This window comes from uncultured Sulfitobacter sp., assembly GCF_947500075.1.
In the GTDB taxonomy this organism is placed as follows: domain Bacteria; phylum Pseudomonadota; class Alphaproteobacteria; order Rhodobacterales; family Rhodobacteraceae; genus Sulfitobacter.
The window spans coordinates 616,438-673,485 of record NZ_CANMQS010000002.1 but is presented as its reverse complement, the minus strand read 5'-3'; the positions used below and the strand labels follow the sequence as shown (position 1 = coordinate 673,485).

53 protein-coding genes and 1 tRNA gene (2 of these 54 cut by a window edge) are annotated in these 57,048 nt (G+C 61.0%); 17 read left to right on the top strand and 37 right to left on the bottom strand.

Features of this window, described 5'->3' with window-relative positions; translation table 11 throughout:
* The 5 genes from Q1A91_RS08250 to Q1A91_RS08230 form a co-directional block, all read right to left on the bottom strand.
* Positions 1-80, bottom strand: partial view of a Tm-1-like ATP-binding domain-containing protein gene (locus Q1A91_RS08250; RefSeq protein WP_299875546.1) — the start only. 1,033 nt of this gene lie to the left of the window's left edge; 80 of the gene's 1,113 nt are visible here — the first part of the coding sequence; its start codon is at positions 78-80; the stop codon falls past the left edge of the window.
* A gap of 3 nt (positions 81-83) precedes the next feature.
* On the bottom strand, positions 84-962 hold the full coding sequence (locus Q1A91_RS08245; RefSeq protein WP_299875543.1) for a carbohydrate ABC transporter permease: 879 nt from the start codon (positions 960-962) through the stop codon (positions 84-86).
* The gene (locus Q1A91_RS08240; protein WP_299875539.1) at positions 959-1,876 is read right to left on the bottom strand and encodes a carbohydrate ABC transporter permease; all 918 of its coding nucleotides are present in this window, start codon (positions 1,874-1,876) and stop codon (positions 959-961) included. The genes Q1A91_RS08245 and Q1A91_RS08240 overlap by 4 nt, the downstream gene beginning before the upstream one ends.
* Before the next feature lie 61 nt (positions 1,877-1,937).
* Complete coding sequence (locus Q1A91_RS08235) at positions 1,938-3,287, bottom strand: extracellular solute-binding protein (protein WP_299875536.1); 1,350 nt, start codon at positions 3,285-3,287, stop codon at positions 1,938-1,940.
* 49 nt (positions 3,288-3,336) lie between these two features.
* Positions 3,337-4,410: an ABC transporter ATP-binding protein gene (locus Q1A91_RS08230; protein WP_299875533.1), complete on the bottom strand. Its 1,074-nt coding sequence runs from the start codon at positions 4,408-4,410 to the stop codon at positions 3,337-3,339.
* 145 nt (positions 4,411-4,555) lie between these two features.
* Between Q1A91_RS08230 and Q1A91_RS08225 the strand changes: the two genes are divergently transcribed.
* The 9 genes from Q1A91_RS08225 to Q1A91_RS08185 all read left to right on the top strand — a co-directional run bounded on the left by Q1A91_RS08225 (position 4,556) and on the right by Q1A91_RS08185 (position 14,357).
* Entirely contained in the window at positions 4,556-5,212 is a 657-nt protein-coding gene (locus Q1A91_RS08225; RefSeq protein WP_299875530.1) for a GntR family transcriptional regulator, read from the top strand.
* Between the two features lie 80 nt (positions 5,213-5,292).
* Positions 5,293-6,219, top strand: a complete 927-nt coding sequence (locus Q1A91_RS08220) for an N-acyl homoserine lactonase family protein (protein WP_299875528.1) — start codon at positions 5,293-5,295, stop codon at positions 6,217-6,219.
* 4 nt (positions 6,220-6,223) lie between these two features.
* Positions 6,224-7,039: a TIGR01459 family HAD-type hydrolase gene (locus Q1A91_RS08215; protein WP_299875526.1), complete on the top strand. Its 816-nt coding sequence runs from the start codon at positions 6,224-6,226 to the stop codon at positions 7,037-7,039.
* Positions 7,040-7,043: 4 nt separating this feature from the next.
* A complete protein-coding gene (locus tag Q1A91_RS08210) occupies positions 7,044-8,000 on the top strand; it encodes a class II aldolase/adducin family protein (protein ID WP_299875523.1) in 957 nt (318 codons plus the stop codon).
* Positions 7,997-9,250, top strand: coding sequence for an FGGY-family carbohydrate kinase (locus Q1A91_RS08205; protein WP_299875520.1), 1,254 nt, complete (start codon positions 7,997-7,999; stop codon positions 9,248-9,250). Before Q1A91_RS08210 ends, Q1A91_RS08205 begins: the two co-directional genes overlap by 4 nt.
* A gap of 86 nt (positions 9,251-9,336) precedes the next feature.
* On the top strand, positions 9,337-10,587 hold the full coding sequence (locus Q1A91_RS08200) for a sarcosine oxidase subunit beta family protein (protein ID WP_299875517.1): 1,251 nt from the start codon (positions 9,337-9,339) through the stop codon (positions 10,585-10,587).
* Complete coding sequence (locus Q1A91_RS08195; RefSeq protein ID WP_299875514.1) at positions 10,587-10,871, top strand: sarcosine oxidase subunit delta; 285 nt, start codon at positions 10,587-10,589, stop codon at positions 10,869-10,871. Before Q1A91_RS08200 ends, Q1A91_RS08195 begins: the two co-directional genes overlap by 1 nt.
* On the top strand, positions 10,868-13,798 hold the full coding sequence (locus tag Q1A91_RS08190; protein ID WP_299875512.1) for a sarcosine oxidase subunit alpha family protein: 2,931 nt from the start codon (positions 10,868-10,870) through the stop codon (positions 13,796-13,798). Before Q1A91_RS08195 ends, Q1A91_RS08190 begins: the two co-directional genes overlap by 4 nt.
* Entirely contained in the window at positions 13,791-14,357 is a 567-nt protein-coding gene (locus Q1A91_RS08185) for a sarcosine oxidase subunit gamma (protein ID WP_299875509.1), read from the top strand. Before Q1A91_RS08190 ends, Q1A91_RS08185 begins: the two co-directional genes overlap by 8 nt.
* 174 nt (positions 14,358-14,531) lie before the next feature.
* Here the strand turns inward: Q1A91_RS08185 and Q1A91_RS08180 are convergent, their stop codons facing one another.
* A complete protein-coding gene (locus Q1A91_RS08180) occupies positions 14,532-15,530 on the bottom strand; it encodes a GlxA family transcriptional regulator (RefSeq protein ID WP_299875506.1) in 999 nt (332 codons plus the stop codon).
* A gap of 126 nt (positions 15,531-15,656) precedes the next feature.
* On the opposite strand from Q1A91_RS08180, the gene Q1A91_RS08175 reads away from it, so the two are divergent.
* Positions 15,657-16,286, top strand: coding sequence for a helix-turn-helix domain-containing protein (locus Q1A91_RS08175; protein ID WP_299875503.1), 630 nt, complete (start codon positions 15,657-15,659; stop codon positions 16,284-16,286).
* 85 nt (positions 16,287-16,371) lie between these two features.
* On the opposite strand, the gene Q1A91_RS08170 is transcribed toward Q1A91_RS08175, so the two are convergent.
* The 7 genes from Q1A91_RS08170 to Q1A91_RS08140 all read right to left on the bottom strand — a co-directional run bounded on the left by Q1A91_RS08170 (position 16,372) and on the right by Q1A91_RS08140 (position 22,715).
* Positions 16,372-17,004 carry a PAS domain-containing protein gene (locus Q1A91_RS08170; protein ID WP_299875500.1) on the bottom strand — a complete coding sequence of 211 codons (633 nt, stop codon included), beginning with the start codon at positions 17,002-17,004 and terminating at the stop codon, positions 16,372-16,374.
* Between the two features lie 55 nt (positions 17,005-17,059).
* Positions 17,060-18,127 (bottom strand): DUF3445 domain-containing protein, encoded by a 1,068-nt coding sequence (locus tag Q1A91_RS08165; protein WP_299875497.1) that lies wholly within the window; start codon positions 18,125-18,127, stop codon positions 17,060-17,062.
* Between the two features lie 63 nt (positions 18,128-18,190).
* A complete protein-coding gene (locus Q1A91_RS08160) occupies positions 18,191-19,153 on the bottom strand; it encodes a PDR/VanB family oxidoreductase (RefSeq protein WP_299875494.1) in 963 nt (320 codons plus the stop codon).
* The gene (locus Q1A91_RS08155; protein ID WP_299875490.1) at positions 19,150-19,746 is read right to left on the bottom strand and encodes a dimethylamine monooxygenase subunit DmmA family protein; all 597 of its coding nucleotides are present in this window, start codon (positions 19,744-19,746) and stop codon (positions 19,150-19,152) included. Before Q1A91_RS08155 ends, Q1A91_RS08160 begins: the two co-directional genes overlap by 4 nt.
* A gap of 56 nt (positions 19,747-19,802) precedes the next feature.
* On the bottom strand, positions 19,803-20,954 hold the full coding sequence (locus Q1A91_RS08150; RefSeq protein WP_299875487.1) for an aminomethyltransferase family protein: 1,152 nt from the start codon (positions 20,952-20,954) through the stop codon (positions 19,803-19,805).
* Between the two features lie 153 nt (positions 20,955-21,107).
* The gene (locus Q1A91_RS08145) at positions 21,108-21,278 is read right to left on the bottom strand and encodes a hypothetical protein (protein WP_299875484.1); all 171 of its coding nucleotides are present in this window, start codon (positions 21,276-21,278) and stop codon (positions 21,108-21,110) included.
* 30 nt (positions 21,279-21,308) lie between these two features.
* Positions 21,309-22,715, bottom strand: a complete 1,407-nt coding sequence (locus tag Q1A91_RS08140; RefSeq protein WP_299875481.1) for an ammonium transporter — start codon at positions 22,713-22,715, stop codon at positions 21,309-21,311.
* A 203-nt stretch (positions 22,716-22,918) separates the two neighbouring features.
* Here Q1A91_RS08140 and Q1A91_RS08135 point away from each other — a divergent pair, with 203 nt between their 5' ends.
* The 5 genes from Q1A91_RS08135 (at position 22,919) to Q1A91_RS08115 (ending at position 28,698) form a co-directional block, all read left to right on the top strand.
* Positions 22,919-23,848, top strand: a complete 930-nt coding sequence (locus tag Q1A91_RS08135; RefSeq protein WP_299875478.1) for a glutamine amidotransferase family protein — start codon at positions 22,919-22,921, stop codon at positions 23,846-23,848.
* On the top strand, positions 23,849-24,532 hold the full coding sequence (locus tag Q1A91_RS08130; protein ID WP_299875475.1) for a GXGXG domain-containing protein: 684 nt from the start codon (positions 23,849-23,851) through the stop codon (positions 24,530-24,532). It begins immediately after the preceding gene.
* A 10-nt stretch (positions 24,533-24,542) separates the two neighbouring features.
* Positions 24,543-25,889 carry an FMN-binding glutamate synthase family protein gene (locus Q1A91_RS08125; protein WP_299875472.1) on the top strand — a complete coding sequence of 449 codons (1,347 nt, stop codon included), beginning with the start codon at positions 24,543-24,545 and terminating at the stop codon, positions 25,887-25,889.
* Between the two features lie 66 nt (positions 25,890-25,955).
* On the top strand, positions 25,956-27,284 hold the full coding sequence (glnT, locus tag Q1A91_RS08120; RefSeq protein ID WP_299875469.1) for a type III glutamate--ammonia ligase: 1,329 nt from the start codon (positions 25,956-25,958) through the stop codon (positions 27,282-27,284).
* 76 nt (positions 27,285-27,360) lie between these two features.
* Positions 27,361-28,698 (top strand): NAD(P)-binding domain-containing protein, encoded by a 1,338-nt coding sequence (locus tag Q1A91_RS08115; RefSeq protein WP_299875466.1) that lies wholly within the window; start codon positions 27,361-27,363, stop codon positions 28,696-28,698.
* Here Q1A91_RS08115 and Q1A91_RS08110 read toward each other — a convergent pair.
* The 10 genes from Q1A91_RS08110 to Q1A91_RS08065 form a co-directional block, all read right to left on the bottom strand.
* Positions 28,695-29,108, bottom strand: a complete 414-nt coding sequence (locus Q1A91_RS08110) for a hypothetical protein (RefSeq protein ID WP_299875463.1) — start codon at positions 29,106-29,108, stop codon at positions 28,695-28,697. The two genes, Q1A91_RS08115 and Q1A91_RS08110, sit on opposite strands and share 4 nt — an antisense overlap.
* Entirely contained in the window at positions 29,105-29,485 is a 381-nt protein-coding gene (locus Q1A91_RS08105) for a hypothetical protein (protein ID WP_299875462.1), read from the bottom strand. The genes Q1A91_RS08110 and Q1A91_RS08105 overlap by 4 nt, the downstream gene beginning before the upstream one ends.
* Entirely contained in the window at positions 29,482-29,877 is a 396-nt protein-coding gene (locus Q1A91_RS08100) for a group II truncated hemoglobin (protein ID WP_299875459.1), read from the bottom strand. Before Q1A91_RS08100 ends, Q1A91_RS08105 begins: the two co-directional genes overlap by 4 nt.
* Complete coding sequence (locus Q1A91_RS08095; protein WP_299875456.1) at positions 29,874-32,246, bottom strand: DUF1989 domain-containing protein; 2,373 nt, start codon at positions 32,244-32,246, stop codon at positions 29,874-29,876. The genes Q1A91_RS08100 and Q1A91_RS08095 overlap by 4 nt, the downstream gene beginning before the upstream one ends.
* A gap of 33 nt (positions 32,247-32,279) precedes the next feature.
* Positions 32,280-33,305 (bottom strand): GlxA family transcriptional regulator, encoded by a 1,026-nt coding sequence (locus Q1A91_RS08090; protein WP_299875454.1) that lies wholly within the window; start codon positions 33,303-33,305, stop codon positions 32,280-32,282.
* 243 nt (positions 33,306-33,548) lie between these two features.
* Entirely contained in the window at positions 33,549-35,054 is a 1,506-nt protein-coding gene (locus tag Q1A91_RS08085; protein ID WP_299875451.1) for an AMP-binding protein, read from the bottom strand.
* Positions 35,051-36,454: an aldehyde dehydrogenase family protein gene (locus tag Q1A91_RS08080; protein WP_299875448.1), complete on the bottom strand. Its 1,404-nt coding sequence runs from the start codon at positions 36,452-36,454 to the stop codon at positions 35,051-35,053. Before Q1A91_RS08080 ends, Q1A91_RS08085 begins: the two co-directional genes overlap by 4 nt.
* Before the next feature lie 68 nt (positions 36,455-36,522).
* A complete protein-coding gene (locus tag Q1A91_RS08075; RefSeq protein ID WP_299875445.1) occupies positions 36,523-37,491 on the bottom strand; it encodes a tripartite tricarboxylate transporter substrate binding protein in 969 nt (322 codons plus the stop codon).
* Positions 37,492-37,535: 44 nt separating this feature from the next.
* Positions 37,536-38,006, bottom strand: a complete 471-nt coding sequence (locus tag Q1A91_RS08070; RefSeq protein ID WP_299875442.1) for a tripartite tricarboxylate transporter TctB family protein — start codon at positions 38,004-38,006, stop codon at positions 37,536-37,538.
* On the bottom strand, positions 38,003-39,514 hold the full coding sequence (locus Q1A91_RS08065; RefSeq protein WP_299875439.1) for a tripartite tricarboxylate transporter permease: 1,512 nt from the start codon (positions 39,512-39,514) through the stop codon (positions 38,003-38,005). The genes Q1A91_RS08070 and Q1A91_RS08065 overlap by 4 nt, the downstream gene beginning before the upstream one ends.
* Before the next feature lie 94 nt (positions 39,515-39,608).
* Between Q1A91_RS08065 and Q1A91_RS08060 the strand changes: the two genes are divergently transcribed.
* Positions 39,609-40,631, top strand: coding sequence for a substrate-binding domain-containing protein (locus Q1A91_RS08060; protein ID WP_299875437.1), 1,023 nt, complete (start codon positions 39,609-39,611; stop codon positions 40,629-40,631).
* Here the strand turns inward: Q1A91_RS08060 and Q1A91_RS08055 are convergent.
* The 9 genes from Q1A91_RS08055 to Q1A91_RS08015 form a co-directional block, all read right to left on the bottom strand.
* Positions 40,628-42,967, bottom strand: coding sequence for a TRAP transporter fused permease subunit (locus Q1A91_RS08055; protein ID WP_299875432.1), 2,340 nt, complete (start codon positions 42,965-42,967; stop codon positions 40,628-40,630). The genes Q1A91_RS08060 and Q1A91_RS08055 overlap by 4 nt on opposite strands.
* Before the next feature lie 63 nt (positions 42,968-43,030).
* Positions 43,031-44,074, bottom strand: a complete 1,044-nt coding sequence (locus Q1A91_RS08050; RefSeq protein WP_299875429.1) for a TAXI family TRAP transporter solute-binding subunit — start codon at positions 44,072-44,074, stop codon at positions 43,031-43,033.
* 202 nt (positions 44,075-44,276) lie between these two features.
* Positions 44,277-44,948 carry a hypothetical protein gene (locus tag Q1A91_RS08045; RefSeq protein ID WP_299875426.1) on the bottom strand — a complete coding sequence of 224 codons (672 nt, stop codon included), beginning with the start codon at positions 44,946-44,948 and terminating at the stop codon, positions 44,277-44,279.
* Complete coding sequence (locus tag Q1A91_RS08040; RefSeq protein ID WP_299875423.1) at positions 44,949-46,349, bottom strand: selenium-binding protein SBP56-related protein; 1,401 nt, start codon at positions 46,347-46,349, stop codon at positions 44,949-44,951. It lies immediately after the preceding gene.
* Between the two features lie 78 nt (positions 46,350-46,427).
* Entirely contained in the window at positions 46,428-47,186 is a 759-nt protein-coding gene (locus Q1A91_RS08035) for an IclR family transcriptional regulator (RefSeq protein WP_299875422.1), read from the bottom strand.
* A 177-nt stretch (positions 47,187-47,363) separates the two neighbouring features.
* Positions 47,364-48,908, bottom strand: a complete 1,545-nt coding sequence (locus tag Q1A91_RS08030; protein ID WP_299875419.1) for a winged helix-turn-helix domain-containing protein — start codon at positions 48,906-48,908, stop codon at positions 47,364-47,366.
* Positions 48,909-49,050: 142 nt separating this feature from the next.
* A complete protein-coding gene (locus Q1A91_RS08025; RefSeq protein ID WP_299875416.1) occupies positions 49,051-49,692 on the bottom strand; it encodes a hemolysin III family protein in 642 nt (213 codons plus the stop codon).
* Between the two features lie 133 nt (positions 49,693-49,825).
* Positions 49,826-50,020, bottom strand: coding sequence for a hypothetical protein (locus Q1A91_RS08020; protein ID WP_299875413.1), 195 nt, complete (start codon positions 50,018-50,020; stop codon positions 49,826-49,828).
* An 88-nt stretch (positions 50,021-50,108) separates the two neighbouring features.
* Positions 50,109-51,524, bottom strand: a complete 1,416-nt coding sequence (locus tag Q1A91_RS08015; RefSeq protein WP_299875411.1) for an amidase — start codon at positions 51,522-51,524, stop codon at positions 50,109-50,111.
* 155 nt (positions 51,525-51,679) lie between these two features.
* On the opposite strand from Q1A91_RS08015, the gene Q1A91_RS08010 reads away from it, so the two are divergent.
* The gene (locus Q1A91_RS08010; protein WP_299875408.1) at positions 51,680-52,351 is read left to right on the top strand and encodes a hypothetical protein; all 672 of its coding nucleotides are present in this window, start codon (positions 51,680-51,682) and stop codon (positions 52,349-52,351) included.
* Here Q1A91_RS08010 and Q1A91_RS08005 read toward each other — a convergent pair.
* The 5 genes from Q1A91_RS08005 to Q1A91_RS07985 all read right to left on the bottom strand — a co-directional run.
* Positions 52,348-53,592, bottom strand: a complete 1,245-nt coding sequence (locus Q1A91_RS08005; RefSeq protein WP_299875405.1) for a VWA-like domain-containing protein — start codon at positions 53,590-53,592, stop codon at positions 52,348-52,350. The two genes, Q1A91_RS08010 and Q1A91_RS08005, sit on opposite strands and share 4 nt — an antisense overlap.
* Positions 53,589-54,707, bottom strand: a complete 1,119-nt coding sequence (locus tag Q1A91_RS08000) for a MoxR family ATPase (RefSeq protein ID WP_299875402.1) — start codon at positions 54,705-54,707, stop codon at positions 53,589-53,591. Before Q1A91_RS08000 ends, Q1A91_RS08005 begins: the two co-directional genes overlap by 4 nt.
* 75 nt (positions 54,708-54,782) lie before the next feature.
* Positions 54,783-54,872 (bottom strand) — tRNA-Ser (locus Q1A91_RS07995).
* Between the two features lie 61 nt (positions 54,873-54,933).
* Complete coding sequence (locus tag Q1A91_RS07990) at positions 54,934-55,653, bottom strand: alanyl-tRNA editing protein (RefSeq protein ID WP_299875399.1); 720 nt, start codon at positions 55,651-55,653, stop codon at positions 54,934-54,936.
* Positions 55,650-57,048, bottom strand: the 3' portion of a protein-coding gene (locus Q1A91_RS07985; RefSeq protein ID WP_299875395.1) for a DUF3772 domain-containing protein. Its footprint extends 974 nt past the window's final position; only the last 1,399 of its 2,373 coding nucleotides appear in the window; its start codon lies beyond the right edge, outside the window — the gene reads right to left on this strand; its stop codon occupies positions 55,650-55,652. Before Q1A91_RS07985 ends, Q1A91_RS07990 begins: the two co-directional genes overlap by 4 nt.

Genomic DNA, 57,048 nt, shown 5'->3' with positions numbered 1-57,048 from the left:
TCCACCCCAAGGGCCGCCAGCGCGCGGATCAGGTATTCGGCCTCCTCCGCCTTGGTGTCATAGGTGGCCAGCAGCAGCATGGGTCAGCCCTTGACCGCACCCGCCGTCATACCCGTGATGATCTGGCGGCTGGCGACGAAAGTGAAGATGATCGGCGGGATCGCCAGCAGCATGCCCGTGGCCATGATCACGCCCCAGTCGATATCAAATTCCGTCAGGCTGTTGACGATGGTCACCGGGACAGTGCGCGAATTGCGGTCCGACAGCGCGTTGGCCAGCAGGAATTCATTCCAGGCGACGCGGAAGGTGAAGATCGACGCCGCCGCGATGCCCGGCTTGATCAGCGGCAGAACTACGAGGAAGAAGACGCCAAACGGCCCTGCCCCGTCCATCCGTGCGGCCTCTTCCAGCTGGATCGGCACCTGCACGATGAAGGATTGCAGGATCCAGATCACAAACGGCAGATTGAGCGCCACATAGACAAGGATGATCCCGCCCCGCGTGCCATCCAGACCAAACTGGAAGGTCCAGATGCCAAAGACCGGCACCAACAGAACGGCAGGTGGCACCATGCGCATCATCAGCGTCCAGATCGACACAACATCACGCCCAAAGAACCGGAAACGGACCAGCGCATAGGCGGCCATGGTGCCGATGATCAGCGTGATCGCCGTGGAAATCAGGCCGATGATCAGAGAGTTGGTCAGCGCGCGACCGAAGGTTGGATCACAGCGGCGCAGGTGCTCCGGCTTGTACCACAGGAAATCACACAGCGCGGTTTCGTAGTTCCGCAGCGTCGGCATGAACAACAACCCGCCGCTGTCTGACATGATGTCCACATTCAGCTTCAGCGAGGTGGCCAGCATCAGGTAAATCGGCCCGATGGCCATCAGCACCAATGCGACCAGCAGCGCGTAATAGGCCGGGTTCTGGCGGTCGTAGACTTTGGACGGCTGGCTCATTCCGTGTCCTCCGCTGCGGCGCGCAGGCGCTGGGCGCGCAATTCCTGCGCCTTGTTATAGATGAACATCGCGAAGGTGAGGATCAGCAGAACGATCAGCAGCAGGTTCGACATGGCCGCCGCCTCTCCCAATTCCCGGAATTCCGATGCCGTGCGGTTGATGCGGATCGACAGGATCTCAGTCGACAATCCGGGCCCGCCGTTGGTCATCACCAGGATCACCTCCAGCACCTTGAAGCTGTCGATCAGGCGCAGCAGCAGCGTGACGATCAGCACCGGCAGCATCAGCGGCAGCTTGATATAGATGATCTGTTGCCAGCCTGTCGCGCCATCAATCTTGCTGGCTTCAATGGCCGAAGACGGCAGCGATTGCAGCGCGGCAAGGGACAGGATGAAGATGAAGGGCGTCCATTGCCAGACATCCGCAATGATGATGGAGGCAAAGGCCCAGGAGCCGTCGGAAAGCCACGGGATCGGCTCAAACCCCCAGGACGTCAGGGTCTGATTAAAGATACCAACTGTGGGATGATACATATAGCGCCACATGAGGCCCACAACGATGGGGGCAATCATCATGGGCAGGATGAACAGCGTCCGCAGGACGGACATGCCGCGAATGTTCCGGTCCAGCAGCAGCGCAAGGCCCACGCCGATGATCATTTCCAAGGTCACCACCACAGCAGCGAACTTGATCGTCACCCACATGCTTTCGCGAAAAGCGTCATCGCTGAACAATTTGACGTAGTTGCGGATGCCGACCCAATCCGCCTCCCCGATGCGCTGGGAGGGGTTCCAGTCCAGAAAGCTCGCGTAGATCATGTAGCAGATCGGATAGAACAACGCGATCAGCAGCACCAATCCGGCGGGAGCCAGAAACAGATAGGGCGTCATTCGGTTGGCGCGGGCGATGGACATGAGGGCGGCCTTTGAGAGAGGTCAGGTCGGCGCAGAAACACGCCGACCTGAAGAGAGGAGCTTACTGCCAGGTATAATACCCGGCTTCGTCCATAATGGCGCGGGCCCGTTCGGCCACACCGTCCAGCGCTTCCTGCGGGTCCAGCCCTTCGGTCAGCACCTGAGACATGGTTGTCCCGATGTCCGCGTTGATCTTGCCCCATGTGGGAATGATCGGACGCCAGTCGGGGTCGGCGTATTTCAGCGCTTCACCAAAGGTTGCGGAGTACGGGAATTTCTCGTTCAGCTCCGCGTTTTCATAGGTGGAGAAGCGCGAGGGATTGCCGCCTGCCATGGCCACTTTCAGGTCACCTTCCTTGGAGGTCAGCCACTGCATCAGCAAAAACGCCGCTTCCTTGTTCTGGGCGTTTCTGGGGATGGCGATGCCGAAACCACCGGTCTGGCTGCCGCGGCGCACACCTTCGGGGTGCAGCGCATAGCCGACCTTGCCCGCAACGGTGGACTGGCTTGGGTCTTCGAACCCGGCAGCAAAGGCGATGCTGTCCATGAACATGGCCGCATTGCCCTGCTTGAAGGAGGCCGCCGCTTCGGCCGGACCAAAGGTCTGGCTGCCTTCGGGGCCGCAATCCACTATGGTTTTCAGAGCATTGGCCGCTGCAACGCCCGCTTCATTGTTGATGGTGGGGTTCCATTCATCGTCAAAGACACGCCCCCCCAGCGGGGCAAGGTGCAACAGGAAAGCATGGCTCGCCTGATGCCCGGATGCCGCGCGGGAGGCCATGCCGCCCATGCCTTCCTCAACCTCGGGGATCTGGCAGGCAACCTCAAGAAGCTGGTCATAATTCTCCGGCACCGCGATGCCGTGCTTCTCAAAAATGTCCTTGCGATAGGCGAGAACGGAGGTTTCAGAGCCGAACGGAATGCCAAAAAGCGATCCGGTTGGTCCCGGCAGATAGCCTTTCTTGCCGCCTGCAACGCCAATGTTCTGCACATAGCCGTCGATCAGGTCCTCGGCGTCATAGGCAGGGTTCGCCAGTTTGGGGTTCATGAAATACTTGGCGAGGTTTTCCAGCTGATCGGCATAGACGTAGTCCGCCTTGGAGAAGACCACATAGGCGATCAGGTCATAATCGCCTTCGTCCTTGGTCAGTTCCAGCGTCTGGCGTTCGCGCATCTTGAGGTATTGAAGCTGGTCCACTTCAACTTCGATCCCGGTTTCATCGGTGAAATCGTCCAGCACCTCCAACACAGCGTTGTAATGCGGGTGCGCGGGGAAGTTCACCACCAGCGTGGTGCCCGCATAGGGTTCATAGACGTCGGCCGTATGACCGTCGGCCATCACGTAACCCGTTGTGAATGTGGCTGAAACGGCAACCGCCGCCGACCACACAGTGCGTTTTGATAATTTCATGTCATCCTCCCAGATGGTTATGGGCCACCGGCCCTTTTTATGCGGCGGGTTACAAAGCCGCCTCTGACTGCGGGTCAAAGAGATGCACTTCATCCCCCTGCACCGTGAAATTGCGGGTCTCTCCCGTGCGGACAGGCGCCACGCTGTTGACTTCAATCGCGACACGCTGCCCGCCCATCTCAGAGATCAAGACCGACTGCGCGCCAATATATTCCGACAGGATCACGGGCATCTCGATGCCTGCGCTGTCTTCGGCAAAGCTGGACGGACGGATGCCCAGCGTCACCTTGCGGTCCTTGTGGCTTTGCAGCCCGGCGGCTTTCTGCGCTGACAGCGGAATGGCAAAGCCCTCACCTTTTGCATGCAAAGTGCCCGCATCCTCTGATAGCTCCGCATCGAGGAAATTCATGGTGGGGGAGCCGATGAAACCGGCGACGAATTTGTTGGCCGGATTACGGTACAATTCCTCGGGGGAGCCCGCCTGCATGATCTTGCCGAATTTCATCACGACGATCTTGTCGCCCAGCGTCATCGCTTCGATCTGGTCGTGGGTGACGTAGATCATATTCTTGCCGACACGCTGGTGCATGAGCGCCAGTTCGGCACGCATCTGCCCGCGCAGTTTTGCATCCAGATTGGAGAGCGGCTCATCAAACAGGAAGGTCCCAGCATCCCGGACCAGAGCGCGGCCCATGGCGACACGCTGGCGTTGCCCGCCCGACAGCTCCGCTGGCTTACGGTCAAGATATGCTTTCAAATCAAGCGTTTCCGCCACCTCTTTGACCCGCTTGTCGATGTCAGCCTTGTTCATCCGCGCCAGACGCAGGGCAAAAGACATGTTCTTGGCCACATTCATATGCGGATAGAGCGCGTAGTCCTGAAACACCATCGCCAGATCACGCGCCTTCGGCTCAAGCTGAGACACGTCACGGTCGCCGATCATGATCTGACCACCGGTGACACTTTCCAGCCCCGCGATCATCCGCAGGGTCGTGGATTTGCCGCAGCCCGAAGGGCCAACCAGCACGGTGAACTCTCCATCGGCCATCTCAAGATTGAGATCTTCGATGACGGTCACTGCGCCATAGTCCTTGCGCAGATGTTCCAGTCGAATGTCTGGCATGGCGGTATCCTTCTCCCTGGCGCAGAGGGAATATCAGTTTGTATACAAAATCAACCGCAAATATGCAAAATGTGAAGTTTCCATGGTTTTGCCCTATTTTATATGATAGACACGCCCTCAGAGCTTGAGCTGAGGACCGAAGACCATGGACCACCCGACCCCCTCCCCGCGCAGTGCCACGCGCCACAAGATCGAAGCCGCCCTGCTGGAGGACATTGCCACCGGGGCCTTGCAGCCCGGTGAGCGCCTGGATGAAACCCGGCTGGCAGAGCGGTTTGGCGTCTCCCGTACCCCCGTCCGCGAAGCGCTGAGCGGGCTGACCGCGCAAGGCGTGCTGGTGGCAGGCGAAAAGCGTGGCGTGCGGGTTGCGCAATACTCCCGCGCGGAACTGGGCCAGATGTTTGAAGCCATGCAGGAAATCGAAAGCGTTTGCGCCCGTCTGGCCAGCCAACGCCTTACTTTATTGGCCAGATCAGAGATTGAGAACGCACAGGCCGCCTGTGCAGAAGCCGCCGCACGCAATGACCGGCTGGCCTATATCAAGGCCAATGAAGCCTTGCATATGTCGATCTACCGCGCCACGGAAAATCCCTACATCTTTGAACTGGCCTCGGACTTCCGCCGCAAAACGGGCCCCTTCCGCGCCAAAAAACTGGAGACACAGGAAGATCTGCTCGCCTCCGTTGAGAGCCACGTTGATCTGCTGGCCAAGATCTTCTCCGAAGATGTGCAGGTCGCGGTAGATGGGATGCGCAAACATATGACCGAGAGTTTCATGCGGGTGCTGGCCGCAAACGGGTGATTTCAAAATAAGAGCACACCGCCTGTGGACATAGGGTATTTTCTGTATACAAATATCCCGACTCGCAAGTGGAGGACCTGATGGGCATCGCCGAGACGAAGATTTATCCGATCAACACAGGCTGGCTGGAAGCCGATCTGGGAACCTATACCTTCTGGAAAGGCCCGGCGGGCAAGAAGATCTGGAACCCCTGCTATTGCTATTATGTCGACACGGGTGAGCATAAGATCCTCGTCGACACCGGTCTGTGTGATGAAGAGCGCGCGACCAAATACCACCACAAATGCGAAAAGCGCGGCAGCACGGAGGTGCATCTGCATCTCAAGGAGAAGCTGGGCGTCGATCCATCGGAGATTGACGCGATTGTCTTCACCCATCTGCATTGGGACCATGTGCAGAACATGAAGGAATTCCCCAACGCCCGCTACATTGCCCCCTCGGCAGAGATCGAAATGGCCTATAATCCGCTGCCGCTGTATTACCGTACGTATGAGTGTGGTATTCTGGGGATTGAGCCAGCTTACGCCGGTTGCGTCTTTGAGGGCATCACAGATGAGACCGAAGTTCTGCCCGGCATCACCATGTTCCATACGCCGGGGCATTCTGTGGGCCATATGGGCGTGACGGTTGCCACCTCTGCCGGGGATTTCGTGATCTGCGGCGATGCAATCTTCCAAAGCCGGAACCTTGAACCCAATCCCACTGAGATGTGGCGCTATTGGGTGCCAGCGCGCTTTGTGAACGCGCTGGAGGGCTGGAAATCGGTGGAGGAAATCGACAAACGCGCTGACTACATCCTTGCCTGCCACGACAAGGCCTGTGGCGACCATGAGGTCTACCCCTTCCCCGGCATGAAGCTGCGCAAGCGGCGCCAGTTCATCCCCGGTTTCCCCTTCTATTTCGGGGACATGCCCCCCGGTGCAGCAGAGAAATCCGCACCCGCGATGAAGGCCGAAGATGTGGACGACTATATGGCCAGTCTGATCCCGCCCACGCCGGATCACTAGGCCGATGCAAAAGATCGACAGCATCAGCGCGGTTGCAGACCGCTATGATCTGATCGTGTTTGACCAATTTGGCGTGCTGCACAATGGCAGCGCGCCTTATCCTTTTGCGGTACAGGCGATTGAAGCGCTTCAGGCCGGTGGCAGCACCTTGGCCGTGCTGTCCAACTCCGGCAAGTCCGGGGCGTTGAACCGTCAGCGGATCACCGGGATGGGCTTTCCTGCGGATGCTTTTGGCGTTGTGATGACCTCCGGCGAGGCCTTGCGGCTGGACGTCCAGCACGGACCGTTGAGTGCGTTGCGCGAGGTGTACGCGATGACCGCCGCGCAGGGAGATGCGGAGGCTTGGTCGGACGGGCTGAACTTGGCCTTTACGGATGATCTTTCGCAGGCAGAGGCTGTCTTGCTGATGGGCATTCCAGACGCAGATGACCACCCGGCAGAGCGGGCTGTGCTTGAGAAAGCGCGCGGGTTGGGCAAGCCACTGATCTGCTCCAACCCCGACCGAAAAGCCCCGCGCGCCGATGGCCGGCTGGTTGAATCGCCCGGTGCGCTGGCCCATGACTATGCCGACGCGGGTGGCGAGGTTCTGTTCTACGGCAAACCCCATCCTCCTGTTTTTGAAGCGCTTTTGGTGCAGATTGATTCCCGCCCCGCGCGCGTTCTGATGGTTGGAGACAGTCCCGAACACGACATCTCCGGTGGCAAGACCGCGGGCTGGGACACGCTCTTCATCAGCGGTGGCATCCACGCAGGCCACGACCCGGCCACGCTTTTTGCGCCTGACGCCCGACCCGATTACATCCTGACAAGCTTGAGGTGATCCCATGACTGCCGTGCCCGCTGATTTTCGCGCCCTTTCCGCCCGGTTGGGTCAGGACCCGTTGCAGGTTCAGGGACCGGGGGGGAACACCTCGTTCAAAGACGGCGATGTGATGTGGATCAAAGCCTCCGGCACGGAACTGGCGGAGGCGGAAACGAAGGATATTTTCGTGGCGGTCGACCGGGAGCGGGCAAAGGCGGAAGCGATGGGCGCGGGCGATGGGACCTGCAAGGCGACCGTGCTGGACCCGGAGAACACGCTGCGCCCATCGATTGAGACGACGTTCCACGCCTTGCTGGATTGGAAGGTGGTTGCGCATACCCATTCGGTGGCGACGCTGGTGCATGCGATCTCTGCTCAGGGCCGTGCGGCGGCGCGGGAGAAGCTGGCGGGGCTGCCTTTTGTCTTGGTGCCTTATCGCAAGCCGGGTGTGCCATTGACCGGGGCCATTGCGGAGCGGATCACAGCGGAAACGCAGGTGATTATCCTTGAAAGCCATGGGCTTGTCTGTGCGGGAGAGAGTGTGGAGGCGGCTTCGGACATGATTGCGGAGGTGGAGCGGCGATTGGCGATGCCTGTGCACGTCGCTGCGGCCCCTGCCCCGGCGACTGCGCCACCAGACGGGTATGTATGGGAAGAACACGCGACGCCCTTGGCCTGCGATCCACGACTGCGGGCGTTGGCACTGGCAGGATCGTATTACCCTGACCATGTGGTGTTTCTGGGTGCGGCTTTGCCCACCGAACCGGGCGGCGTTTCGGTTGTCTGTGCGGAGGGCGTTGCATTGAAATCGGGCGCGACATCGTCGCAGACGGCGATGCTGCGGTGTTTGATGGATGTGTTGGGGCGTCTGCCGGAGGATTGGACGCCGGAGGCGATTGGTCTGGACGCGGAAGCCGAATTGCTCAACTGGGACGCAGAGAAATACCGTCAGGCGCTGGCGGAGAAATCCAGCGCATGACGCTGGCGCTTGGCATTGATCTGGGTACCTCGGGCATTCGCTGCGCGGTGATTGACGCGGACGGCGCCGTGGTTGGCAGGTCGCGCGGGGCCTATCCGGATGACAGTGCGGACGGCTGGTGGCTTGCCGTTCGCGAGGGGTTGCAAGCACTTAGGGACCTGATTGGCGCGCAAGCCATGGCCGCGATCCGGCATGCGGCGGTTGACGGGACGTCCGGCAGTATGGTTCTGGTGGATGCAGCGCTTCAGCCCGTGACTCCGCCGCTGATGTATGATTCCAGCGGGTTTGAGGCGGAAGCGGCGCATATCGCGCAGCACGCGCCCGACGGGCATATGACACGCGGGCCGTCCTCTGCTCTGGCGCGGATGTTGCGGTTGCAGGGGATGGCGGGCGCGCGAGACGCAGCACATCTGTGCCATCAGGCGGATTTCATTCTGGCGCGGCTGACCGGGATCGGCGGCCATTCGGATGAGAATAACGCATTGAAAACAGGGTATGATGTAGAAGCGCGGGTCTGGCCTGCGTGGATTGGCGGGACGGATGTCGACTGCAAACTATTGCCCAAGGTCCATGGTGTGGGAACCGTGGTTCATACTCTCGACCCGGCGGTGGCGAAAACCTTCGGACTGTCAACGGATGTGATGATGCACGCCGGCACCACGGACAGCATCGCGGCCTTTCTGGCGACCGGGGCGGCGGAGGTGGGCGATGTTGTCACCTCCCTTGGCACCACTCTGGCGATCAAGATGCTGAGCGATGTGCGGATTGATGATGCAGCGCAGGGGATCTACAGCCACCGGATGGGGGACAAATGGCTGGTCGGCGGTGCCTCCAACACCGGGGGCGGCGCGTTGTTGGCGCATTTCACGGTTGAGGACCTTGAAACGCTCAGCGCGCGGATTGATCCCGACACGCCCTCCGATCTGGACTATTACCCCCTGCCCCGGCCCGGTCAGCGGTTCCCGGTGAACGACCCGGACCTGCCCCCCCGTGTCACGCCGCGGCCCGAGGATGACGCGCTGTTCCTCAAAGGGTTGCTGGAAGGCATCGCGCGCATTGAAGCGGCGTGTTATGCCGCCCTGCGCGATCTGGGTGCGCCGCAGATGACGCGCATCTTCACCGCAGGGGGCGGTGCCTCCAGCGATGTCTGGCAGGCCATCCGGGCGCGGATGATCGACACGCCTTTTGCCACCCCGCTGGAAAGTGAAGCAGCGGTCGGCGCGGCGCGGCTGGCACAAAGCCGCATGTAAGGTCCGATTTGACAAACGCCATGTCGGGTTTCAGAGGGACAGGTCAGCGCAAATAAGCGACTTTCAAACCAGAGGAGTCTGATTCCATGCGCTATTCCGGTTTCAACGTCATCAAGCAAGCTTTGACAGGGCACAAGGGTTGGAAACCCGCGTGGCGTGATCCTGAGCCGAAGCCCTCCTATGACATCATTATCATTGGCGGCGGCGGGCACGGGCTGGCCACGGCGCATTATCTGGCGAAGGTGTACGGGGAGCGGAACGTCGCCGTGATCGAGAAAGGCTGGATCGGTGGCGGCAACGTGGGGCGGAACACGACGATTATCCGCTCGAACTATCTGCTGGACGGGAACGAGCCGTTTTATGAATTCTCCCTCAAGCTGTGGGAAGGATTGGAACAGGACCTGAATTACAACGCGATGGTCAGCCAGCGCGGGATCATGAACCTGATCCATTCCGACGCCCAACGCGATGCCTTCATCCGGCGCGGCAATGCGATGATGCTGAACGGGGCGGATGCGGAATACCTCGATCTGGCGGCGATCAAACGGGAGTATCCGTTCCTGAACTTCGATGATGCGCGGTTCCCGATCAAGGGCGGGTTGGCCCAGCGGCGCGGCGGCACGGTGCGTCATGATGCGGTCGCCTGGGGCTTTGCCCGATCCGCAGACAGCCATGGCGTTGATATCATTCAGAATTGCGAAGTCACCGGGTTCCGGATCGAGAACGGGAAATGTCTGGGGGTTGAGACCTCTCGCGGGTTTATCGGGGCCAAGAAGGTGGGCTGTGCCGTCGCGGGGTCCTCTGGCCGCTTGATGGCCAAGGCCGACATGCGCCTGCCGATTGAAAGCCATGTGTTGCAGGCTTTCGTCTCCGAAGGGTTGAAGCCTGTGCTACCCGGCGTGATCACCTTCGGCGCGGGGCATTTCTATGTCAGCCAGTCCGACAAGGGCGGGCTGGTCTTTGGCGGCGACATCGACGGCTACAATTCCTACGCCCAGCGGGGCAACCTGCCGGTGGTCGAAGACGTCTGCGAAGGCGGCATGGCGATCATGCCGATGATTGGCCGTGCGCGCCTGCTGCGCATGTGGGGCGGGATCATGGACATGTCGATGGATGGCTCACCCATCATCGACCGGACACATATTGAGGGCCTCTATTTCAACGGCGGCTGGTGTTACGGCGGGTTCAAGGCGACGCCGGCCTCGGGCTATGCCTATGCGCATTTGCTGGCGCGGGACACGCCGCATGAAACCGCCACCGCTTACCGCTTTGACCGGTTTCGCACCGGTCACATGATTGACGAAAAAGGGATGGGCAATCAGCCCAATTTGCACTGATGATTATCAATCACCCCCTTCTGGGCCCGCGTGACAGCGCTGAGTTTGTGTATCTGGGCGATGCGAGCCTGATCGACCGTCCTGATCCCGAAACCGCAACGGCGGAAGACTGGCACGCCTACGGCTACCTGCGCGACAACCCGGCGGGAGAGTTGCGCGAGCTGTGGTTTCACGAAGGTGGCGACCGGTCCTGGCTGGTGGTGACACGCAACACGCTGACCCATGAGATTACCTCCGTAGAGATGGCCCGCGATGTGGCGCGTGCGCAAGGAAGAAGTAAATGACCCAGAAAAACCGCGTTTCCGGCGGGTTGATTGACCGCGCCACCACGTTGAAATTCATGTTCGATGGCAAAAGCTATGAGGGGCATCCGGGCGATACGCTGGCCTCTGCCCTGCTGGCCAACAACGTGCGGCTGATGGGACGGTCATTCAAGTATCATCGCCCACGGGGGCCACTGACCGCCGGGTCGGAGGAACCGAACGCCATTGTCGAGCTGCGCGGCGGCGCGCGGCAGGAACCCAACACGCGGGCGACGACGGCGGAGCTGTATAACGGGTTGCTGGCCAAATCACAGAACCGCTGGCCCAGCCTTGCCTTTGACGCGATGGCGATCAACGACCGGTTTTCGAACTTCCTGACGGCGGGGTTCTATTACAAGACCTTCATGTGGCCTGCGGCGTTCTGGGAAAAACTCTATGAGCCGATTATCCGCAAGGCGGCGGGGCTTGGCTCTTTGTCGATGCGCGCGGACCCGGATGCCTATGACAAGGGGTTTCGGCACTGTGACCTGCTGATCATTGGTGCGGGGCCTGCGGGGCTGATGGCCGCCCTCACGGCAGGGCGTGGCGGCAAGGAAGTCATTCTGGCCGATGAGGATTTCGCCCTTGGCGGGCGGTTGAACGCGGAAACCGGGTTGCTGGAAACGGGTGACTGGCTGAACGCGACGATCGCTGAACTCTCCAGCCTGCCCAATGTGCGGCTGATGTCGCGCACCACGGTGATTGGTGCGTTTGATCATGGCATCTATGGCGCGGTGGAGCGGGTCAGCGACCATCTGCACACCCCCGACGTGGGCAAACCCCGCCAGATCCTCTGGCGCATTTATGCAAAGCAATCGCTGCTCTGTGCCGGCGCCACCGAACGCCCCATCGCGTTTGAGAACAACGACCGTCCCGGCATCATGCTGGCCGGTGCGGTGCGCACCTATGTCAACCGCTATGCCGCCACGCCTGCACAGCGGGTGGCGGTGTTCACCAACAACGACGACGGGCACCGCACGGCCGTTGACCTGCAGGCGCGCGGTGTGAAGGTCGCCGCCGTGATCGACACCCGCGCAGATGCACCGCTGGCGGATGCCTATGAGGTGATCCGGGGCGGTCAGGTGGTGGACAGCAAGGGCCGTCGGGGCCTGACGTTTGTTGAAGTAAAACAAGCGGATGGCAGTATGCGCACCGTCGAATGCGGCGCGCTTGGTGTGTCGGGCGGGTGGAACCCGAACGTGCATCTGACCTGCCATCAGCGCGGGCGGCCCACGTGGGATGACGGTTTGGCGGCGTTTGTGCCCGGTGGTGAATTGCCGCCGGGGATGCAGGTTGCGGGGGCTGCGAATGGCGTCTTCTCCACCCATGGCGCGCTGACCTCCGGCGCGAAAGCGGCTGCAAAAATGATGGGTGTCAAAGCCGCCAAAGCCCCCAAGGCAGAGGATGCGCCGGTCTCCCAGACGCCATTTTGGTATGTCGAAGGCTGTTCGCGGGCATGGCTCGACCAACAGAACGATGTTACCGTCAAAGACGTGAAGCTGAGCCATCAGGAGGGCTTCCGGTCCGTTGAACACCTCAAGCGCTACACCACGCTGGGCATGGCGACCGATCAGGGCAAGACATCGAACATGGGCGGCCTTGCGATCATGGCGGAACTCGCGGGCAAGGCGATCCCGGAAGTGGGCACGACGATTTTCCGCCCCCCCTATACGCCTACGGCGATTGGTGTGCTTGGCGGACGGATGCGCGGGATGGAGTTCCACCCAACGCGGCTGACGCCCTCGCATTTCTGGGCCAAGGAACGCGGTGCGGTGTTTGTGGAAGTGGGCAACTGGCTGCGCGCGCAGTGGTTCCCCCTGCCCGGCGAAACCCACTGGCGTCAGAGCGTTGACCGCGAAGTGACGGCCACCCGCGCCTCTGTCGGGGTGTGTGATTGTACCACGCTGGGCAAGATCGACGTACAGGGCACGGATGCGGCGGCGTTTCTGAACAAGGTCTATTGCAATGGTTTTGCGAAGCTCGCTGTGGGCAAGACCCGCTATGGGCTGATGCTGCGCGAGGACGGGATCGCGATGGATGATGGCACCGCCGGGCGGCTGGCAGAGGATCATTTCGTGGTCACCACCACCACCGCCAACGCCGCAAAGGTCTATCAGCACATGGAATTTGTCCGCCAGTGCCTGTTCCCGGATATGGATGTGCAGCTGATCTCCACCACCGAGGCTTGGGCGCAATATGCGGTGGCCGGACCCAATTCCCGCCGTCTGCTGCAAAAGATCGTGGATGCCGTGCATGACATCTCCAACGAGGCATTTCCCTTCATGGCCTGCGGCAACATCACCGTTTGCGGTGGGTTGCGGGCGCGGCTGTTCCGGATCTCCTTCTCCGGCGAACTGGCGTTTGAAATCGCCGTCCCTGCCCGCTACGGCGACGCACTGATGCGGCGGCTGATGGCGGCAGGGGAAGAGTTTGACGTCACACCCTATGGCACCGAAGCGCTGGGTGTGATGCGCATCGAAAAAGGCCATGCGGCGGGCAATGAGCTGAACGGCACGACCACCGCGCTGAACCTCGGGATGGGGCGGATGGTGTCCAAGGCCAAGGACAGCATCGGCTCCAAACTGTCGGAACGGCCCGGATTGAACGCAGCGGACGCGCTGATGCAGGTGGGGATCAAACCCCGCGATCCCGGCGACAAGATCACGGCGGGCGGGCATTTGATGCTGCTGGGGGGGCCGGTGGATGCCGCCCATGATCAGGGTTATGTGACGTCGGCTGCGTTTTCGCCCACGTTAGGGTCGATGATCGGGCTGGGGTTCCTCAAGAACGGTGGCCTGCGGGAGGGGGAGCGGATGCGCCTTGTCTCTCCGGTGACGGACCTGACGGTGGAGGTCGATATCGTCTCCGCTCATTTTGTCGATCCAGAGGGGGAACGTGTCCGTGCATGATCTTGAACCAATAACCGCATTGGGTGGCGCTGCACCGCAGGTCGATACCGTTGCGGGGCTGACCTGTACGGAAGTGACCGATCTGGCACTGGCTTCGGTCGCGGCGCGGCTGGGGCAGGAAAAGGCCTGTGCGAAGAAGTTGAAGGCGCTGTTGGGGGATGCGGCGCCCGGTCCGGGCAAGGCGCTGCTTGCGGCGCCCTTCTCTGCCATGTGGATGGGGCCGGATCAATGGATGATCGGGGCGGATTTCGCGACCCATGAGGACCTTGAAGTTCAGGTGAAAACCGCTTTGAGATCAACGGCCTCAGTAACGGAGCAGACCGACGGCTGGTGCTGTTTCGATCTGTCTGGCGACGGGATCGCGCCGGTGATGGAACTGCTCTGCCCGGTCAACATGCGCAGCCTGCAAAGCGGTGATGCGCAGCGGACGCAGATCCATCATCTGGGCTGTTTCGTGGTCTGTGGAGATCCGGACGGATTTATCCGCATCCTTGGTCCCCGCGCCTCTGCCGGGTCGTTGCATCATGCGATTGTCACGGCAATGCAGTCGGCATTGTAACAACGCGCGTTGCTTTCAGATCCAGCTGTTGCGCAGGGATATTTTTGGCCAAAAAGAGGGGCCAGGGCGGTGGTATGGTGGCACCCTCCTGTGGGAGGCCGAGGGTGCAGGCATGGGTTGAAAAGGGGTGAGGTCCCTGTCGCCGGTCGTTTTTTGTTGAGGGAGTTCGGGGCGTTAGCGTGCTGGCAGTGGCAGGTTATCTGTGACCCGGAAGTCGTTGATCCGCGCGCGATCCTCTTGTGGTGTGACGCCGAAAGCGGCGCGGTAGTGGGTCAGCAGGGGCGTGGACGACGTATAGCCGATGGCTGTCGCGATCTGTGGCAGGCTGTCGCTGGAATACAGCACCAATTGCCGCGCCGCCTTCATCCGCAGGGCGCGGTAGTAATGCGAAGGGCTTTGACCTGTGGCCTTCTTGAATGCGCGCTCGATCTGGCGCGGGGTGACGCCCAGGTGTTCGGCGACCTCGGCGATGGAAATGGGTTCTTCCAGCCGCGCGTTGAACAAAGCAGCGGCGCGGGCGACCAGACCGGGCAGCGCAGGCCCTGCCCCTTCGACCAGCGGCACGCGCTGGCGCACGCCCTGCCCGCGCATCGAGGAATGCTGAAACCAGCAGGCGACCTCATGGGCAATCTCAGGGTCGAAGTGCTGCTCAATCATGTGCAAAGCCAGGTCAAATCCTGCGGCCGCACCTGACGCGGTGTAGCGGTTGTTGTCGGTGACAATGACGTCGTCGGTGGCAAGGATATCGGGAAACGCAGCATGAAACGCCGCTTCATAGCACCAGTGCACCGAACAGCGGTGCCCGGCCATCAGCCCGGCCCGCACCAGCGGAAAAACACCCCCCGATACACCGCCCAGAATGCAGCCGTGGCGCGCAAGCTGGCGCAGGGTGGCGGGGGTCTGTCGCGGGGCGGCGAAATCGGAGTTGGGACGGCTGAGGACAAAAAGCACGTCGAGGGGGGCTGCATCGGCCAAGGCCGCATTGGGTTCAAACACCACATGGGCAGATGAGGTGACCTTTGCGCCGTCCTCTGACAACAATGTCCAGGCGAACCGTTCCTCGCCTGCGATCTCATTCGCGGCGCGCAGGGGTTCGATCATCGATGTCAGACAGGCCATGGGAAAACCGGGGAAAATCAGAAAGCCGATCCGGGAAATTTCACTGCTGTTCATATTTTTTACATCCAGATGAAAAACTGCCCTATACTAACTGCGGGGACAGTGTTTTTGAATTGCCGCGACACCGGGGCAGACCTAGAAAGTACCACAGTTGTGAATATCGAAAAGCTTGATCCCGAGATGGTTTCCAGACTGAGCCAAGACCCGCACCGCACGCAGGAACAGGAGCGTGAGAAGGTCCTTGAGGTCGCCATCGGCAGAGAAGTCCGCGCCTACCGCCGCCAGCAGGAAATCACCGTTGCCGAGCTTTCGGGGCTGACGGGGATCTCCATCGGGATGCTGTCGAAGATCGAGAACGGCAATACCTCTCCGTCGCTGACCACGCTGCAAAACCTTGCCAACGCGCTGAGCGTGCCGCTGACCAGCTTTTTCCGGCGGTTCGAGGAAACCCGCGAAGCGGTGCACACCCGCGCGGGCGAAGGGGTTGAGACTGAACGCCAGGGCACCCGTGCCAACCATCAGTACAAGCTGCTGGGGCATATCGGGTCCAACGCCTCTGGCGTGATTGTGGAACCTTATCTGATTACGCTGACAGAACAGTCAGATGTCTTTCAAACCTTCCAGCACGGCGGGATTGAAACGATCTATATGCTCGAAGGCGAAGTGGATTACCGCCACGGCGATGAGGTCCATTCGCTCAAACCCGGTGACACCCTGTTTTTTGACGCAGATGCGCCTCATGGCCCTGAGAAGCTGGTGCTGTTGCCTGCGCGGTATCTGTCAATCATCAGCTATCCGCAAAACACGTAGCGCTGCGCTGCGGGGCGCAAGCCCTTGGCATCTATGTACTGTCCGCCCTCCTCCTGCACGCCCGCGTCGCCTGCATCAGACAATCTTACTGCGGCCCTTCATTAAATTGCTGAACCTGTTCCGCGATCTTGTCTGCAAGCCCCGCATTGCGTTCTGACAGCGTCTTCATCTCATTGGCGACCACGGCAAACCCCCTGCCTGCCTCGCCACTGCGCGCTGCTTCAATCCGCGCGTTGGTGGAGAGCATCGACAATTCACGCACTGAACTGGTGATCTGTTTGGTCAGCCCGACAATGTCTTCACTGGCCGCGCGCGCTTCCTCCACCCGGCGTTCCAGCTTGTCACGCAGATCAAACTCAGCACCTGCCCCCACCACAAGTCCTTGCAAATAGGCGACTTCACCGTCTTTCATCACCGCATTTCCGCGTTCGCGTACCCAGATGGCCCGGCCATCATGGTGGATCAGCCGATAGGCGATGTCCCAGGGTTTTCCGGCTGCTATCGCCGTGTCGACATCGGCGAAAACACGTTCCTTGTCCTCCTCCGCCGTCAGGTCGACATAGGAGGTCTTGGCATTTTGCAGGATGTCTTCCGGCGCATAGCCAATCAACCGCTGCACCCCGCCTGCCATATGTTCCATCGTATAGGCGGCATCGTTGCTGCACCGATAGATAAAGGCGTCAACCGCGCTGAAAATGCTCTCAAAAACTGTATCCATGACCTGCCCTTCGAAGACAGGCCGACGCTAGGCACAATTGTTTAACAAATGGTGCCTACTTTTGCAGCGGTGGCTCCGTTTCCAGATCAGGCCAGATGCCGTTGGAAGTGGGCAATCCGTCATCGAACTGTGACAGGTAATCCAGCATCATCGGGCGGTTGTCGATGAAGCCCTTGTAGGTCGCCAATTCCTCCGGCAGATCGCGGATCACCCGGTGCAGGCGGCGGCCCCATTTCGGCACGGTCATAAGGTCCTGAAACGCGCAGAGATAACAGCGGATCGGGAACACCAGCCCGTTGGACCGGGGCAGCCGGAAGAAGGTTTGCAACTCCACCCGAAGGTGTTGTTTTGCCCCGATATTCTGAGGTGTCAGGGTGGTCTTCTGGATGCCCCACTTGTGATAATTCTCGGGCGAGGTATCGAGCAATGGATTCACTGTCATCGTCCAGTTGAGCCGCCGCGCAGGCGCGCCTTGCTGGATGTTCAGCAGGAACTTCAGCGCGCGCACGAAGATGCCTTTCTCATGGGCCAGCGGCACCGGCGCATGCCATTCAAAAAAGTTCATGCCGATGTCGAAATCCAGCGACCAGTCGGCCTGCGTGGTGACCATGCCTGCGTCCATCCACAGGTTGTCATCGCGTTGATCCAGAACGGCAAAGTCGCCCTGCGTCTGGCGGGTGATGTATTCCATCGGGCCGTAGGGCAGCGTGGTCTCATCAAGGAAGGTGAACGTGTCATCAATGCCCAGCGGCTTGTTGATCCAGCGCCAGCGGTCGCCGTCGCGGTGCAGCTCGAACAGGTCGGGATAATCCTCCGCCTTGCAGGTCATGATCAGTTCCAGCACGTCCCAGCCCGCCAGCGTCATATGCGGCAGGGACTGGCAGCGCAGCGGGTCGTCCGCCAAAACCTGCGCCCGGTCCCGCATTTCAGAGACGTAGTGCTCGTCGACGTCAAAGCGTTTCTCATAGACGGAATCCGCAGGCCCGCCCCGGTGCTGCTCCATGTTGACGGCATACATGTAGCTGTCTTTGTCGAAGGGAAACGGGAAGCGTTTGATCGCACGTTCGGAGTTGTGGAACGAATAATCGTCGCGGAAGGTTTCGTCGTTGAATTGGATGGTCATTTCTTTTCTCCTGCCGCCTCAACTGGTCCGAAAACCGGAGGCCACTGTTCGGGTTGAGGCGCGCTAACGGTCCAGAACAAGGGTCTTGCCCTCAAATCGTGACACGCAGGGCATGATCTTCTCCCCACTGGCGTGTTCGTCGTCTTCCAGCCAGTGATCGCGGTGGATGAAGTTGCCGGCGTAGTCGATCACGCGGGTCTCACACATGCCGCAGGCGCCGCCGCGACACAGATAGGGCGCGTCGACCCCTGCCCGTTCAATCGCTTCCAGCAGGCTTTCCTGCTCACCGACCTGCACAACCTTGTTGGAAATCGCCAGTTTCACTTCAAAGGGTTTGCCGGGCTGCGGGGCGAGGAATTCCTCGTAGTGCACCGCCTCACGCGGCCAGCCCAGATCGGCTGCCTTGCCGCGCACCCAGTCGATCATCCCCTTGGGGCCACAGACGTAGATATGTGTGCCGAGCGGTTGGCCATCCAACAGGTTCTCCAGATCAATCACCTGATCCTGATCGTCATAATAGACGTTCACGTCATTGGGATGCGTGGTGGTCAGATAGTCCACGTAAGACCCCAACGCCTCCGACCGGCAGGCATAATGCAGTTCCCAATTGCCATGGGCGCGATCCAACTGCTTGATCTGCGACAGGAACGGCGTGATGCCGATGCCGCCTGCGATCATAAGATGCTTCTTGGCGCGCAGATCGAGGCTGAAGAGGTTCACCGGGTAGCTGATCGTCAGTTCATCACCGACATCGACCTGATTGTGCAGGAAAAGCGACCCGCCCCGCCCTTCATCATCACGCCGCACGGAGATCGTGTAGGCATCCTGATCATAGGGATCAGACATCAGCGAATAGGGGTTCAGGCGCGTGATGTCGCCGTCTTTCATCTCCACCACCGTATGCGCGCCACCGGAGAATGTGGGCAGCAGACCGCCGTCCACAGGTTCAAACCGGAACCGGGTGACAAGCGCGTTCAGCGGGGTTTTTTCCGTCACGCGAACGTGGATTTTCTCAGCACCGCTCATTCGTAGATCCCCTTTGGCTCTGGCACGTTACCGGGGTCCTCGGCATCAATGCAAACACCCTGATAGGCGGCAAGACGGCGCGAATAGTGATCGCGCACAAACAGGTTCAGACCGCAGTGCGCGCAGACAAAGGGATCTGTCTCCACGTCTTCGGTGATGCCTTTGCAGTGCACGCATTGCATCCGCCGCGCCACGGACCCGCGATGTTCGGTCTGGATGGCAGTATGGGGGATGCCCGCGTCCACCGCCTCCCGCATCGCCTGTCCCATCAGCCCTTCGGTGCCGGTCAAGTAGACCTGCAAGCCCATATGCGCGTCCTGCAACACCCGCTGGATGCGTGGGACAGAGGCGGCATAGCTTGGCCCTTCATAGAAGATCGCCGGATTGAGCGCGCGCAGCTTGTCGCCATAGTCAGTGCCGCGCGAGATAAAGATGATGTGGGTCTTCGCCATCAGATCGGGGGTCGCGATGTCCATGATCGCTTCGGCGCCTTCGGCGTCTGCAATCATCAGATGGTGCTTGCCCGGTCGCGCCTCAAGCGTGCCGTAGACGGGGCGGCTTTTGATCGACGCGGGGAATTCAAACTTCGACATGGGTGCCTCGGATGATGTGAAAAAGGGCGCCGCGCTGGCGCGACGCCCCTGATAGGTTAGCCTTTTGCGGTGCGGATGCTCTTGTCCTTGTCGTAGAAGGGCATTTCCTCCGCCGTGGCGGCCAGTTCTGTGCCGTCAGGCTGTTTGACCACCAGTTTGGTGCCCGCTTTGGCGACGGAGGGATCAAGCCGCGCGATGGCAACGGAATAGCCGTTCAGCTCAGAAGACAGGCCGTAGGTGATCACGCCCACATCCTTGCCGTCTGCATGCACCCGCGCGAACATCTCCATCTGGTCCATGCTGTCCGATAGTTTGACACCGTAGATCTTGAACCGCTCCCGCCCTTCGAGGGCATAGTGGTTCTCCGCGCCGATGAAGCCTTCCTTGTCAGGGGAGACCACGAAATCAAGGCCCAGTTCCCACAGGCTGTCGCCTGCTGGCGTGCCGTCCTGAAAGGGGAAGGTTTCAGAGTTGTCGCCGGGATAGAACAGCAGATAGCTTTCGATGCGCAGCATATCGAGGGTAGAGAACTGCGTCGGACGTATACCCATGTCCGCGCCATCGGACAGGATGTTGTCCCAGACATGCACCGCGTCCTTGCGGCCGACGAAAATCTCATACCCGCGCTCCCCGGTGTAGCCGGTGCGGGAGATCATCACGTTCCTGCCAAAAAGCTTGGTGTGGATGATGCCAAAGTACGCCAGATCCCGGATGCCATCGACGTGTTTGGCCAGGAAATCAACCGCAACGGGCCCTTGCAGCGACATATCGTGCAGATCGTCGTCCATGATCACGCAGCAATTCTTGGCGGCGGCCACCTTGGTCAGCTGCTCCATCCCGGTGCCGGTGCCGTGGACAACCATCCACGAATTGACCGCCAGATGGTAGATCACACAATCGTCGACAAAGAGCCCACGCTCGTCCAGCATCGCCGCATAAGTGGACCGGCCCACGCCAATCTTCTCCACGTTGCGCGTGGTGACGCGGTCAATCACATAGGCCGCGTCCTCCCCCACAACATGCACTTTCTTCAGACCCGACACATCCATCAGCCCAGCCTTGGTGCGGATCGCCTCATAGTCCGCCTTGGCACGTTCGGGCGTGTGGTCATAGAACCACGCGGTGCCCATGCCGTTCCAGTCTTCCAGCTCCCCGCCGATCTCTGCGTGGCGGTGCGCAAGCGCGGAATGCCTCCATAGAATGGCCATGATATTCTCCCTGATTTCTCGAGTCTTTTATGAGCGTTATTCAGCCCCAGCTTGCTTTGAAAAGCAACAATGGGATGCAAGTTTTTTTCCTGACAGGCAATAAAAAGGCAAAGGGGCCGCCTTTTACAGCGGCCCCTTCCGACGTCTGCACAGTTACTTGTCGAACTGCTTGGCCTTTGCCGTCTCTGACCGCTGGCCGATCACCAGCACGGCCACACAGATGATCATGGCAATGAAGGTGGCCATGCCTGGCAATGCACCTCCCCAGCCCATGAACATCGCGCCGTCAACGACGCTCCAGGAGGCTTCATCATATGGAAACATGTCGGGTTCCTTTCGTGTTACAGGTTGGGATCATTCCGCAGGATGCGCCGGTGTGACTGGCGCGTCGCCGCCCCATTCCGGGTAGCCCGCAGCAGGCACTTTGACGAGGTCCATACCCGCCAGCTCAGCCCCTTCACGGATACGCAGCATGCCGAACGTCTTGAGGATGAGGGACACCACGTAGCCCGGTACAAAGCCCAGAAGGAAGAAGACCACCGCACCCACGATCTGTCCCATCAGGGTGATCGTTGGCACTTCGCCTGCCGCCCCTTGCAGCGCCGGGTATCCAGAGCCCCAGATGCCCAGCATCACCACACCGTAAAGGCCGATGGTGCCGTGCACGGTGACCGCACCCACCGCATCGTCGATGCCACGGTTTTCCAGCCAGTCCGCACAGGGCTTCAGAATGATCCCGGCAGAGAAGGCGATGATGAACGCCAGTGCGGGGAAGTAGATGTCCAGACCGGACGCGGTGGAAATGATCCCGGCAAGCGCGCCGGACATCATCCAGAACGGATCGCGTGTGAACAGCCATGCACCGATGATCCCGCCGGCAATCGCCATCAGGATGTTGAAGGACAGCGCCGACAGCGTGATCGGCGTGCCATAGATGGTGGCAGGTTTGTCCCCAAACCAGCTCCATGCCTCACCCGGCACAATCACACAGGCCATCAGAAAGCCCCAGAAGCCGACGATAATCAGCATCAGCCCCGTGACGGTCAAAGGCATGTTGTGGCCCGGAATGTGGTTGGCCGTCCCATCAGCGTTGAACTTGCCGATGCGTGGCCCAAGGTTGATCAAAACGCCGAGCGCAAAGAAGCCCGCAACCGCGTGCACAAGGCCCGCCGCGCCGAAATCATGCACGCCCCATTGCGTGACAAGCCAGCCATCCGCGTGCCAGCCCCAGGCAGCAGCAACCACCCAGGCAAAGCTGCCCAGTACGACCGCCAGAATGATAAAGCCAACGGTCTGGATGCGCTCGATCACAGCCCCTGACATGATAGACGCCGTTGTCGCGGCAAACAGGGCAAAGGCACCAAAGAACACGCCGGATGCCTGATCCGCGATGTTTGGCCCCATGTACTGGGCACTCTCGCCCCAGCCCCAGGCAATGGCATTGGCGTATTCGACGCCGGAGATGCCCGCAGGCCCCGGTGCGCCCGGAATACCGGTTGGAAAGCCCCAGTAGACCCACCAGCCGAAGAAATAGAAGGTTGGAATCATGAATGCGAAGGCCAGCAGGTTCTTTACCCCTGAACTCAGCACATTCTTGAGCCGTGATGCCCCCATCTCATAGGCCAGAAAGCCTGCGTGGATGATGATCATCAACGGAATGGTAAGGTAGTAAAAAGTCTCAGCGAACATACGGTTGGTGGTGCCGCTGCTCTCCTGAAGGGCCGCGATCTGGGCCGTTAACTCTGCGATTTGTTCTTCCACAATACGCTCCCTTGTGGCTGTTGGATTCAGGACGTCGTCATTCTCAAGGCGCGACGCTCGCCAAAATTCAAACACGTGACGCGCCGTCTGGCTAGAACTTTTTCACGCTCGTGAAAAAAAGTTTCCTCAGTGTTGAGCGGTGGTTTTTTTGGTGTTAGCGTCTGAGTCGGACTGTTTGATTACCCCAAGGGAGGGCCCCGGCCATGTGCGGGATCGTAGGACTTTTTCTGAAAGATACATCGTTGGAACCCCGGCTTGGGGACATGTTGACCGACATGTTGATCACCATGACCGACCGTGGCCCCGATAGCGCAGGCATTGCGATTTACGGTGAGGAAGCAAAGGGTTGCGCCAAGCTGACCGTTCAATCCGGCACGCCGGACGCGGATTTCGCCGGGCTTGAGGTCGCCCTTGCCGATCACATCACCGGGTCCGTCGCCATGCGGGTGAAAGACACCCACGCCGTCCTTGAGATGCAGGCCGACCAGATCGCCGCCGCACGTGCGGCACTGGCCACTCTCAGACCAGCCATTCGGGTCATGAGCCACGGCGAAACGCTGGAGATCTACAAAGAAGTCGGTTTGCCCAAAAATGTGGCAGAACGCTTTGATCTGCGGAAAATGAGCGGCACACATGGCATCGGACACACCCGTATGGCGACCGAATCTGCGGTCACGACCATGGGCGCGCATCCGTTCAACACAGGCGTCGATCAGTGTCTTGTGCACAACGGCTCGCTCTCCAACCACAACTCCCTGCGCCGCAAGCTGCGCCGTCTGGGTGTACATATCGAGACGGAGAATGACACCGAGGTGGGTGCCGCCTATCTGACATGGAAGATGCAGACCGGCTCAACCCTTGGCGAAGCGCTGGAAAGCGCGCTGGACGATCTGGACGGGTTTTTCACCTTTGTGGTGGGCACCAAGGACGGATTCGGCGTGGTCCGCGACCCCATTGCGTGCAAACCTGCCGTCATGGCCGAAACCGATCAATATGTCGCCTTCGGCTCGGAATACCGCGCGTTGGTGAACCTGCCGGGCATTGAAGACGCCCGCGTCTGGGAACCCGAACCCGCCACTGTTTACTTCTGGAGCCACAACGCGGCCCCCACAGTTACTGAGAAAGCAGCGTGAATGCAGACGTTTGACCTGGAAGCCGAAGGGTTGCGCGCCCTCAATGAGACCCTGCATGCGCAGGCCGAGACCACCAACCAGACCAAATGGGAAATCATCAATCCCAAAGGCAGCCACGCCATTGCCGTGGGTCTTGATGCGCCGATTGAAGTGAACGTCAAGGGATCGACGGGCTACTACTGCGCGGGCATGAACAAACAGGCGACGGTGCATGTGCACGGCTCTGCCGGGCCGGGGACGGCGGAAAACATGATGTCGGGCACGGTGATCGTCGAAGGCGACGCCTCTCAATATGCCGGGGCCACGGGGCATGGCGGCACGCTGATCATCAAGGGCAATGCCTCGTCGCGCTGCGGGATCTCCATGAAGGGGATCGACATTATCGTGCATGGCAATGTGGGCCATATGTCCGCTTTCATGGCGCAATCGGGCAATATCGTGGTCTGCGGTGATGCGGGCGACGCGCTGGGGGACAGCTGTTACGAGGCGCGGTTCTTTGTGCGCGGCACGGTCAAATCACTGGGCGCCGACTGTATCGAGAAAGAGATGCGGCCCGAACATATCACCCTGCTGGAAGAGCTGCTGGAGCGCGGCGGCTGTGACGCCAAGGCGTCAGAGTTCAAACGCTACGGCTCTGCCCGCACGCTCTATAACTTCGACGTTGATAACGCTGCGGCGTACTAAGGATATCTGTATGAAAGATCACGATTCCCACGGCATTCCGCACACCACACCGCGCCAGTCCGCGACCTTCAGCCAGGACGCCAACAGCGACATCCGTCGTGCAGCGGCGACCGGTATTTACGACATCCGCGGTGGCGGTGCCAAACGCAAGGTGCCCAGCTTTGACGACCTGTTGTTTCTGGGTGCGTCGATCTCGCGATACCCGCTCGAAGGGTATCGGGAGAAATGCGAAACCTCCGTCACCCTTGGCACCCGATTTGCCAAGAACCCGATGGAGCTGGACATTCCGATCACCATCGCAGGCATGAGCTTTGGCGCGCTGTCGGGTCCGGCCAAGGAAGCGCTGGGGCGCGGCGCGAATGCGGCGGGCACCTCGACCACCACGGGTGACGGCGGCATGACGCCGGAGGAACGCGGGCATTCGTCCAAGCTGGTCTATCAGTACCTGCCGTCCCGCTATGGCATGAACCCCGATGACCTGCGCAAGGCGGACGCGATCGAGATTGTCGTGGGCCAGGGCGCGAAACCCGGTGGCGGCGGCATGCTGCTGGGTCAGAAGATCTCCGACCGGGTCGCGGAAATGCGCAACCTGCCCAAGGGCATCGACCAGCGGTCCTCCTGCCGGCATCCCGACTGGACCGGCCCGGATGATCTGGAAATCAAGATCCTTGAGCTGCGCGAGATCACCGGTTGGAAAGTGCCGATCTACGTGAAAGTCGCAGGCGCGCGGCCCTATTTTGACACCACACTGGCGGTCAAGGCAGGCGCGGATGTGGTTGTGCTGGACGGCATGCAGGGCGGCACAGCGGCCACGCAGGATGTGTTTATCGAACATGTGGGCCAGCCGACTCTTGCCTGTATCCGTCCTGCGGTGAAGGCCTTGCAGGATCTGGGCATGCACCGCGAAGTGCAATTGGTGATCTCCGGCGGGATCCGGTCGGGCGCGGATGTGGCCAAAGCCATGGCGCTGGGTGCGGATGCGGTGGCCATTGGCACAGCCGCGCTGATCGCGCTGGGGGACAATGACCCGAAGTGGGAAGACGAATACAACAAGCTGGGCACCACCGCAGGCGCCTATGACGACTGGCACGAAGGGCTTGATCCGGCGGGGATCACCACACAGGATCCCGAACTGATGAAACGCTTCGATCCCGTCGAAGGCGGTCGCCGGTTGCGCAACTATCTCAAGGTGTTGACGCTGGAGGCGCAGACCATCGCGCGGGCCTGTGGCAAGAACCACATGCACAACCTGGAGCCCGAAGACCTCGTGGCGCTGACCATGGAAGCGGCCGCAATGGCACAGGTGCCGCTGGCGGGCACCGATTGGTACCCCGGCAAACCCGGCACCTCCTACTGAATTCACAACGAAGGGCGCGGCATCATGCACGCGCCCTCGCTCTAAGACCGATAGGGAAGACACAACATGGCAACAGACCTCGCTAAATTCGCCGAAGAGAACGGTGTTAAGTATTTCATGATCTCCTTCACGGACCTTTTTGGCGGGCAACGCGCCAAACTGGTCCCTGCCCGCGCGATTGCGGACATGCAGGAGGATGGCGCAGGATTTGCGGGTTTTGCCACATGGCTCGACCTGACGCCCGCGCATCCCGACATGCTGGCCGTGCCTGATCCGGAGGCGGTGATCATCCTGCCGTGGAACAAGGAGATCGCCTGGGTCCCCGCCGATTGCGTGATGGAAGACGCGCCCGTGGAACAAGCCCCGCGTGTCGTGCTGCGCAAGCTGATTGCACAGGCCGCCGCCGAGGGCATGCACGTCAAGACCGGCATTGAGGCGGAGTTTTTCCTGCTGACCCCCGAAGGTGATGCAATTTCCGACAGCTTCGATACCGCCGCCAAGCCCTGCTATGACCAGCAGGCGTTCATGCGCCGTCTGGATGTCATCCGGGAGATTTCGGATCATATGCTGGAGATGGGCTGGAACCCCTACCAGAATGACCACGAGGACGCGAACGGCCAGTGGGAGATGAACTGGGACTTCGATGATGCTTTGAAAACAGCCGACAAGCACTCGTTCTTCAAGTTCATGGCGAAATGCTTGGCGGAGAAACACGGCTACCGCGCGACCTTCATGCCCAAGCCTGTTGAGGGGCTGACAGGTAATGGTTGCCACGCGCATATCTCCGTCTGGGACGCGCCGGGGGCTGCGGCCAAGACCAACGTGTTTGCGGGCGAAGGCGAAGGCCAGACCGGCGAGGTTGGCCTGTCCGAGCGTGGCAAGCATTTCCTTGGCGGGATCATGAAACACGCCAGCGCGCTGGCCGCGATCACCAACCCGACGGTGAACAGCTATAAACGCATCAACGCGCCACGCACCATGTCCGGGGCCACCTGGGCGCCCAACACGGTCACCTGGACCGGCAACAACCGCACGCACATGGTCCGTGTCCCCGGCCCCGGCCGGTTTGAACTGCGCCTGCCTGATGGGGCGGCAAACCCCTATCTGTTGCAGGCGGTGATCATCGCCGCGGGTCTGTCCGGCATCCGGTCCAAAGCCGATCCCGGCAAGCGGCACGACATCGACATGTACGCAGAGGGCCACAAGGTGCGGGGCGCGCCAAAACTGCCGCTCAATATGCTCGATGCGCTGCGGGCCTATGACCGGGACAAGGAGCTCAAGGCGTCAATGGGAGAGGAATTCTCCGCCGCGTATCTGAAGATGAAGATGCAGGAATGGAATGACTTCACATCCCACTTCAGCCAGTGGGAAAAGGATAATACACTAGATATTTGAGCGGCTTATCACCCATACCTCATGTGTCACCTTCATAACTGCTGACTATTTACTGTAAAAAAAGGATAAATCACCCATGACCAAACGTGTCGCCATCATCGGTGCAGGCCCTTCCGGTCTGGCACAACTGCGTGCCTTTCAATCCGCAAAGGAAAAAGGAGCGGAGATTCCGGAGATTGTCTGCTTTGAAAAGCAAGCAAACTGGGGTGGGCTGTGGAACTACACGTGGCGCACGGGCGTGGACCAGTACGGGGAGCCTGTGCACGGCTCCATGTACCGTTATCTTTGGTCGAACGGCCCCAAGGAAGGTCTTGAATTTGCGGATTATTCCTTTGAGGAGCATTTCGGCAAGCAGATTGCCAGCTACCCCCCGCGCGCGGTGTTGTTTGACTATATCGAAGGGCGGGTAAAGAAGGCCGGCGTGCGTGACATGATCCGGTTTGAGACCGTGGTGCGCAGTGTGGAGGAAACGGCGGACGGCAAGTTCACAGTTAAGGTAAGGAACCTGCCGGAAGATACTGAATATGAGGAGGTATTTGACTACGTCGTCTGTGCATCCGGCCACTTCTCAACGCCCAATGTGCCTGAGTTTGAAGGGTTTGACACCTTCAAAGGCCGCGTCCTGCATGCTCATGATTTCCGCGACGCGATGGAATTCAAGGACATGGATCTGCTGCTGATCGGCACCTCCTACTCCGCCGAGGACATCGGCTCGCAGTGTTGGAAGTACGGCGCGAAATCCATCACCGTCAGCCACCGCACCGCCGCGATGGGCTATCACTGGCCCGACAACTGGGCTGAGGTGCCGCTGCTTACGAAGGTCGTCGGGAACACCGCGCACTTCAAGGATGGCACCACCAGGGAGGTGGACGCGATCATCCTGTGCACCGGGTACAGACACCACTTCCCCTTCATGGCCGACAACATCCGCCTGCGGTGCCCCAACATTCTGGCGACGCCGGACCTCTACAAAGGGGTGGCCTACATCAACAACCCCAACGTCTTTTATCTGGGGATGCAGGACCAGTGGTTCACCTTCAACATGTTTGACGTGCAGGCCTGGTGGGCGCGTGACGTGATCATGGGGCGGGTCGACATTCCGGATCGCGCTGCGATGCAGGCAGACATTGACGCGCGCACAGCGGGCGAAGCGGCCTTGAAGGATGATTACGACTGCATCTGGTATCAGGGCGATTACACCAAGGAACTGATGGAGCTGACCGATTACCCCAGCTTTGACGTTGAAGGCGCCTGTCAGGCGTTCAAAGAGTGGAAGGGCCACAAGAAGGCCGACATCATGACTTTCCGCAACAACGCCTATAAATCGGTGATCACAGGCACGATGGCACCGATGCACCACACGCCGTGGAAAGACGCGCTGGACGACAGCCTTGAGGTCTATTTGCAGAACTAGGGTGCGTTGCGTTCGACCCTCAGGAAGACGAAGGTTTGCTGCAAGGCACCTTTGTCTTTCAGGGCGACGGTTACGGTGCCGTTCTTAATGTCAAACAGCCGTTGGTCGTAGGTATCGGGATGGTTCACTTCGCCTTCCTCCGTCCTGGCTACGGCATTCAGGCAAGCCGCCACATCCGCTGAAACCGCTTCAAAGGCGACATGTGCATCCGCCGCACGAAAGCTGAAAGGCCAGCGGCAATGCTGGGCCGTTGCACCGGACTGGCCTTTGGATGAGCTGCACAGCATGGCGTCGGTGGATGCCACCGCCCTGCCCGCGATCATCTCCTCCAGCATGTCACAGAAATCCTGAGCCGCAGCGGGCAGTGGCATCGCCAGCGTCAGACAACAGGCCAGCGCCACACCCCTCATTCCGCCACCAACTGCGCTCCGGGCACCATACGGAAGGGTGTTGGCGGCGTTGATTTGCTGACCCAGAAGAAGTCGCCTGCGTATTCCATCACGTACCAGCCCTCCCATTCCGCATCACCCGGCCATTGGCTTTGGTATTCGTCCCGCTCTGCATCCAGTCGCCACAGGCCACGGGCCGTGCGCGCGCCGTCCTGGGCATACAGCGTCACGCCATCATCGCCGAAGTACTGGCGGTATGGTTGGCCTTCCCACTTGCCCACCGCCGTATTGCCACTGAGCAGCGCATCGATCTCATGCACCTTGAGCTTGACCGCCTGCGCAGCGGCAGGCGCCGCCAGAAGCGCGCAGACCGCTGCCAGGACAAACCGGCGCCTCATGCCACCTTTCCATCGTTCACCAGGATCAGCGCCACACGCCGCAGTGTGGTGCGCAGCCGGTCAATGTGCGGCCCCGTATGGTTTAGATCCGCCAGCGTCTTGTCCATGATCGACAACCAGTCTTCAGCGTCCTGAACACGGATCGGCACATGGGCGTGAATCTCCTTCACGTTCATATGCCGGTGCTTTTCCATGTAATACTGCCGCCCGCCCATGAAACCGGACATGAAGTTGAACTGCTCCTGCCGGGTATGGGCGATGCCGTGGCCCTCCATGTGCAGATGCACGATCTGGCGCCCTTCGGGCAGGGATTCCACCAGATCGTAGAAATGCTCAACCATCGTGCGCAGGGCGTCTTCGCCGCCGATCTGATCCAGCACCGTCCGGGTCATGACCGCGGGCGTTCCTTGGCCGGATCAAAGGCTGCGAGGTCCTTGCGGATCGTGGCAGGCAGGCGTTTCTGGTGCCCGTCCAGCTTGCCGATCTCCAGCTGCGTACCCGGTTCGGCATGGGCCACATCGACCCGCGCCAGCGCGATATTGCGGTCAAGCAAGGGCGAGCGCATGGAAGACGTCACTTCGCCGATCTGCGCGCGGCCCACGTGGATGCAATCGCCATGCCCCACGTTCACCGCGCTGTCGATGTCGAGGCCCACGAGCTTGCGCTGCGGGTGTTCCTTGCGGCGGATCAGGGCATCGCGCCCGATGAAATCATCCGGTTTGGACTTGAGCGGCACGGTGAAGCCAATGCCCGCCTCGTAAGGGTCCGTCTGGTCAGAAAAATCGTAGCCGGCAAAGATCAGCCCCGCTTCAATCCGCACCATGTCCAGCGCTTCCAGCCCCATGGGCGTCAGGCCATGCCCCTGCCCGGCTTCCCAGATCGCCCCGAAAATCTCATCGCAATGCTTGGGGTGGCACATGACTTCATACCCCAACTCGCCCGTATAGCCGGTGCGGGAGACAACAAAGGGCGTGCCGTTTTCATCATTGAGCCGCGCGGGCGTGAAGCGGAACCAGCCCAATTGGTCGAATTCCGGGTTATGGGGCGCGGTCCAGACGATCTTGCGCAGCAAATCGCGGCTTTCAGGGCCTTGCACGGCGACATTGTGCAACTGGTCCGTGGAGGAGCGCACCAGCACCTTCAGCCCCAGCTTTTCTGCCTGCTCCCGCAGCCATTCACCGCCGTAGTCATTGCCGCCGATCCAGCGGAAATTGTCCTTGTCGAGCCGGAAGACTGTGCCGTCGTCGATCATGCCGCCGTGTTCATAACACATGGCCGTATAGACCACGCCGCCCACGGGCAGGGTCTTCATGTTGCGGGTGAAGACGTACTGACACAGAGCCTCCGCATCTGGCCCGGTGATCTCAAACTTGCGCAGGGGGCTGAGGTCCATGATCACCGCTTTTTCACGGCAGGCGTGGTATTCGGCAATCGCGCCCGCTTCGGCATAGCAATTGGCCAGCCAATACCCGTTGTATTCGATGAAATTGCGCGTGTGTTTGGCGAATTGGTCGTGGAAGCCGGTTTGTTTGGTCATCTTGGGCTCTGCTTCTGGTGTGGGGCGGTAGGCGACGGACCGCTGGAAGGTTTCCTTGCCCGAATAGGTGCGCACGTGGATATCAGTGGGGTTCCAGCCGTTTGCGGGGCTGGTGTCGTCGGGGCATGCGCTTGAGACGCAGACGATGTCCGTGAGGGCACGCAGCAGGACGTAGTCGCCGGGGCGCGACCATGGCTCATCCGAGTACATGACGCCGTGTTCATCGAGGAAGGTGTTGAAGAAGAAGTTGATCGCCATCCAGCCGGGGCGGCCCGTGACGTTGTATTTGCTCAGCGCGTGGTTGAAGTTTTCGGAGCAGTTGACGTGGCCGGGATAGCCGATGTCGTCATAGTACTTCGCCGAACAGGCGAGTGCGAAAGCATCATGGCGGCCGCAGGTGTCCTGCACCACTTCGACCAGCGGCAGCATCTCCTGATCGTAGTATTTCGCGTGCAGGCCGGGCATGGGGTATGCGTGGCCCATGAGCGTTCGGGTGGTGGTCACGTCGAGGGCGTGTTCAATGCCTTTGTCGAGCTTACGGGCAGAGAAACATTCGAAATCAGTGCATTGGCGGCCATCCACGTCGATGATCTGGATGTAGTCACCCGCTTTGACAAAGAAGGCCTCCGCCGTTTGGGTGTGCACGCGGATGTCGTCCACGGGATCGGCCAGCGGGTCGGGCAGTTCAAAGGACGTGTGCTTTTTCAGCGTGGCGCGTTTGACCATGACCGTCAGCGGTGTGGTGGTGTCCTGCGCTTCGATATCCATCGGCGCGCCGGGGGCTGCGATGATCAGCGATCCGTCGCGGGTCACGGTCAGCGTTTCTTCGGCCTTGGCGCGGGTGTCACGGTCAAAGAGGCGCAGTGCTGCTGCGTCGGCCAGATCAATGCCGCGGGCGTCCAGCCCCATGCGCAAGCCGCGCAGGGATTGGTCCAACCCGGTCAGCAGTGCGCGCAATCCATCGGCAGTGGCATTGGCGGGCGCGTCCAGAATGGCAGGGTCGATCTTGCCCCCCTTCCCCGCTGTCACGATTTCGCAGACCTGCGCGCCTTCGTCGTTGATCACCGTGACGCGGTCGCCTGCATAAACCGGGATCAGAACCGCGCCCATGCCTTCGACGACATATCGTTCGGTGCCGGGTGGCAGGGTGAACTGGCTGGGCAGGAAAACCTTGGATGGGGACGGCGGGCCGGGACGGACCTTGGCGTAGATGTCATCAAGCATTCTGTCTCTCCAGCGGGGTCTGTGGCGATCTTATCAGCTGCGCTCAAACTTCAACAGGTTCATGGACTTGCGCGCCCGCATCTTTGACGGGGACACGCCGTATTCATCCTTCACGGCCTTGGCCAGCGTGTTGCTGGAGCCAAAACCGGTGGCCACGGCAATGTCGATCAGGGGCAGCAGTGTCTCTTCGATCATGGCGCGGGCGCGTTTGGTGCGCAGGCGTTTGTAAAAGCGGGCCGGCGTGTCCTTGAGCGCGGTCTTGAACGCCCGTTCCAGATGCCGGGTTGAGATGCCGACAGCGCAGGCCAGTTCGGTCATCGGCAACGGATCGGCGATGGTGTCTTCCATCAGCCGCAGCGCCTGGGTGATCTGCGCGTCAAAGAGGCAGGTGTTGTCGGCGATGTCCTTGGGCTGTTCGGCGTCGCTTTTGCGGATGGTGTTCAGCAGCAGGCGATTGCCCAGTTCGGCCACCTGTGCGGCCGTCATCAAGGGCGCGATCAAGCCGATGATCAGTTCTGCGGTGGCAGAGCCGCCCGCTGCCGTGATCACGCCATTGCTCTTTTCCGAAAAGCGGGTGGTCAGCGCGGGGTAATGCCCGGTTTCCGCCAGCTGCGCCGCGTCGCGCCATTGGGTGGTGACAGGACCACGGGGGTTCGAAGCGCGGATATAGGCCGTCGCCGCATCTGACAGCAGCACCACGGGCAGCGCCTTGCGCTGCATCACCCGCATGCGCCGCATCCAGGCGTTGCCCCGGCCCATCTGTCCGCCGACCACAATCATCGTATGGGGCGGCACCACATCTTCGATGGCCGCTTCGGCCTCGACACACATGCCATGCAGGCTGCGCAGGATACCGGGGGTATCTGACACACAGCGCCATGAAAACACCTGCCGCGCCAGGACGTTATTGGCAGTCCGCAGCGCCTGCATGATCCCGGCAAGCTCCACGTCGCAGAATCCATCCGAGACGAAAATCTCGAACACGCAGGCGCTCTCTGCGCCGCCAAGGGTCGGGTCGAAATGATCGACGCCCTGAAATTTGGGTTCTGGCCGTCCCATCCTATGTGCCCCCTTGTGAAAAGGGCGCAGCGCGACCGGATGTACAGCGTTCGATGTGGTGCATGACGGGGCTTCTTTGCGGCTGAGCGAGGCAGATCAGACCGCCTCAGTGTTTCCCCATGTTAAAAACATTTTCCTATCTGTCAAACTCGAAATCAATGCCAAAGCACTTTGCAGTCGATTTGATTCACAGGACGCTGCCCCGCCTTGCGGCGGATCAGCCTGTCTGCACTGTTTGGGTGGTCACGCGCCAGCGCGTTCGGGGATCAGCTCTGCCAGCTTCAGGCGCTGGATCTTGCCGGAGGGGCCTTTGGGCAGTTCCTCCAGCAGATGGATGATGCCGGGAGATTTGAACGCGCCCAGCCGGTCCTGACACAGGGCCATCAGATCATCCATCGCCAATTGTGCACCCGGTTTCAGCGCAACGGCGGCTTCGACGGTTTCACCATAGCGCGGGCACTGCCGGGCAAAGGCGGCGGCTTCAACAACTTCCGGGTGGGCATACAGCACCTCGTCGATCTCACGCGGGGCGATGTTTTCGCCCCCCTTGATGATCAATTCCTTCAGCCGACCGGTCACAAAGACATACCCATCCGCATCCATCCGCCCCAGATCACCGGTACGCAACCAGTCACCTGCGAAGGTGCCTGCGGTGGCATCGGGGTTGTGTAGATACTCCCGCATCACATTGGGGCCACGGATGGCGATCTCCCCTTCCTGTCCACGCGGGGCCTCTTGCAGATCCGCCGTGAGGATGCGCACCTCATTGCCGTACGCCACGCCGGGGGAGCCGACCTTGCGGGTGCCCGGCGGCAGCGGGTTGGAGAGCACCTGAGCGGCGGTTTCCGTCAGGCCCATGGTTTCGATGATCGGCACGCCAAAGCGGCTCTCGAACGCGGTCTGGGTTTCCACCGCGAGGGCGGAGGACGCAGAGCGCACAAAGCGGAGCCGCTCGCGCAGGCTGTCGCCTGGCGCCGCCTCTCCATGCAGCAGATGGCTGATGATCGTGGGCACGACGGAGAACCAGGTGATCTCCCCCGTCTCCGCCTGATCCCAGAACCGGCTGGCGGAGAAACGCGGCACCATGGCAAAGGACCCGCCCGAGACCAGCGCGCCCATCACCGTCACGCAGAGCCCGTTTATGTGGTAGATCGGCAGCACGCAGAGGCCGCGATCCTCCCGGCCCAACTCATGCGCCACCGCCGTGGTCCAGCCGCCGGCCAGCAGGCTGGCGTGGGTGTGCACAACCCCCTTTGGTTTGCCCGTGGTCCCGGAGGTATACATCAGCAGCGCGTGGTCGTCTGGTGCCAGATCAGGCAGGGGGGCTGTGCCCGCAAGCCTGTCCGGGGCGAGGATCTGCATCCCGTCTGGCGCGACCTGCGCAAAGGTCGCGCGCTGGCTGTCATGCAGGAACACGAAACGCGCGCCGGAATGATCCAGCGCATAGGCAATCGCATCAGGCCCCGCCGCAAGGTTGATCATCGTTGCACGGAACCCGCCAAAGAGCGCGGCAAAAAGCGCCAGTATCCCCTCGCGCCCATTGGGGTGGATGATGGCAACGCTTTCGCCCTTGGCGATGCCCGTGGCATACATGCCCTGCGCCATCCGTGCTGCCTCTGCCCGCAGGTCATGCCAGCTGAGGCTGTCGCCCGTGTCTGGGAAGACAATCGCGGTCTGGTCAGTCTGCGCGCGGGCCTCCAGCCAGTCGCGCACCGTCCCGACCGGGGGGCGCTCAGCGGTGTAGATCATTTTCCCACGTCAGCCCAATAGCCCGCAAAAATGTCATCAGGCGAAGGTTCCACGCCGGGAATTTCGCGCACGATCTTCGTAGTTTGCATGAAATGCTTCCAATGCAGGTTCGTGTCGATGGAATTCCCGCCCCAGGACCCGCAGCCCATGGACAGCGAAAACGGCATGCCGTTGGTAAAGGCACCGCCCGTGGCGAAAGTATGCGCCTGATTGACGATCACCCGGCTGGTGGGAATGGCATTGGCCAGCGTCAGCGGGCGGTCCTCGGCGGTGGTGTGGATGCCAACGGAGTGCCCTGCCCCCTGGTGCAGTTGCACCTCACGGGAGATGCGGACCGCGTCTTCGAAGTCCGTTGCCCGGTAAACGGTCAGAACGCGGCTGAGTTTCTCGCCCGAGAGCGGATATTCGGGGCCGATGCCCGTGGTCTCCACCGCGATGTATTGCGTGTCCGGGGGCACGTCGTCCGTCAGGCCGAGGGCGGCGATCATCTTGTCGGCGTCCTGCGCGATGGCAGCCGGGTTCAGGTGGCCCTTGACCCAGAGCTTGTCGGTGACTTTGCTCTCATCGGTGATCAATGCGCCCCCGGTGCGGGCCATTTCCTGCGAAAAGGCGTCATAGATCGCATCCAGCACGACGATTGCATTCTCGGATGAGCAGGAGGTTGCATTGTCGAAGGTCTTGGAGGCGCAGATCTTCTCGGCCGCTGCCGCCAGATCGGCGGTTTCATCCACGATCACCGTGACGTTCCCTGCCCCTACCGCCAACGCGGGCGTGCCGGAGGTATAGGCCCGTTTGACGTTGTTCTGGCTGCCTGTCACGACGATCAAGTCGGAAATTTCCAGCAAACGCTGCGTCTTGTCCTTGGAGCCGCGTCCGGGGACCATCTGCACCAGATCACGGTCGATGCCGGATTTGTCGAACTCGGCGTGGATATAGCCCAGCAACGCCTCGCAGGTGGGCACACCTTTGGGGGATGGCGACACAACGATGGCATTCCCGCATTTCAGCGCGTTGATGATGTTATTGGCGGGCGTCGCACCGGGGTTGGTGGAGGGGACAACCGCCCCGATCACCCCGATGGGACGGGCAATTTCGGTGATGCCGGTGGCGGCATCGTCGCGGATCACGCCATGGGTTTTGGCGGTGGCGATGTCGCGCATCAGGCCCAGCGTCTTGCGGTGGTTCTTGGTGATCTTGTCGGGCACATTGCCCAGCCCCGTTGTTTCGACCGCCAGTTCAGCCAGATGCCGGTTCCTGCCGGGTTCCATGATGGCCCAGCCCGCGGCCTGTGCTGCGCGGTCATAAAGCGCCTGGCTTCCGCCCGCCTCAAAACGCGCCTGTGCAGCACGGGCACGGGCGACGATGGCGTCAACTTGGGCGATATCATCCTGAGCGTTCATGGGTATGTCCTTTGGATATGGCAGGGCGCGATCCGGGCGCCCTGCCCGTTCATATATGTTGTTTCAGATCAGAGACCTGCAAGCAGTTCTTTCAGTGTTTCTTCGCGGGCTGCCCACATCTCAAGGACCTCGTCACGGGTCATGATGTGCATGGGCGATCCGCCTGCCTTCATCTTGCCTGCCACACGCTTGTTCTCGAACATTGCCGGAACAGTCGCTGCCAGTTTGTCGATGATCCCCTGTGGTGTGCCTTTGGGCACCATGATGCCACGGAAGTTGACCGATGAATTGTCCACGTCCAGCCCGCTTTCCATCATTGTGGGCACGTCCGGCAGGAATGCGTTCCGCTCCAGATCCGCCACGGCGAGGATCTTGACGTTGCCCGCCTCGGCCGCACGGAAGGCGTCAGACAGGTTGTTGATGCCTGCCATCACGTCACCGGCGATCACCGCTTTCATGGCCGCTGCACCGCCGCCTTTGGTGGGGATATAGGCCATCTTCATGTCGCCTGCCTTTTCCATCTGCAACGCTGCAATGTGGTGGCCCACAAACAGGCCCGCACCAGAGGTGGTCAGCTTGCCGGGATTGGCTTTGGCGAAGTCGACGACGTCTTGCAGTGTGTTGAATTCACTGTCTTTACCAACAACCAGAACCGCAGGGTCAGCCCCCCAGTTGGCGATTGGCTCAAAGCTGTCGCGCGAATATTCCACGCCGCCCTTGATCGACTGCGCAATGAAATGCGGGATGTTGTAGGCGCCCAGCGTATAGCCATCGGCCTCGGCCTGACTGGCCAGCCAGTTCCAGCCCACACGGCCCCCGGCACCGGGTTTATTCAGGATCGCGATGGGCATGCCAAGCGCGTCTTCATTGCCGGATGTCATGGTCACGATCCGTGCCTGAAAGTCCGTGGCCCCGCCCGCGCCATAGCTGACCATCATCATGATCGGGCGATCGGGGTAATTGGCGTGACCGTCTGCGACCGCAGATGTTGTCAGACCCATCAAGGCCATCGCGGCCCCTGCTAGTAGTTTTTTCATGTTGTATTCCTCCCTAGGGTTTAAGTTTCTGCCGCTATGACGGTTCAGAAAAAGACCTCTCGCGGTGTGTACACTTTCAGCAAGAGTGCGAAGAGGCCGTACATGACGGCCATGAAACAGGCCGTGATGATGACGCGCTTGACCCAAGATTTCAGCGCCCCGTGGGGGGCCGGATCATACAGGCTCAGCAGAATGAAAAAGGCGATGGAAGTGGCCGTGTAGAACCCCAGCCCCTTCGCCGCCCAGAAGATATAGACCAGTGCCACGCCCAGCCCCGGTGCGAGGTTGGTGAATTGCCGCGCGGTGATGCCGGTGCCGACTTTTGTCCAGCCCAGACAGGCTTTGGCAAAGGTCCAAAGCGCCAGCACCACAAAGACAGATGCAATCAGCCGCGGGAACAGGAAGGCTTCGGCCGGTTGCTGGGTATAGCTGACGTAGGCCACCCAGATGCCTACGGCGGCAACCACGCCGGAGCCGATGATATGTTGCAGACGGGGCAGTGACGGCGCGCTCATGCGATGATCTCCTCTTTGGAGGTGTACCGGCGGGACCGCAGTTCCATCCATGCGGAATAGAGGATGGAGGCGATCACAACCGCAATCAGCAGGATATTCAGGGGGCCGCCGAAGAAATATGGGGCCATGCCGTCGGTCGCAGTGGCGATCATCGAGCCCTGAATGAAGTTGGCTTCGGCAATCGGGCCAAGGATCAGGCCCAGCACCAGTGGGGCGGCGGAAAAGCCGAAACGTTCGAGGAAGTACATCATCACGCCAAGGGCCGCCATGACATAGACGTCGCCCATGGAAGACTGCACCGAATAGCTGCCAAAGACTGCCAGCCCCAGCACGATGGCGGCCATCACCGCCTGCGGCACCTGTGCCACGCGCGCCGCCAGCCCCGCCACATAGAGGCCAAAAATGCACATCAGCACCTGCCCGATCAGCATGGAGTTGATGAAGGTCCAGGCCACGTCCGGGTGATTGTCAAAGAGGTCCGTGCCCGGAAAAATCCCGTGAATCAGCAGGCCACCCAGCAGGACAGCGGCGGTGGGGGAGCCGGGGATCGACAAGGTGAGCAGCGGCACCAGCGAAGGCCCGACCATGGCATTGTTGGCGCTTTCTGCCGCGATCACACCTTCGGGGTGGCCGGTGCCGAACTTCTCACGGTCGGGGCTGAATTTCTTGGATTGATCATAGGCGACCAGCCCTGCGATCTGCCCCCCCACACCGGGGATCAATCCGATGATGGAGCCTGTTGCCGTGCCAATGCCGAGGGCGCGTTTGTTGCGCAGAAGCTCCCTGATCGCGCCGCTGATGGGGTGTTTTTGCACCGCGATGACCTCTGCCCCGTCTCCGCGCCGTCCTTTGGCGAACATGGTGATGACCTGCGGGATGGCGAAGAGACCGATGAGGGCTGCAATGATGTTGATGCCGCCGCCCAGAGCCGGGTGAAAGATGAAACGCTGCGCGCCCATGATGTCGTCAAAGCCGATGGTCGCCAGCCACAACCCGATGCAGCCTGACAGCAGGCCTTTGACCACCGATGCACTGTCCAGCGAACCAATGACCGTGACCCCAAGGATGGCGAGCCAGAACAGGTGGCTCGGACCAAAGGCCAGCGCCCATTGGGCCAGCACAGGTGTGAGGAAGATCAACAGCAGCACGCCAAACACACCACCCACAGCGGACGCCAGGAAGGAGATTTGCAGCGCCTTCGCCCCCTCGCCCTTCTGCGCCATGGTGTGGCCGTCCAGCGTGGTGGCGATATTGGCGGGCGCACCCGGTATTTTCAGCAGGATCGCCGACACCGCGCCACCTGCCACCGTGGAGGTATAGGCCGCCCCCAGCAGGATCAGACCCTGTGCCGCTTCGAGCTGGAACGTGAAGGGGATCAGCAATGCCACCGCCATCGTGGGCGACAAACCCGGCGTCGCCCCAAGGATCAGACCGCCAATGGTGCCGAGCAGCAGCAAACCGAAGTTAATCGGTGTGAAGACGTCTCCCATGTAGAGCAAGAATTCCATCGCTGCCTCCCAACAACGCTGCTTGACCTTAAACGCTAAGCGATGAAAATAGTTTTGCAAATGTTTTCATAAATTGCCCAAATACGGTGGATAGATGGCTGATAAAGATCATAAAAAAGCGGATATCATCTCTGTCGCGAAGGCGGCAAAGGTGTCCCCTTCGACGGTGTCGCGATACTTCAACCATCCCGATTTGCTCAAACACGCGACCAAGCGCAGAATCGAACGTGCGGTGCGCGCGCAGGGCTATATCCGCAACCGTGCGGCCCAGACAATCCATGGGATCCGCTCCGGCACCGTGGGGATTTTGGTGCCGACAATTGATCACACGATCTTTGCCGAAGCGGTGCAGGCGTTCTCTGACGCGGTGGCGGAGGAAGGGTTCACGATCCTGCTGGCCTCCCATGGGTACGACCTGCAACGCGAATACGCGATCCTGCGGAAGTTCCTTGAACATCGGGTGGATGGCATTGCGCTCACGGGTCTCGACCATGACGAAGCGGTGTTTCAGCTGATCGACAGCCAGAACATCCCCACTGTGATGATGTGGAACTATGCGGCCGATGCGCGATACCCCTCCGTGGGTGCGGACAATGCGCTGGCCGGAGAGATGATTGCCGCTCATGTGCTGGCGCAGGGGCACCGGGAGGTGGCCTGTCTGTTTGCCCCCAGCGAAGGCAATGACCGTGCGAAGGCCCGCAGTGATGCAATCCTTGCGACGCTGGGCAAGGCCGGTGTGGAGGTGCCCGCAGCGTGGATGCGCACAACGGTTTACAGCATCTCTGCCTCCAAACGGGATGCGATGGCGCTGTTTGCCCTGACCCCGCGTCCGACGGCGCTGATCTGCGGCAATGACATTCTGGCAACCGGCGCGCTCTATGCCGCCGCCGCCATGGGGTTGCAGGTGCCAGAGGATATCTCCGTCACGGGCATCGGCGATTTCAAAGGCAGTTCGGAGATTGAGCCTGCCCTGACCACCGTGCGCCTGCCCGCACGTCGGATCGGACGGGAGGCGGGATTGACCCTTGCCGGGGCGATCAAATCACCCGAACAGGAGGTTGTCGGCATATCCTGTGCGCCGGAACTGGTGGTGCGGCGATCGTGTCAGCCTGTCTAGGGCTGTGACGGCACCTGCTTTGCTGCTTGGATGTGGTGGAACGCCAGCAGGCCGATGGCCAGAACCAAAGCGGTCAGATGGACCTCTGCCGGACGCACCAACAGCCCCACCGCCAGCACGATCCGCAGCATCACCGCGATGGGGCCAAGGGCAGCCGCATCGTACCGGGCCAATGCGCTGGCCAGCAGGTAGAGCGCCAGCACCAGCTTGGCCAAGAGCCAGAGCAGCGGGAGCAGTTGCACCCCATCCTCATACCCTGCAAGCGGGGCCTTGCTGGGGCTGGCAGGGTCAATCAGCGCCTGATCAATCAACAAAAGCTCTGGATAAAAGGCGAAAATGAACGGGATCACGAACATCACGATACCGGAGCGCACAGCGCTGAACCCCGTCGCCATGGGCTCGGCCTTGGTGATCGTGGCGGCGGCAAAGGCCGCGAGTGCGACAGGCGGCGTGATGGCAGAAGCAACGGCGAAATAGAAAATGAACATATGCGCGGTGAAGGTCGCAATCCCGAGGCCAATCAGCAGCGGCCCCATCAGCAGCGCCACGTTGATATAGGCAGGCACCGCAGGCATCCCCATGCCAAGCAGCACCGCCAGCAACATGGTGATTGTCAGCGCGATGAACTGATACAAGGCCGATTGGCCACCGCCCAGATCAAGCGAGAGCAGGAAGCTGAGCACATCGACAGCCACGAATTTCGACAGGCCGGTGAAGTTCAGGCAGACGTCGATGACCGTCACGGCCAGGAACATCAGGTAGAGCGTTGAAACGGTGATCCCCGCCTCTGCCAGCGCGTCGAGCGCGAGACGCGGGGTCTGGCGAAACGCTTTGTCGAGGAAGAGCAGCAGGATCACAAACGCCGCCCCCCACCAGCCCGTGGCCCCGGCATCCCCTGCCGCGTTCTGGTAGACCTGCAGGATCCACGGCAGGTCCAGCGCGCGGCAGGTACCGTCCTGCGTCAGCGTCTGCGCGCCCAGAAGCCAGCCCAGCGGGCCACAGCCCACCGCGTCCTTGGGCGTCAGCAACAGGATCAGGATCAGCAGGATCGGCAGGAAGATTTGCAGCAGATGCAGCAGGTCCGTGCGGGTGATGTGCATGTCTTCGGTCAATGCCCCCAGCGCCTCAAGCCCCTGTTTGCGCGACTGGAAAACCGCCGTCAGGAACAGGCAGAAGAAATACGCGATGGCGGGAAGCGTTGCCGCGACAATGACATCGCCGTAGGGCACCGCCGTGAGGGCGGCCAGGATAAAGGCCGCGACGCCCATCACCGGGGGCATGATGGACCCACCCGAAGAGGCCGCTGCCTCCACCCCGCCAGCGAAGGTCTTGGAAAACCCGCGTTTGAGCATCATCGGAATGGTCAGAACGCCCGTGGACAGCACGTTGGTCACCGGCCCGCCGGTGATCGTGCCGAACATCGCCGAGGACACGATGGCCGCATGCGCAGGCCCGCCCCGCAGCTTGCGCGTCCAGCGAAAGGCAAGCTTGATCAAGGCTTGGCCACCCGCAGATTTGCCGAACATCGCGCCAAGGATGATGTAGGGAAAGACCACATTCATGATCACATTCATGAACCGCCCCAGCATGCCGGAGGCATTGTTGACCAGCGCGTCATGCACGTTCGGACGGCCATCGACAAAACTGCGCGGCTCCCCGCCCAGTTTGGTCATCAGATACTTGTTGATGTCGTCGGGCCCGTGGAAGTACCACACCAGCACTGTGCCGATGGTATAAAGCGCCATCAGCAGCGCCACGAGGACCAGCGGCAGGCCCCAGACCTTGATGTTGTAGCCCAGAAACACCAGCATCGTGGCGCCCATGATCCCCACCAGCCATATGCCCGTGGTGGTCACACAGCGCGGATCATCGACCGTATCGGGCACGGGCAGGCCCATTTCCTCGGCAAAGGTGATCTCTGCCTCAAGCGTTTCTGCAATCAGGCGCGCGCGGTCGCCGTTCAGCAGGTCTATCAGGCAGACGCTGTCGATCTCGATCAGATAGGTGAGCGAGATGGCCGCCGCCGACACCACAAGCGCCGCATCCATGAAGAGCCCGAAACCCGCACGGCGCGTGCCCTGCCACGCCCACCACATGGAGTGCCTAAGCGCCACGATCACCATCATCACGAAAAAGACGAGCGGGTAGAACCATTCGGTGGCAAAAGCCCGGACCTTGAGGGTCTCCACTCCGGTCAAGCCACGCCAAAGATCTGTCCAGCCCGGAATGGCCGGGGTGCTGTTCACGATGCCGATGAACACAAAGATCAGCGCGCAGGTATAGAGCGCCCTGTGCGGCGAGGCGCTGCGTTCACTCTGGCTGTCGGCCTGCGCCATGGTGCCCCTCAGACGGTACAGACCCGGCACTGGCCCATCAGGGGCGCCGGGTCTGGATGGGTGTTACTGGTCTTCGGCGCAGTCAGGGATGTCATAGCCGGCTTCTTCCCAGGCGCGCGTCGCGCCCTTGTGGTACTTCACCGGGTTCGCCCCGCACATGCCCAGAGCGGGGTTGTCGAAGTTGACAGTATTGCCGAAGGGCGCTTTGGCTTTCAGCGCGTCCATGCTGGCGACGTAGGTCTTGACCAGCTGATAGACCAGTTCCTCGTCCATGTCCTTGTGCACCAGATCGCCGCCAATCGTGGCCAGCGCGCGGAACGTCTCATCCTCGGAGACGAAGGTCCAATCCTCCCCCATCGCGGCCGCAACCTCGGCCAGTGGGATCTCAACCGAGGCACTGCCGGGCGCTTTCATGTATTTCTGCATGGCTTCGCCTTCGTAAATCTCCTTGGGCATCGACCAGCCGGTCATCTTGCCGGAGGAGGCCACCGTCGCCACACGGCTGCCGGGGAAGAGTTCCGGCAGCACCACCGCGTCCGGCTCCCCGCCGCTGATGATAGAGGCCGCCTGCCCCCAGTTTGCCTGCATGCCCTCATATCCTTCGCCGTCCTTGAGGCCCGTGATGATCTGGATCATCGCGCGCCCGTTGGTCAGCGCGCCGCCCCTTGGGGGGCCGTTGAAGACCTTCTTGCCCTCCAGCCCATCCCAGCCGTCAATGCCTTTGGCGTCATAAGCATAAAGGAAGAATATCCCCAGCGTGTAAGGTGTGATTGCCCGCAGGTTCGCGGCCAGTTCCGCGCCTTTCTCCTTCCCAAGTTCACCGTAAGGGCCGACGCCGCGGCTCATCAGAAACGGCAGGATATGCGGCGCGCTGCCGATGTCGGTCTTGCCTTCGGCCACGTTCTGGACGGTGTTCGTCAGGGTCTGCCCATCGGTCAGCTGGATGTTGGCAACACCCGAGGTGCCCGCGATCTCAGCCATATGGGTGGAGGACAGATGCACCGCCCCGCCGGGACTTGCAGTTTCGGCGGTCAGGTTGGTTTGCGCGGCAACTGGTGCGGCCAGAACCGCACCGCCGAACAGGGCAGCAACTGCGAATGTTCTCATGGTATCCTCCCGGGGACAATTATTATTGTTACGCGCGTAAAGTATTCTCCACATTACTTGTCAAAGCAATGAATCATCATCGCCTTAACGAAGCCCCTGACCAAGATGGTGCGCAAACTGCACTACTATCAATGTGTTGGAGGGGGAAAAATTCTGCTTCATCTTCCCCACACGTCCGTTCTGACGGGGCTGATGTTCCCCTTCAGTGTCCGTAATACGCCGAATAGATGCCAAAAGTGCCAACGATGACAAGGCTCAAGGCCCAGACGATATCAAGATTGAACCATGTCCTGGACAGGAATTTGAGGCCCAGCCAGAAGTAGATGATCACCGCAATCACACCGCCCGCGACCGTCATTGCAAAGGTATGTGCGGCCGCGACGGCGAAGGCGATTGAGATGTTGCTGCTCATCAGACGTTCTGCGGCCAAATGGCCGGTTTCATCCGGTGCAATGGCGCAGATGCCCAGATAGATCGGCACCAGCATCAGCCCCGCCCCATGGGCCATCGCCGCCAGAAACGACCACAGCGCCAGACGGCTGGGATGCACGCGGGCCAGAAACTTCGGATGGCGGCGGTTGATCAGCAGGTAGATGCCCATCGCGATCACAATGAGGCCCGCACCAATGCGGATCTGCATCTCCCAGTCGACCAGAAAGAACATCACGGAGAACGGCAGCAGGATGACGATCATCGCCAGAAAATGCCCCAGCGCCAGCATCGCCAGCGCACGGGGCATGGCCTTGTGGTCCCGCTCCATCAGGGCGGCGGAAACGGCCAGTGGCCAGCCCATGCCCGGATTGATGCCGTGATAGAGACCAGAGAAAATGACGGCCCCCCAGAGGGCCGCCATCGAGGTCAGCTCGGACACCATTCAGACGGACGGATAACAGAAGCTATCCGTCGAACAATCCCCGCCTTCCAGCCTGATCTGGTGCGAGCGCAGGCCTTTCGGGAAATCGATGTAGAAATCCTTGTTCAAGGTAAGCCCACCGTTTTCGCCCACGTCCGCCATCACCATCTGCCCGCCTTCGTCATCCGGGTAGAACTGATCGTCCCATGTGGAGTATAGCGAGTTGGTCCAATAGACCCGCTTGCCGTCACGGCTGATCTCAACCATCTGCGGGCCATAGGCGAAGTCCTTGCCGTTGACGTGTTTGGTGCCCTTGGCGATGCCACCCAGTTCGACCTTGCCCGCCAGAACCGGGTTCATCGGGTCGGAGACGTCATACTGGTGCATCTCTCCCAAGCCCCAACAGGCAACATAGAGGTACTTGTCATCAAGGCTCAGGTCGATGTCGGTGACCAGCGGCGGCACCGCCCCAAAGCCCTGCAACAGCGGTGGCAGGTTGGCGGGGTCTTCGGGGCGTGGGTCGATGGTGATCGTCTTCTTGGACTGCCAGACCCCATCATCGTCCCGCCACCAGGTAAAGATCGCGCCTTGCAGGTTGGTCGTATCCACCACCACGCCGCAGAAGCCGTAGGATTTGGTCGGATCATGGGCAGGCCGGATTTCCAGCGCCATCTGGTAGTTCTCACCAAAGTCCATCGTCTGGATGTTCTTACGCGCGCGCAGGTCCCAGAAGTGGATGGAATGGCCGTATTTGTTGCTCAGCAGGTCTTCGGGCACCACGCCGTTCTCAAACTGCGGCGGCAGGCCCCATTCGGAGGAGACCATGTAGTCCTGCGGCAGGTTCCACCAGAAGTCATAGTGTTTGTCCTGCTTGCCCCGGTCCATCTCGTATTGGCCAATGATCTCAAAGGTTTCGCAATCCATGATGAAGATACCGGGAGGGCCGTCTGTGCCGTCTTCGCCACCACCACCAAGGCAGGAGACATAGATGCCCTCAGGGCCGCAATGGATCGTGTGTGGGCGCGAGTAGCCGGTCTTGGCAAACAGTTCCTCAGGTTCGATCGTCTTGTGGATCTTCGCTTTCAGCGGCTCCTTGACGTCGATCACATAGATGCGGGACGACCGGATGCCGGGCACGATCAGGTAGCGGCGTTCCAGAAACGCATGACCCGTGAGCGGCGACAGAGACGAAGAACAGGCGTTCCAACCGAAGTGATGGAATTCGTCGCCCTTGTTGGGCACGATCACCTGATGCACGATCTGGCCGTAGGTGTCGGATTCCGGTTTCAGATCAATGACCGCGATGCCATCGGACTGCGACCCATCGGGGCTGAGCATGACCGTGAAGGCGTAGTTCTCAACCGGGGCTTGCATCGCCAGCTTGGGCGAGGCGTGGAAAGTGGGATCAGGTCGTAAATTCATGTTTTTCCTCCAAGTTTCAGGTATGCCCGTTTTCGGGTCGTTTGATGTGGGCCGCAGGGCCCGGTGCTTGAACGGCGCTTACGCCGCTTCAACGTTACACAACTGGATCGCCCCGCTGATCTTTTGCGACAATGCCGTCAGCCTCTGGCCGATTTCCATGCGGTAGGGTTTTTCAAAGCGTCTGATGGGGCCGACAGCGCCGACGCTGAAAATCGCCCCGATGTTCCCGATGGACACCGGTGCCGCAACGCTTGCTATCCCGAGGTCGATCTCCTGATCACAATCGGCAAAGCCCTGTCGGACAATCTGCGCAAACTCCGCCCGCAACTCGTCTTGCGTGATCTTGGTGTGATCGGTGTATTGCTTGAGGCTTCCGGTCAGGATGCTGTCCTGAAAAGCAGGCTCTGCGAAGGCGGCAATCGCCTTGGAGCAGGAACAGGCGTGCATCGGGCGCACGCCAAGGCCCGGATGAATGAACGCGCGCGCGGGATCGTTGGGGGTTTCCACATGGATGATCTCAACCCGGCTGTCGCGGAACCGCGCCAGAAATACCGTTTCATTGAACGTGGTGGCGGCGGATTTGAGCAGCGGTGCTGCACACCGGCGCACATCCACGTCGGATTTGCCCAGCAGCGCGATGCGGATCATCCGCTCCCCGATGATGTATTTGCCGTCTTCACCGGGTTGCTCGATCAACTGCTGGTCCAACAGCGACTGCACAAGCCTATAACATGTGGGTTTGGGCAGACCTGACGCTTTGTGAACCTCGGCCACCGAAACGGGACGTCCCGCGACGGCGATGATTTCGAGCAAGGCAATCAAACGGTCCAGATGCATTCAGAAACGCGGCTCTCTCAATGGGTGAGACGATTTATCAAATCATGAGAGTTTTTGACCACAAAGCAAGCGTGGATTTGCCTGCGTTTTCATAGAGGCGACAAAGGCCGGGTATCGCTCAGAAAAAACTTCACCAGATGGCATCCTGAGCATGGCCACACCCGCCTCAGCGATGGGTCAACGCGCCTCCCAAGTGATGCCCGCAGGCAGGATGTCTTTTCCGAACTGCCGTGTGAACAGCGTGCAAGAGGTCCGGTAGGCATTTTTCTGGTGTGTGGGATTTTGCAGCAACCGGCCATAGACGTAGTGCATGTAGAGCAACATCCCATGCGCCTGCTTGCGCGACATCTTCACCAGTTCTTGCTGCGCGGCCTTGGACGGCGCATCGGGGTTGGTGAACAGCACCTCCATCAGGGTCTCAATCTGCGGCACCTGCGCATAGACGCGCGCCAGCACGCGGTCGATGCCGTCGTAATCAGCCACAGCCGCCAGCGCCTCACATTTGAGGATCAGCAGATAGACCTCCAGCTGCGTGCCCGCCGGGCATTGCTCCAGCGCCTGATCAATTGCTGCGTTGCCCTTTGCGTTTTCCCCAATGAAAACATACATCTGCCCGATGACCGGGAGGCTCGCCAGAAGGGATGTCGTTTCCCTGTGCGCGCGCTCTGCAATGTCCATCGCCATCTCTGCATAGCCGCGGTCCACAAAGAACAGCAGCTTGGCCGCGACGATCAGGAAGGACGGATCATCGTTCAGATGCGGCAGGCTTCGCAGCACCAGCGCTTCGATCTCATCCTCGTCGTGGCGGCGCGGATCAGCGCCGGAGGCGAAGATCGACACACCGTCTTGCAGGTACTTGGTGTGGATGTTGGTGGCCAGCATGATCCTGGAGCGGTGATCATCAGGGTTGTCCGCAATGATCCGGCGCAGGCTTTCGTCGTTCTCCGACCAGTGGCCCTTGACGCCTGAAAAGGTGGTGCCGCTGTCAATCATGCTGACCGCAAGCGGTTTGTCCGTATCGCCGTCGAGTGCCAGATGTTTGCGGATCTCCGCCATTGTGAGGTCGATCAGCGCATCAAGTTCGGGTGCGTCATCGCCCTCAATGGTCCGGCGTGCGACATAGAACGTCCGCTCCGTCCTGAGGAACACACCGCGGATCACACAGTCGAGCCGCGCGCCCTCTGCCACAAAGGACATCTCAATGGCGATACTGGGCAGCTGATCGGGCGCATACGCGGCGGGTTTCGGGCTGTGGGGGTCGAAAACCACGCGCCGGTCCTCCGCAAAATCGCCTGCGAATTTCCCGTGAAACTGCCGGGCAAAGGCCAGTGCCGCATCCGCCTGCTGGCCCAAATACTCCACTCCCAGACAGGGCCCGACCACCGCATGCGCCCCGCTGGCGGGATGTGTCTTTGCCTGCCGATCCCCCAGCCAGATGTAGCCTTCGCCATAGCGCGTGGCGATGAAATGGGGGGCTTTGGGATCATCGCGCAGTTTGCGGCGCAGCTGGTTCACGACGTAGTCGATGCTGCGGTCGGTCTTGCCAGTGCCATCCCCGTTCAGCGCTGTCAGCAAGTGGTCGCGGGTGATGATCTGGCCGGGGTGCCGCGCCATGATCCGCAGCACGCTGGCTTCAACTTTGGTGAATTGCACATCCGTACCATCGGGAAATGCCGCGCCAATGAAATCCTTGGCAAAAGTCGGGGCCGAAACGTGGGGCATGATGTAAAAGCAACCTGTTGAAAATGCGTTGGTCTGATCCGGCTCAGTGTGCCGGTACACCCCACTGTGCCCAGTATTGACGTTTAGTCAATTCGCGAATGAAAGCGCATACACGCAGGCTACGACGCGCGGTGCTCCGCCTTTATTGAAAAATCGCCAACCAGACGCCCGCAAACATCAAGATGCCGCCGAAATTCACCCAGGTGTGCCAGATCGCATAGCGATAGGGCATGGATTTGCGCGCATAAAACCCGGTGCCGATCACGTAACACAAGGCCCCGCCGATGATACACCAGAGCGTGGCCAGCGGCACATCTGTCAGATCCGGCAAGGCGCAAAGACCGATGGCACCCAGCCCCAGGTAGGAGGCCGTCGACCAGCGGGATTTGACCTCGACATTGGTGATCTTGTTCCAGATCGCCAGCCCCGTCAGCGCCCAGCATAGACACAACAGCGCGAAGGTCCAAGAGGTTCCCGCCAACACGAAGAACGGCGTAAAGGTGCCTGAAATACTGGGATAAATGGCTGCGTGATCAATCCGTCTGAGCTGCTTGCGGCGGTCATGCCAGGGCGCGAAATGATAGGTCCATGACGCCAGATTTGAGATCAGCGCGCACAGCACATAGACCAGTACCGCCGCCGTGATCTTGCCGCCGTAATCCGCCCAGACATTGGCGATCAGGATGCTGCCTGCCGTCAGGATCAGGACCAGCCCAACCGCATGCACGCTCATATCCGCACGGCGGTGGGACGGGTTGGCGCTGGGATAGGTTGGTGTGGTCATCGGGGTCTCTGGCAGGCGATGTCCCTGCGCTATGGCCCATCGGTCGCAATGTCCATACTTCCGGTGCGTCACTTGCCCCGGAGGATGGTCTGCCCCCCTGTCACGCCCCGTCACCGGAGCAAAATGCCTGCCCTCAGCCCGCTTCGCTTTGGCAGCGTGACAACACCTGCAAAGAGCTTTCAATCGCCGCCTGCCCGTTTTCGATCATCTGTGCGGATTGCTGGATCACAAATTCACTTTGCCGACAGCTTTGCCGCATGAGCGCTGCGGTCTCACGACAGGTGCTTTGCGTCGTGGCAGCATTGTTTGAAACGGTATCGTTTTTCATCGCCTGTTTATGCAATCTGCGCGATTCGCGCGCTTTGATCTGGGTCAAACGCACGCCCGTGCCCCGCCTCAAGCGGTTGGGACGCGCGTCAATTGCGCGCAAACAGCTGCTTTGCCATCACCCCCACCCGGTCCTCAATCGCTTCGCAGGCATCCAGTATAATGTCTTCCCGGAACCGTTGTCCGATGATCTGGACACCAACGGGCAGACCATCGTTGTGGTTTGCGGGCACATTGCCGGCAGGCAGTCCCATGAAGTTCATCGCGAAGGAATAGAAGCCTTTCAGCATGATCTCCTCTGCGCCTTCCCGCCCTTCGTAATCGCGGGCATGGGCAAAGGTGGGTTGCAACAGGAATGGCGTCAGGATCAGCGGATAATCTGCAAGCAGCGTCAGCCAGGACCGCACAAAGGCCGCGCGACGTGCATATGCGGCCAGAAGGGCATCCCCCTCATAGGGCGGCGCGATGTCAAAGCAGTGGTCGAAGTAGGTGTTGAACGCCGCACTGCCGTGTTCGCGCATCAAGGGGCCCATCAGCGCCTTGGTCTCTCCAAACAGCGTGCGTGTGGCCTCCCGCCCGATCTCGAGCACATCCGGGGTTTCAATCTCCTCCACCAGATAGCCTGCGTCGGTCAGGGCCGCGCGGGCGGTGGACAGGGCGGCAGAGACGGCCGGGTCCATGTCAAAGCCGTAGGTTTCCTGCGTAAAGCCAACCTTGATTGGTCCGTCATGCGCAGGCCCTTCCCAGGGCATCGGCACCTGCCAGGGGTCCAGCGGGCTGTAGGCGATGGCGCTTTGCATCGCCAGCCGCACATCGCGGACCTCACGGCAAATGACGCCCTGAACGGACGTGATCTGCGCCAGTATCCCCCGCTCTGCGGTTTGGGACGGGTTGTAGGCCGGGGTGCGGCCCAGACCCGGTTTGACCGTGGCCGCGCCGGTGCAGGTCGCCGGAAACCGCAGCGACCCGCCGATATCATTGCCATGTGCAATGGCCCCCATGCCAGACATCACAGCCGATGACGCGCCACCTGATGATCCTCCCGCACTGGCCCAGTCGTTCCAGGGGTTGAAGGTCCGGCCATGCAGCGGATTGTCCGTTGTGCCCCGGAAGGAGAATTCAGGCGTGTTTGTCCGGCCGATCACCACCGCCCCCGCCGCTTTGAGGTTGGTCACAAAGGGGCTGTCGCCGGGGGCGATCAAATCCTTGAAGGCAGGCACACCATTGGGGCTGGCGTGCCCTGTCTGGTCGATGTTCTCCTTGATGGTGACGGGCACACCATGCAGCGGGCCGACAGGCCCGGAGGCGGCAAAGGTCTCGTCCAGCCTGGCCGCTTCTGCCATGGCGCTTTCGGACAGGTCGTTCACCACCGCGTTCATCGCGCCATTGCGCGCGTGCATCCGGTCGATGTTTGCGGCGACAACCTCTCTGGCCGATACCTCCCCTTGTGCGATCTTCGCGCTTGCTTCGCAGGCTGAGAGTTTCCAAAGGTCTACATCTGACATGATATCTCCAGGGCAATCGGCAGTGATAGGGTCACTATACATCCACGCGCCGCGCCAACAACGGCGGATGGCAGCGGGATCGGGTTGTGGGGGTCAAAGCTGTTCTCCTGTCCATCCTGACCTATGTTGCGCCATAACGGAATGACAAACGGCCCATGCTGATCCTCACCCACGACACCATTCGCAACCCCGCGATCCTGCAAGTGCGGCAACTGCCGCGCAAGTTCTTTGGCCGGGTGACGGTCTGGCCCAGACACCCCGTTGGGCTGGGGGGCCGCCTGCGCATCGTGATTGAGTTTCAATGGGTGCGCTATTCACTCTCGCTGTTGCCGCTGATCGGGATCGGGTTGAACTGGAACAGCCTCGCCCTGCCGCTGGCCCAGGCCCCGATCCTGATGCTGGTCTTGCTGTGGTTCGTTGAAATGCGCCTGTTGCGGGTGCCTGCCAACAAACGCGCACAGCTGATCGACGCAGCCGAGGCGGAGCGTGGTCTTGATCTGCTCCGCGTGCAGGCCCGTGCGGTGCTGACCCGGATCGCGGCAGGACGCAAGATGCGCAGCGGCGCGCTGCATCTGGTGGTGGAGCAATCAGAGCTCGGGGTGTTTGCGCCGCTCACCTATGTCTCTGTGCAGTCAGATGAGGGGCCGGAGGTGCTGCGTCTGACGCAGGCAGAACAGCAGATCATCGCCGAGGGGCTGTTTCAGGAGCCGCTCAGCGAAGCGCTGTTGCACCGGATCAATCAGTCTCAGAACATCTTCCTGCGCGATATCACGCTGGAGGCCAAAGGCATCTCCGCCCATGCCCGACTGGCCGCAGCGCTGGCCTAACGCGCAAGGTCGATCACTTGGCCAAAGGGTGCTTGAACCGTGCCCGCGTCCGGCACCGCCCAGATCACCGATACCCCACGTGGCGGCGGGCCGGCATCGCCTTCCAGATCAGTGAAGACCACCAGCGCGGACGCCGCAATCTCCCGCGCCTTCGCGATCACCGGACAGAAATCAGTGCCCCCACCGCGTGGCAGCTGTGGCATCTCAAACCGCTGTTGGTTCGGGTCGATCTGCACATGCGACCGGATCTGGTCGTCAAACACGATCAGATGCAGTTCCGCCCGCTGGCGGCGGGCAATCCCCGAGACTTCCGCCCAGAACACCGCAAGCCGCGCGTCATCAATGCTGCTGGAAGCGTCCAGCGCCAGCGCGATGCGCGGCACATCGGTATAAAGACGCATGCCGGGTTCAAACCCCGGTGTCGGGCTGCCCGCCAAAGCCGCCTGCGCCGCCCCCGCAATCCAGCGCCGTGCGGGACGCTGGGTGCTGGGTTGGGGCTGGATCATCACAGCGCGCGTCAGGGCACGGCGCAGGACAATCTCCCAGGCGGTGCGCGGGGTGGGAACATCCGCGATCCGGTGGCCGATCCGGCCGACCCCGCGTCCGGCTTGGCGCCCCACATCCATCGCACGGCTCATATGCTGACGCCAGCGGGCGGCCTGTTCCATGTCGTTTTCGGCGGCCGCTTCGTCTGCACCGGCCTCCAGATCAGGTTCAAACCCCTGCGCCTGCGCATAGGCACGCGCCCTGCCCTGCGCATCGCCCGCTTGGTCCTGCGCCCTCGTCAGCGCATAATACAGCCGGTCCACATCCCACGCCGCCAGCGCCACTTCCGGTGACACGGTTTTCCCCAAGGCTTTTGACAACAGCCCCGTCAACGTCACCGCAGGCCGGGGCAACGCATGATCCGCCAGCAACAGCGCCTCATTGACCACCGCATCCGCAGCAAGGGTGTAGAGTGCTGCATCAAACCCGCCCCCCAGCCGGGTGCGCAGATCCGCCAGCCGCGCAGAATGGCGCAGCGCGACATGCAGGATATGATGTGCGGCCAGCCCAATCTGCTCATGCAGCGCAAGTTCGGTGAAATCCGGGCCATAGGTGATGGTGCTGCCCTCGGTCCGGGTCTCGCCTGCGTCGCGGTGGGTGCACCACAATGACAACGCCGCCAGTGCCGGATCCGCTTCCGCCAACGCGCGCAAGGCAGGGCTGGCGCGTCTGGAATGCGCTGCCCCAGCGATCACGCCAGCCCCATGGCCTGCCGATCCGACGTGTAGGCCGCGTAGGATCGGGAATTGCGAAAGGCTTCCTGCAACCCGTCCTTGAGCGCCTTTTCAATCAGCAACTCAATGCCGTAGGTGCTCAGCTCCCCCAGCGGCAGCCGTTCAAAACCTGCGTCCTTGCGCAGCTTGGCCAATCCGCCGACCTCGACCATCGCGTCAATGACGCTGTCAATCGTCGTGGCATCGGCCAGCGTGATCAACGCATAGACCAGCGCCGTCAGCCCATGCAGGCTGCTTGGGTAGAGCTCTGCACGCTCTGCCGGGGCCGCTTCGATCAGCTCTGTTGCCTGCACGGTCGAAGCAACCTCTTCAGCGATCAGCACAAACTCAGCCGCAACGGCTTCTCCCAACGTGCCTGCAATCAGCACATCGCGCAGGTCCTTGTCGCCCACCGCGTTCAGGATCGTGCTGACCCGCGCCCAGGAGCGTGGCGTGCAGGCAATCATATTGCCCTGCCTGAGCGCGTCTTCGGTGGTCTCCAACAGATCGGGCCGGGTGCGGATGAAAGCCGTCACCGCCGGGTGCACCCCACGTGGCACGGCATAGCGGGTCAGCCAATCGCTGGCAGTGGCGCCCACATTGAGATGCACCAGCCGGTCCGACAGGGCCGTGCCCATCTCATAGGCCACCGCACCGTCCTCCACCGCGTTGCCCGCCGCCACGATAAAGGTGCTGTCGGGCAGGCTGTGCCGCCCGATCCGGCGTTCCTGAAGCAAGCCATAGATCGTCGGCTGCAACGTGGGGGCGGCAGCGGTCAGCTCATCCAGAAACAGGATGGCAGGGTGTGCGGGATCATCGGGCAGGTCTTCAGGCCGGTACCAGACCGTGCGGCGGGTGTCGTGGTCGTAGAACGGCAAGCCGCGCAGATCCTGCGGCTCAATCGTGGTCAGACGCAAATCGAACAAGCGGCTGCCCGTCTCCTGCGCCAGCTGCTGCACGATCTCCGTCTTGCCGATGCCGGGACGGCCATGCAGCATCCAGGACACGGTCATCTGCCCGGCCACCTGTGCCGCATGCCCCGTGCGCAAGGCGTCCAAAGCCTGCCCTGCCGAAATGCGCGTGGTGTTGACAGACATCGTGCCTCCTGACGTTGAGACAGAAGGTTAGCGTGCCCGGCGGGCGGGACAAGAGGGGGATGTCTGGGGGGGTTATGGCGGAGCGACAGGGATTCGAACCCTGGAGACGGTCTCCCGCCTACACACTTTCCAGGCGTGCGCCTTCGACCACTCGGCCACCGCTCCGTGAGGGGCGGTTTAGCGTGGAGGTGTCATGACTTGCAAGAGGGAATTACACCGCTGTGGCTTAAGCGTCCAAATGGACGTAAACGCGGCGGTTCTTGCGGCCCTTGTTTTCGATTTTGCCCAGCCGCAGCGCGCCGATTTCCCCGGTGCGCGCCACATGGGTGCCGCCGCAGGGCTGCAAATCGATCCAGGCATCTTCCTCTCCGATGCGGATCAGGCGGACGTCACCCCCGCTTGTGGGTGGTTTGACGGCCATGGTCTTGATCAGATGCGGGGCGGCGGCAAGCTCGGCGAAGGTCATCCAGCTTTCGCTGACGCGGGCGTCTTCGGCCACAAAGACGTTCAGCGCCTCTTCGATCTCATCGCGGTCCTCTGGCGCCTCAGGCATGTCGAAATCCAGCCGCCCGTGGGTGGAGGAAATCTGCCCGCCCGTCACGCCAAAAGGGATCACGACCGACAGCAGATGCAGCGCGGTATGCACGCGCATGTGACGGTATCGACGCTCCCAATCCAGCACCTGCTGAACATGGGCGCCCATGGGTGGCAGGGCCATGGGTTCGGCAGGCACCAGAACGATGTCCGCACCCTGCCCTTTGACGGCTGTGGCGATGGGCAATCTCTGCCCGTCCCATTCCAACCACCCCGCATCCCCCGGCTGGCCACCGCCGGTGGGGTAGAAGACCGACTGATCCAGCACCACGCCGCCTTCTTCGGTCAGACCGGTCACACGGGCCGCTGCATCGCGTTGATAGGCGTCGGCGCGAAAAAGCATCTCGGTCACGCAGGCGTTCCTTTGTCTGGCAGGTCGGCTGTGTCGCCTTCCAGGGCGGTGTCCTGCTGGGCGCCGCGCAAGGCTTCGGGGTTGCGCAGCCACAGGTCGCGTTGGGCGAAGGGCACTTCGATCCCTTCTTCCACAAAACGCGCGGCAATCGCATGGTTGATGTTGCTCTTGACCACCATCATCCAGTTCACATCCCGCAGGAAACAGCGGATCTCAAACTCCAGCGCATCCGCGCCGAAATTCAGGAACAAGACCGCAGGGGCAGGTTGCGCCAGCACCAGCGGCTGGGCCTGGGCGATTTCCGACAGGATGGCTTCGACCCGCCGCGTATCAGTGCCGTAAGCCACGCCCACCGGCACGATCAGACGGCCCACGGTGTTGCCACGGGTGTAGTTCGTCACCGTCCCGCTGACCAGATCGGCGTTGGGCACGATCACATCGGTGCGGTCGAACGTCTCAATCCGCGTCGACCGGACGGAGATGTTGCGCACATATCCCATCTGCCCGCCCACCTCGATCCAGTCGCCTTCGGAAATGGGGCGTTCAATCAGCAGGATGATGCCGGAGACAAAGTTGCTGACGATGTTTTGCAGGCCAAAACCGATGCCCACCGTGAGCGCCGAGGCCACCAGCGCAAGCGAGCTGAGGTCAATGCCCGCCCCGGTGATCGCGGCAATCGCGGCAAGAAAGATACCAACGTATCCCAGCCCCGAGACAATCGCGTTCTGCCCTCCGATGTCGATCCGGGTCTTGGGCAACACGCTGCCCTTGAGCGCAGATTGCAGCAGCCGGGTCAGCGCGTAGCCAATCCCGAAGATGACCGCAAAGGCCAGAAAGTCCGAAGGGGAAATGCGCGCGTCACCCAAGGCAACTCCGCGCCCCAGACCCGCCCAAAGCTCCGTGAGATCCGTCAGGCGCGCGCCCCAGACCAACGCCAGCACCGGGGCGACAAGCAGCAGCAACACCAGCCCGATCAGCACCGGGACCAGCGCATCCCGCGCCCGGTCGCCCTGCCCGCTGATCGCGCCGTAGACGTCTGCCGCAAACCGCTGCAAGGCCATGACCAGCCCCAGCAGCGCCAGTGTCATGATGTAGGGTCCAAAAAGCGCGTTCGCCGCCTGAAAGTACCCCGCCGCCATCAGCAAGGGTGAAATGCAGGCGGTCAGGACAGCGCCCGTGCCCAGCCAGCGGATAACCCGGCCCAGCGTGGAGGCGCGCACTTCGGTCGCCACCTCTTCTTCCGGCTCCGGATCGGCGTAGCCGCGCAGGACAATACCAATGCGGAACAGGGCCAGCCCGGACAGAATGGTGAAGGGAAAGGAGAAGACCGCGCTGCTGACCACCGGGGCCTCGCCCGCGTCCAGCACCATCAGGATCAGCGCGTTCATCGCCATC

Excerpts from the sequence above, each read along its gene's own strand:
- Q1A91_RS08245 (WP_299875543.1), bottom strand. The coding sequence starts at position 962 with ATGAGCCAGCCGTCCAAAGTCTACGACCGCCAGAACCCGGCCTATTAC.
- Q1A91_RS08240 (WP_299875539.1), bottom strand. The coding sequence starts at position 1,876 with ATGTCCATCGCCCGCGCCAACCGAATGACGCCCTATCTGTTTCTGGCT.
- Q1A91_RS08235 (WP_299875536.1), bottom strand. The coding sequence starts at position 3,287 with ATGAAATTATCAAAACGCACTGTGTGGTCGGCGGCGGTTGCCGTTTCA.
- Q1A91_RS08230 (WP_299875533.1), bottom strand. The coding sequence starts at position 4,410 with ATGCCAGACATTCGACTGGAACATCTGCGCAAGGACTATGGCGCAGTG.
- Q1A91_RS08225 (WP_299875530.1), top strand. The coding sequence starts at position 4,556 with ATGGACCACCCGACCCCCTCCCCGCGCAGTGCCACGCGCCACAAGATC.
- Q1A91_RS08220 (WP_299875528.1), top strand. The coding sequence starts at position 5,293 with ATGGGCATCGCCGAGACGAAGATTTATCCGATCAACACAGGCTGGCTG.
- Q1A91_RS08215 (WP_299875526.1), top strand. The coding sequence starts at position 6,224 with ATGCAAAAGATCGACAGCATCAGCGCGGTTGCAGACCGCTATGATCTG.
- Q1A91_RS08210 (WP_299875523.1), top strand. The coding sequence starts at position 7,044 with ATGACTGCCGTGCCCGCTGATTTTCGCGCCCTTTCCGCCCGGTTGGGT.
- Q1A91_RS08205 (WP_299875520.1), top strand. The coding sequence starts at position 7,997 with ATGACGCTGGCGCTTGGCATTGATCTGGGTACCTCGGGCATTCGCTGC.
- Q1A91_RS08200 (WP_299875517.1), top strand. The coding sequence starts at position 9,337 with ATGCGCTATTCCGGTTTCAACGTCATCAAGCAAGCTTTGACAGGGCAC.
- Q1A91_RS08195 (WP_299875514.1), top strand. The coding sequence starts at position 10,587 with ATGATTATCAATCACCCCCTTCTGGGCCCGCGTGACAGCGCTGAGTTT.
- Q1A91_RS08190 (WP_299875512.1), top strand. The coding sequence starts at position 10,868 with ATGACCCAGAAAAACCGCGTTTCCGGCGGGTTGATTGACCGCGCCACC.
- Q1A91_RS08180 (WP_299875506.1), bottom strand. The coding sequence starts at position 15,530 with ATGAACAGCAGTGAAATTTCCCGGATCGGCTTTCTGATTTTCCCCGGT.
- Q1A91_RS08175 (WP_299875503.1), top strand. The coding sequence starts at position 15,657 with ATGGTTTCCAGACTGAGCCAAGACCCGCACCGCACGCAGGAACAGGAG.
- Q1A91_RS08170 (WP_299875500.1), bottom strand. The coding sequence starts at position 17,004 with ATGGATACAGTTTTTGAGAGCATTTTCAGCGCGGTTGACGCCTTTATC.
- Q1A91_RS08165 (WP_299875497.1), bottom strand. The coding sequence starts at position 18,127 with ATGACCATCCAATTCAACGACGAAACCTTCCGCGACGATTATTCGTTC.
- Q1A91_RS08160 (WP_299875494.1), bottom strand. The coding sequence starts at position 19,153 with ATGAGCGGTGCTGAGAAAATCCACGTTCGCGTGACGGAAAAAACCCCG.
- Q1A91_RS08155 (WP_299875490.1), bottom strand. The coding sequence starts at position 19,746 with ATGTCGAAGTTTGAATTCCCCGCGTCGATCAAAAGCCGCCCCGTCTAC.
- Q1A91_RS08150 (WP_299875487.1), bottom strand. The coding sequence starts at position 20,954 with ATGGCCATTCTATGGAGGCATTCCGCGCTTGCGCACCGCCACGCAGAG.
- Q1A91_RS08145 (WP_299875484.1), bottom strand. The coding sequence starts at position 21,278 with ATGTTTCCATATGATGAAGCCTCCTGGAGCGTCGTTGACGGCGCGATG.
- Q1A91_RS08135 (WP_299875478.1), top strand. The coding sequence starts at position 22,919 with ATGTGCGGGATCGTAGGACTTTTTCTGAAAGATACATCGTTGGAACCC.
- Q1A91_RS08130 (WP_299875475.1), top strand. The coding sequence starts at position 23,849 with ATGCAGACGTTTGACCTGGAAGCCGAAGGGTTGCGCGCCCTCAATGAG.
- Q1A91_RS08125 (WP_299875472.1), top strand. The coding sequence starts at position 24,543 with ATGAAAGATCACGATTCCCACGGCATTCCGCACACCACACCGCGCCAG.
- glnT (WP_299875469.1), top strand. The coding sequence starts at position 25,956 with ATGGCAACAGACCTCGCTAAATTCGCCGAAGAGAACGGTGTTAAGTAT.
- Q1A91_RS08115 (WP_299875466.1), top strand. The coding sequence starts at position 27,361 with ATGACCAAACGTGTCGCCATCATCGGTGCAGGCCCTTCCGGTCTGGCA.
- Q1A91_RS08110 (WP_299875463.1), bottom strand. The coding sequence starts at position 29,108 with ATGAGGGGTGTGGCGCTGGCCTGTTGTCTGACGCTGGCGATGCCACTG.
- Q1A91_RS08105 (WP_299875462.1), bottom strand. The coding sequence starts at position 29,485 with ATGAGGCGCCGGTTTGTCCTGGCAGCGGTCTGCGCGCTTCTGGCGGCG.
- Q1A91_RS08100 (WP_299875459.1), bottom strand. The coding sequence starts at position 29,877 with ATGACCCGGACGGTGCTGGATCAGATCGGCGGCGAAGACGCCCTGCGC.
- Q1A91_RS08095 (WP_299875456.1), bottom strand. The coding sequence starts at position 32,246 with ATGCTTGATGACATCTACGCCAAGGTCCGTCCCGGCCCGCCGTCCCCA.
- Q1A91_RS08090 (WP_299875454.1), bottom strand. The coding sequence starts at position 33,305 with ATGGGACGGCCAGAACCCAAATTTCAGGGCGTCGATCATTTCGACCCG.
- Q1A91_RS08085 (WP_299875451.1), bottom strand. The coding sequence starts at position 35,054 with ATGATCTACACCGCTGAGCGCCCCCCGGTCGGGACGGTGCGCGACTGG.
- Q1A91_RS08080 (WP_299875448.1), bottom strand. The coding sequence starts at position 36,454 with ATGAACGCTCAGGATGATATCGCCCAAGTTGACGCCATCGTCGCCCGT.
- Q1A91_RS08075 (WP_299875445.1), bottom strand. The coding sequence starts at position 37,491 with ATGAAAAAACTACTAGCAGGGGCCGCGATGGCCTTGATGGGTCTGACA.
- Q1A91_RS08070 (WP_299875442.1), bottom strand. The coding sequence starts at position 38,006 with ATGAGCGCGCCGTCACTGCCCCGTCTGCAACATATCATCGGCTCCGGC.
- Q1A91_RS08065 (WP_299875439.1), bottom strand. The coding sequence starts at position 39,514 with ATGGAATTCTTGCTCTACATGGGAGACGTCTTCACACCGATTAACTTC.
- Q1A91_RS08060 (WP_299875437.1), top strand. The coding sequence starts at position 39,609 with ATGGCTGATAAAGATCATAAAAAAGCGGATATCATCTCTGTCGCGAAG.
- Q1A91_RS08055 (WP_299875432.1), bottom strand. The coding sequence starts at position 42,967 with ATGGCGCAGGCCGACAGCCAGAGTGAACGCAGCGCCTCGCCGCACAGG.
- Q1A91_RS08050 (WP_299875429.1), bottom strand. The coding sequence starts at position 44,074 with ATGAGAACATTCGCAGTTGCTGCCCTGTTCGGCGGTGCGGTTCTGGCC.
- Q1A91_RS08045 (WP_299875426.1), bottom strand. The coding sequence starts at position 44,948 with ATGGTGTCCGAGCTGACCTCGATGGCGGCCCTCTGGGGGGCCGTCATT.
- Q1A91_RS08040 (WP_299875423.1), bottom strand. The coding sequence starts at position 46,349 with ATGAATTTACGACCTGATCCCACTTTCCACGCCTCGCCCAAGCTGGCG.
- Q1A91_RS08035 (WP_299875422.1), bottom strand. The coding sequence starts at position 47,186 with ATGCATCTGGACCGTTTGATTGCCTTGCTCGAAATCATCGCCGTCGCG.
- Q1A91_RS08030 (WP_299875419.1), bottom strand. The coding sequence starts at position 48,908 with ATGCCCCACGTTTCGGCCCCGACTTTTGCCAAGGATTTCATTGGCGCG.
- Q1A91_RS08025 (WP_299875416.1), bottom strand. The coding sequence starts at position 49,692 with ATGACCACACCAACCTATCCCAGCGCCAACCCGTCCCACCGCCGTGCG.
- Q1A91_RS08020 (WP_299875413.1), bottom strand. The coding sequence starts at position 50,020 with ATGAAAAACGATACCGTTTCAAACAATGCTGCCACGACGCAAAGCACC.
- Q1A91_RS08015 (WP_299875411.1), bottom strand. The coding sequence starts at position 51,524 with ATGTCAGATGTAGACCTTTGGAAACTCTCAGCCTGCGAAGCAAGCGCG.
- Q1A91_RS08010 (WP_299875408.1), top strand. The coding sequence starts at position 51,680 with ATGCTGATCCTCACCCACGACACCATTCGCAACCCCGCGATCCTGCAA.
- Q1A91_RS08000 (WP_299875402.1), bottom strand. The coding sequence starts at position 54,707 with ATGTCTGTCAACACCACGCGCATTTCGGCAGGGCAGGCTTTGGACGCC.